This is a genomic window from Thiofilum sp. (assembly GCF_016711335.1).
In the GTDB taxonomy this organism is placed as follows: domain Bacteria; phylum Pseudomonadota; class Gammaproteobacteria; order Thiotrichales; family Thiotrichaceae; genus Thiofilum.
On the sequence record NZ_JADJTF010000001.1, the window covers coordinates 3,219,933 to 3,277,603 of the forward strand.

The 57,671-nt window shown below is 43.0% G+C and carries 55 protein-coding genes and 1 tRNA gene (2 of these 56 cut by a window edge); 25 read left to right on the forward strand and 31 right to left on the reverse strand.

Going from position 1 to position 57,671, the window contains the following annotated elements; genetic code table 11:
* The 9 genes from IPL34_RS15170 to IPL34_RS15210 form a co-directional block, all read right to left on the reverse strand.
* A protein-coding gene (locus IPL34_RS15170) for a ribonuclease Z (RefSeq protein WP_296842291.1) crosses the window boundary here: on the reverse strand, window positions 1-452 show its 5' portion. 562 nt of this gene lie to the left of the window's left edge; the window shows 452 of its 1,014 coding nt (coding positions 1-452); the start codon lies at window positions 450-452; its stop codon lies beyond the left edge, outside the window.
* A 237-nt stretch (window positions 453-689) separates the two neighbouring features.
* The gene (locus IPL34_RS15175) at window positions 690-1,463 is read right to left on the reverse strand and encodes a hypothetical protein (RefSeq protein ID WP_296842292.1); all 774 of its coding nucleotides are present in this window, start codon (window positions 1,461-1,463) and stop codon (window positions 690-692) included.
* A gap of 16 nt (window positions 1,464-1,479) precedes the next feature.
* Complete coding sequence (locus tag IPL34_RS15180) at window positions 1,480-2,700, reverse strand: cache and HAMP domain-containing protein (RefSeq protein WP_296842293.1); 1,221 nt, start codon at window positions 2,698-2,700, stop codon at window positions 1,480-1,482.
* 43 nt (window positions 2,701-2,743) lie between these two features.
* Window positions 2,744-3,409 (reverse strand): hypothetical protein, encoded by a 666-nt coding sequence (locus IPL34_RS15185; RefSeq protein WP_296842294.1) that lies wholly within the window; start codon window positions 3,407-3,409, stop codon window positions 2,744-2,746.
* A 42-nt stretch (window positions 3,410-3,451) separates the two neighbouring features.
* Window positions 3,452-3,787: a hypothetical protein gene (locus IPL34_RS15190; protein ID WP_296842295.1), complete on the reverse strand. Its 336-nt coding sequence runs from the start codon at window positions 3,785-3,787 to the stop codon at window positions 3,452-3,454.
* A 172-nt stretch (window positions 3,788-3,959) separates the two neighbouring features.
* Complete coding sequence (locus IPL34_RS15195) at window positions 3,960-4,298, reverse strand: hypothetical protein (protein WP_296842296.1); 339 nt, start codon at window positions 4,296-4,298, stop codon at window positions 3,960-3,962.
* Window positions 4,299-4,321: 23 nt separating this feature from the next.
* Window positions 4,322-5,218 carry an ATP/GTP-binding protein gene (locus IPL34_RS15200; RefSeq protein ID WP_296842297.1) on the reverse strand — a complete coding sequence of 299 codons (897 nt, stop codon included), beginning with the start codon at window positions 5,216-5,218 and terminating at the stop codon, window positions 4,322-4,324.
* A 385-nt stretch (window positions 5,219-5,603) separates the two neighbouring features.
* The gene (locus IPL34_RS15205) at window positions 5,604-6,080 is read right to left on the reverse strand and encodes a peroxiredoxin (RefSeq protein WP_296842298.1); all 477 of its coding nucleotides are present in this window, start codon (window positions 6,078-6,080) and stop codon (window positions 5,604-5,606) included.
* Between the two features lie 121 nt (window positions 6,081-6,201).
* Window positions 6,202-7,656 carry a TrkH family potassium uptake protein gene (locus tag IPL34_RS15210; RefSeq protein ID WP_296842299.1) on the reverse strand — a complete coding sequence of 485 codons (1,455 nt, stop codon included), beginning with the start codon at window positions 7,654-7,656 and terminating at the stop codon, window positions 6,202-6,204.
* A 213-nt stretch (window positions 7,657-7,869) separates the two neighbouring features.
* Here IPL34_RS15210 and IPL34_RS15215 point away from each other — a divergent pair, with 213 nt between their 5' ends.
* From IPL34_RS15215 to IPL34_RS15225, 3 genes are read left to right on the forward strand one after another with little or no spacing between them, the layout of a single operon-like run.
* Window positions 7,870-8,811 (forward strand): DMT family transporter, encoded by a 942-nt coding sequence (locus tag IPL34_RS15215; protein ID WP_296842300.1) that lies wholly within the window; start codon window positions 7,870-7,872, stop codon window positions 8,809-8,811.
* Entirely contained in the window at window positions 8,780-10,681 is a 1,902-nt protein-coding gene (locus IPL34_RS15220) for a DUF294 nucleotidyltransferase-like domain-containing protein (protein WP_296842301.1), read from the forward strand. Before IPL34_RS15215 ends, IPL34_RS15220 begins: the two co-directional genes overlap by 32 nt.
* Before the next feature lie 4 nt (window positions 10,682-10,685).
* Window positions 10,686-11,369, forward strand: coding sequence for a 3'-5' exonuclease (locus tag IPL34_RS15225; protein WP_296842302.1), 684 nt, complete (start codon window positions 10,686-10,688; stop codon window positions 11,367-11,369).
* Here the strand turns inward: IPL34_RS15225 and IPL34_RS15230 are convergent.
* Together IPL34_RS15230 and IPL34_RS15235 are read right to left on the reverse strand one after the other, a co-directional pair.
* Window positions 11,366-12,091: a glycerophosphodiester phosphodiesterase family protein gene (locus tag IPL34_RS15230; protein WP_296842303.1), complete on the reverse strand. Its 726-nt coding sequence runs from the start codon at window positions 12,089-12,091 to the stop codon at window positions 11,366-11,368. The two genes, IPL34_RS15225 and IPL34_RS15230, sit on opposite strands and share 4 nt — an antisense overlap.
* On the reverse strand, window positions 12,091-13,911 hold the full coding sequence (locus tag IPL34_RS15235; protein WP_296842304.1) for an endonuclease: 1,821 nt from the start codon (window positions 13,909-13,911) through the stop codon (window positions 12,091-12,093). The genes IPL34_RS15230 and IPL34_RS15235 overlap by 1 nt, the downstream gene beginning before the upstream one ends.
* Window positions 13,912-14,202: 291 nt before the next feature.
* Between IPL34_RS15235 and IPL34_RS15240 the strand changes: the two genes are divergently transcribed.
* From IPL34_RS15240 to IPL34_RS15255, 4 genes are all read left to right on the forward strand, one after another.
* A complete protein-coding gene (locus IPL34_RS15240) occupies window positions 14,203-14,373 on the forward strand; it encodes a hypothetical protein (protein ID WP_296842305.1) in 171 nt (56 codons plus the stop codon).
* A gap of 78 nt (window positions 14,374-14,451) precedes the next feature.
* Window positions 14,452-14,850: a hypothetical protein gene (locus IPL34_RS15245; protein WP_296842306.1), complete on the forward strand. Its 399-nt coding sequence runs from the start codon at window positions 14,452-14,454 to the stop codon at window positions 14,848-14,850.
* A gap of 92 nt (window positions 14,851-14,942) precedes the next feature.
* On the forward strand, window positions 14,943-15,161 hold the full coding sequence (locus IPL34_RS15250; protein WP_296842307.1) for a hypothetical protein: 219 nt from the start codon (window positions 14,943-14,945) through the stop codon (window positions 15,159-15,161).
* 148 nt (window positions 15,162-15,309) lie between these two features.
* A complete protein-coding gene (locus IPL34_RS15255; protein ID WP_296842308.1) occupies window positions 15,310-15,837 on the forward strand; it encodes a DUF4360 domain-containing protein in 528 nt (175 codons plus the stop codon).
* Window positions 15,838-15,911: 74 nt separating this feature from the next.
* Here IPL34_RS15255 and IPL34_RS15260 read toward each other — a convergent pair whose 3' ends face one another.
* Together IPL34_RS15260 and IPL34_RS15265 are read right to left on the reverse strand one after the other, a co-directional pair.
* Window positions 15,912-16,466, reverse strand: coding sequence for a hemerythrin domain-containing protein (locus IPL34_RS15260; RefSeq protein ID WP_296842309.1), 555 nt, complete (start codon window positions 16,464-16,466; stop codon window positions 15,912-15,914).
* Between the two features lie 110 nt (window positions 16,467-16,576).
* On the reverse strand, window positions 16,577-17,329 hold the full coding sequence (locus IPL34_RS15265; RefSeq protein WP_296842310.1) for a hypothetical protein: 753 nt from the start codon (window positions 17,327-17,329) through the stop codon (window positions 16,577-16,579).
* A 148-nt stretch (window positions 17,330-17,477) separates the two neighbouring features.
* On the opposite strand from IPL34_RS15265, the gene IPL34_RS15270 reads away from it, so the two are divergent.
* Window positions 17,478-17,630, forward strand: coding sequence for an oxidoreductase-like domain-containing protein (locus tag IPL34_RS15270; RefSeq protein ID WP_296842311.1), 153 nt, complete (start codon window positions 17,478-17,480; stop codon window positions 17,628-17,630).
* A 239-nt stretch (window positions 17,631-17,869) separates the two neighbouring features.
* Here IPL34_RS15270 and IPL34_RS15275 read toward each other — a convergent pair whose 3' ends face one another.
* The 4 genes from IPL34_RS15275 to IPL34_RS15290 all read right to left on the reverse strand — a co-directional run bounded on the left by IPL34_RS15275 (window position 17,870) and on the right by IPL34_RS15290 (window position 22,897).
* On the reverse strand, window positions 17,870-18,652 hold the full coding sequence (locus IPL34_RS15275) for a nuclease-related domain-containing protein (protein ID WP_296842312.1): 783 nt from the start codon (window positions 18,650-18,652) through the stop codon (window positions 17,870-17,872).
* A 102-nt stretch (window positions 18,653-18,754) separates the two neighbouring features.
* Entirely contained in the window at window positions 18,755-19,456 is a 702-nt protein-coding gene (locus tag IPL34_RS15280) for a DUF3226 domain-containing protein (protein WP_296842313.1), read from the reverse strand.
* On the reverse strand, window positions 19,456-20,442 hold the full coding sequence (locus tag IPL34_RS15285; RefSeq protein ID WP_296842314.1) for an AAA family ATPase: 987 nt from the start codon (window positions 20,440-20,442) through the stop codon (window positions 19,456-19,458). The genes IPL34_RS15280 and IPL34_RS15285 overlap by 1 nt, the downstream gene beginning before the upstream one ends.
* An 82-nt stretch (window positions 20,443-20,524) precedes the next feature.
* Window positions 20,525-22,897: a YgiQ family radical SAM protein gene (locus IPL34_RS15290; RefSeq protein WP_296842315.1), complete on the reverse strand. Its 2,373-nt coding sequence runs from the start codon at window positions 22,895-22,897 to the stop codon at window positions 20,525-20,527.
* A gap of 176 nt (window positions 22,898-23,073) precedes the next feature.
* Here IPL34_RS15290 and IPL34_RS15295 point away from each other — a divergent pair, with 176 nt between their 5' ends.
* On the forward strand, window positions 23,074-27,363 hold the full coding sequence (locus IPL34_RS15295) for a hypothetical protein (protein ID WP_296842316.1): 4,290 nt from the start codon (window positions 23,074-23,076) through the stop codon (window positions 27,361-27,363).
* Between the two features lie 23 nt (window positions 27,364-27,386).
* On the opposite strand, the gene rlmKL is transcribed toward IPL34_RS15295, so the two are convergent.
* The 3 genes from rlmKL to IPL34_RS15310 form a co-directional block, all read right to left on the reverse strand.
* Window positions 27,387-28,352: a bifunctional 23S rRNA (guanine(2069)-N(7))-methyltransferase RlmK/23S rRNA (guanine(2445)-N(2))-methyltransferase RlmL gene (gene rlmKL / locus IPL34_RS15300; protein ID WP_296842317.1), complete on the reverse strand. Its 966-nt coding sequence runs from the start codon at window positions 28,350-28,352 to the stop codon at window positions 27,387-27,389.
* A 3-nt stretch (window positions 28,353-28,355) separates the two neighbouring features.
* The gene (locus IPL34_RS15305; RefSeq protein WP_296842318.1) at window positions 28,356-29,033 is read right to left on the reverse strand and encodes a tellurite resistance TerB family protein; all 678 of its coding nucleotides are present in this window, start codon (window positions 29,031-29,033) and stop codon (window positions 28,356-28,358) included.
* A 258-nt stretch (window positions 29,034-29,291) separates the two neighbouring features.
* Window positions 29,292-29,948: a 7-cyano-7-deazaguanine/7-aminomethyl-7-deazaguanine transporter gene (locus tag IPL34_RS15310; protein ID WP_296842319.1), complete on the reverse strand. Its 657-nt coding sequence runs from the start codon at window positions 29,946-29,948 to the stop codon at window positions 29,292-29,294.
* A gap of 271 nt (window positions 29,949-30,219) precedes the next feature.
* Between IPL34_RS15310 and IPL34_RS15315 the strand changes: the two genes are divergently transcribed.
* Entirely contained in the window at window positions 30,220-31,170 is a 951-nt protein-coding gene (locus IPL34_RS15315; RefSeq protein ID WP_296842320.1) for a L,D-transpeptidase, read from the forward strand.
* 48 nt (window positions 31,171-31,218) lie between these two features.
* Here IPL34_RS15315 and IPL34_RS15320 read toward each other — a convergent pair whose 3' ends face one another.
* Together IPL34_RS15320 and IPL34_RS15325 are read right to left on the reverse strand one after the other, a co-directional pair.
* Window positions 31,219-32,571 (reverse strand): hypothetical protein, encoded by a 1,353-nt coding sequence (locus IPL34_RS15320; RefSeq protein WP_296842321.1) that lies wholly within the window; start codon window positions 32,569-32,571, stop codon window positions 31,219-31,221.
* A 179-nt stretch (window positions 32,572-32,750) separates the two neighbouring features.
* Window positions 32,751-34,124, reverse strand: coding sequence for a UPF0149 family protein (locus tag IPL34_RS15325; protein ID WP_296842322.1), 1,374 nt, complete (start codon window positions 34,122-34,124; stop codon window positions 32,751-32,753).
* A gap of 191 nt (window positions 34,125-34,315) precedes the next feature.
* Between IPL34_RS15325 and IPL34_RS15330 the strand changes: the two genes are divergently transcribed.
* Entirely contained in the window at window positions 34,316-37,099 is a 2,784-nt protein-coding gene (locus IPL34_RS15330; protein ID WP_296842323.1) for a COR domain-containing protein, read from the forward strand.
* Window positions 37,100-37,187: 88 nt separating this feature from the next.
* Here the strand turns inward: IPL34_RS15330 and IPL34_RS15335 are convergent, their stop codons facing one another.
* Entirely contained in the window at window positions 37,188-38,138 is a 951-nt protein-coding gene (locus IPL34_RS15335) for a helix-hairpin-helix domain-containing protein (protein ID WP_296842324.1), read from the reverse strand.
* 75 nt (window positions 38,139-38,213) lie between these two features.
* On the opposite strand from IPL34_RS15335, the gene IPL34_RS15340 reads away from it, so the two are divergent.
* The 3 genes from IPL34_RS15340 to IPL34_RS15350 all read left to right on the forward strand — a co-directional run bounded on the left by IPL34_RS15340 (window position 38,214) and on the right by IPL34_RS15350 (window position 39,576).
* Window positions 38,214-38,741, forward strand: coding sequence for a GNAT family N-acetyltransferase (locus IPL34_RS15340; RefSeq protein ID WP_296842325.1), 528 nt, complete (start codon window positions 38,214-38,216; stop codon window positions 38,739-38,741).
* 71 nt (window positions 38,742-38,812) lie between these two features.
* Window positions 38,813-39,073 (forward strand): DUF1778 domain-containing protein, encoded by a 261-nt coding sequence (locus tag IPL34_RS15345; protein WP_296842326.1) that lies wholly within the window; start codon window positions 38,813-38,815, stop codon window positions 39,071-39,073.
* On the forward strand, window positions 39,064-39,576 hold the full coding sequence (locus IPL34_RS15350; protein ID WP_296842327.1) for a GNAT family N-acetyltransferase: 513 nt from the start codon (window positions 39,064-39,066) through the stop codon (window positions 39,574-39,576). Before IPL34_RS15345 ends, IPL34_RS15350 begins: the two co-directional genes overlap by 10 nt.
* 5 nt (window positions 39,577-39,581) lie before the next feature.
* Here IPL34_RS15350 and IPL34_RS15355 read toward each other — a convergent pair whose 3' ends face one another.
* Window positions 39,582-40,127, reverse strand: a complete 546-nt coding sequence (locus tag IPL34_RS15355; RefSeq protein ID WP_296842328.1) for a GNAT family N-acetyltransferase — start codon at window positions 40,125-40,127, stop codon at window positions 39,582-39,584.
* Between the two features lie 141 nt (window positions 40,128-40,268).
* Here IPL34_RS15355 and IPL34_RS15360 point away from each other — a divergent pair, with 141 nt between their 5' ends.
* The 7 genes from IPL34_RS15360 to gabT all read left to right on the forward strand — a co-directional run bounded on the left by IPL34_RS15360 (window position 40,269) and on the right by gabT (window position 47,609).
* Complete coding sequence (locus IPL34_RS15360; RefSeq protein WP_296842329.1) at window positions 40,269-41,045, forward strand: FCD domain-containing protein; 777 nt, start codon at window positions 40,269-40,271, stop codon at window positions 41,043-41,045.
* 190 nt (window positions 41,046-41,235) lie between these two features.
* Window positions 41,236-42,342 (forward strand): ABC transporter ATP-binding protein, encoded by a 1,107-nt coding sequence (locus tag IPL34_RS15365; protein ID WP_296842330.1) that lies wholly within the window; start codon window positions 41,236-41,238, stop codon window positions 42,340-42,342.
* A gap of 34 nt (window positions 42,343-42,376) precedes the next feature.
* A complete protein-coding gene (locus tag IPL34_RS15370; RefSeq protein ID WP_296842331.1) occupies window positions 42,377-43,423 on the forward strand; it encodes an ABC transporter substrate-binding protein in 1,047 nt (348 codons plus the stop codon).
* Between the two features lie 29 nt (window positions 43,424-43,452).
* Window positions 43,453-44,700, forward strand: a complete 1,248-nt coding sequence (locus IPL34_RS15375; protein WP_296842332.1) for an ABC transporter permease — start codon at window positions 43,453-43,455, stop codon at window positions 44,698-44,700.
* 3 nt (window positions 44,701-44,703) lie between these two features.
* Entirely contained in the window at window positions 44,704-45,510 is an 807-nt protein-coding gene (locus tag IPL34_RS15380) for an ABC transporter permease (protein WP_296842333.1), read from the forward strand.
* A gap of 379 nt (window positions 45,511-45,889) precedes the next feature.
* Window positions 45,890-45,961, forward strand: a tRNA-Ile gene (locus IPL34_RS15385).
* A 376-nt stretch (window positions 45,962-46,337) separates the two neighbouring features.
* On the forward strand, window positions 46,338-47,609 hold the full coding sequence (gabT, locus tag IPL34_RS15390; RefSeq protein WP_296842334.1) for a 4-aminobutyrate--2-oxoglutarate transaminase: 1,272 nt from the start codon (window positions 46,338-46,340) through the stop codon (window positions 47,607-47,609).
* A 63-nt stretch (window positions 47,610-47,672) separates the two neighbouring features.
* Here the strand turns inward: gabT and IPL34_RS15395 are convergent, their stop codons facing one another.
* Both IPL34_RS15395 and IPL34_RS15400 read right to left on the reverse strand, forming a co-directional pair.
* Complete coding sequence (locus tag IPL34_RS15395) at window positions 47,673-48,158, reverse strand: RICIN domain-containing protein (RefSeq protein ID WP_296842335.1); 486 nt, start codon at window positions 48,156-48,158, stop codon at window positions 47,673-47,675.
* Window positions 48,159-48,560: 402 nt separating this feature from the next.
* Window positions 48,561-48,869 carry a hypothetical protein gene (locus IPL34_RS15400; protein ID WP_296842336.1) on the reverse strand — a complete coding sequence of 103 codons (309 nt, stop codon included), beginning with the start codon at window positions 48,867-48,869 and terminating at the stop codon, window positions 48,561-48,563.
* A gap of 327 nt (window positions 48,870-49,196) precedes the next feature.
* On the opposite strand from IPL34_RS15400, the gene IPL34_RS15405 reads away from it, so the two are divergent.
* Together IPL34_RS15405 and nhaD are read left to right on the forward strand one after the other, a co-directional pair.
* Window positions 49,197-49,901, forward strand: coding sequence for an ankyrin repeat domain-containing protein (locus IPL34_RS15405; protein ID WP_296842337.1), 705 nt, complete (start codon window positions 49,197-49,199; stop codon window positions 49,899-49,901).
* 183 nt (window positions 49,902-50,084) lie between these two features.
* Window positions 50,085-51,314 (forward strand): sodium:proton antiporter NhaD, encoded by a 1,230-nt coding sequence (gene nhaD / locus IPL34_RS15410; RefSeq protein WP_296842338.1) that lies wholly within the window; start codon window positions 50,085-50,087, stop codon window positions 51,312-51,314.
* 135 nt (window positions 51,315-51,449) lie between these two features.
* Here the strand turns inward: nhaD and IPL34_RS15415 are convergent, their stop codons facing one another.
* The 5 genes from IPL34_RS15415 to IPL34_RS15435 all read right to left on the reverse strand — a co-directional run bounded on the left by IPL34_RS15415 (window position 51,450) and on the right by IPL34_RS15435 (window position 56,223).
* Window positions 51,450-52,370 (reverse strand): diacylglycerol kinase family protein, encoded by a 921-nt coding sequence (locus IPL34_RS15415; protein WP_296842339.1) that lies wholly within the window; start codon window positions 52,368-52,370, stop codon window positions 51,450-51,452.
* 17 nt (window positions 52,371-52,387) lie between these two features.
* Window positions 52,388-53,182, reverse strand: a complete 795-nt coding sequence (locus tag IPL34_RS15420; RefSeq protein ID WP_296842340.1) for a metallophosphoesterase family protein — start codon at window positions 53,180-53,182, stop codon at window positions 52,388-52,390.
* Window positions 53,183-53,408: 226 nt separating this feature from the next.
* Window positions 53,409-54,122 (reverse strand): GNAT family protein, encoded by a 714-nt coding sequence (locus IPL34_RS15425; protein WP_296842341.1) that lies wholly within the window; start codon window positions 54,120-54,122, stop codon window positions 53,409-53,411.
* A complete protein-coding gene (locus IPL34_RS15430; RefSeq protein WP_296842342.1) occupies window positions 54,119-54,817 on the reverse strand; it encodes a DUF4886 domain-containing protein in 699 nt (232 codons plus the stop codon). The genes IPL34_RS15425 and IPL34_RS15430 overlap by 4 nt, the downstream gene beginning before the upstream one ends.
* 26 nt (window positions 54,818-54,843) lie before the next feature.
* Complete coding sequence (locus IPL34_RS15435) at window positions 54,844-56,223, reverse strand: M17 family metallopeptidase (protein WP_296842343.1); 1,380 nt, start codon at window positions 56,221-56,223, stop codon at window positions 54,844-54,846.
* 154 nt (window positions 56,224-56,377) lie between these two features.
* Between IPL34_RS15435 and IPL34_RS15440 the strand changes: the two genes are divergently transcribed.
* Window positions 56,378-57,088 carry an RDD family protein gene (locus IPL34_RS15440; protein WP_296842344.1) on the forward strand — a complete coding sequence of 237 codons (711 nt, stop codon included), beginning with the start codon at window positions 56,378-56,380 and terminating at the stop codon, window positions 57,086-57,088.
* On the forward strand, window positions 57,085-57,671 hold the 5' portion of the coding sequence (locus IPL34_RS15445) for a stage II sporulation protein M (protein WP_296842345.1). The gene runs 412 nt beyond the window's last position; only the first 587 of its 999 coding nucleotides appear in the window; the start codon lies at window positions 57,085-57,087; its stop codon lies beyond the right edge, outside the window. The genes IPL34_RS15440 and IPL34_RS15445 overlap by 4 nt, the downstream gene beginning before the upstream one ends.

The window sequence follows — 57,671 nt, forward strand, 5'->3', positions numbered from 1 at the left end:
AAACGAAACGCATAAGAGGGCACTCGATGCGACAAAGCAATCGCTTGTACTTGGAAATCCGGCAAACTCACGGGGGCTGGGGCTGTCAACGACTCAATGGCGATATAGGTAATGCGATAACTCAAACGCGCCTGACTCAGCTCCAGCGTCTGAGTCAGCCATTGTTCAATCGCAGCAGGAGCAATAATCAGTAAAGGCTCAGTTCGTCCGTGCATTGTTGCACTGGCTAATAAGCCGGGCAGACCATAGCAATGATCGCCATGCACATGAGTGATTAAAATAGCGCTTAAATAGCGAATAGATAAAGCAGTATGCAGTAATTGATGCTGAGTACCCTCTCCACAATCAATGAGATACCAACGCTTATGGCGGGCGCTTTGTAAAGCGATTCCCGTGACATTCCGTTGCTTGGTCGGTGTACCCGAAGAGGTTCCTAAAAAAGAAATAAACATAAGTGCACATGATCAATCATAAAGAGCTTAAGCATAATGCGATTAGGGCAAAACTGCGAGTACACCCTTTTGCCCTTACCTAGCATCTGTGGAGGCAATAGATGCTTACCTTTATACCTTTAATCCCAAATAAGTAGTCGTTCAAAAGTTATCGAGCATTCCTGCCGCCAAGACTGCTCCAGAAATACCCAATAACTTTCACTCAAGTACTTACCTATTAAAAGTATTAACCAGCATTTATTCTAAAGGAGGAATAATTAATAACGCACCCGCTGCGACTCGATCGGGTGAGGTGAGTTGCTCCTTATTCGCCTCGTAAATCAGCCTAAACTTCATAGGGTCTTGATAAATTTGACCCGCAATCGCTGAGAGTGAAGCGCCCTCTTCTACTTTAAAATAAGTCACCTCCTGACCTTCAGCATTTTTTTGCTTGAGCATAACTCCATAAGAGCGCGGAGCATTCTCAGTCGCTGTAACCTCAGCAGCATTCTCCGGCTCTGGCGTGGGTAACTCAGGTAGCAAAGACTGCTTGGGTGGCTCTGACGTTTCCGTAGCTGGGGGAGGAGTCGATTCTGGCTCTGGTTGTGGAGTGGGTTGAGCCTCTGGCTGCGGCTCTGGTTGAGGTTCAGACTTTAGTATTTCAGTTTCAATGACTGGCGTTGCAGATGGTGCAGGATGGGTGGCAGTGCTTGGCTCGTTTACGTTTAGCTCAGCTTGCGGTGTTGGCTCTGGCACAGTTGTTACGCTTGTCTCAGTAGTGCTAGAGGGCACAGAGGCTGCTGGTTGCCCCTGTGTCTGTGGTTGTTGCATCAGTGCGGCAGCGCTATTGAGTAAACTTTCTTCGGTAGACGTATTTTGAGTTGTTGGCTTTTGCTCCTCCACCATCAGACTTTCAGCCGCATTCAATAGCTTATCGACCGAAGGCGAAGTTTCCTCAGCATAACTATGCCTCCCTACTAATAAGCTCAGTAATACTAAACACCCTATACGCAAACTGTTAGTTTTCATCATAGCTGCCGCTTCCTGCTTAGGATTGTCCAGAACCTGAAAGCTTTCCCGCCCGACGCGCAAAAATAATTAATGACTTACGCAAGCGCTCAATGGCAGCACTCAATAATTCCGTTTTGTCATAACCTTTAACTGCAACCGGAGTATCCATATCACCTTGACTGAGTTTCTCTACCACTTCGGTTAACTGCTCTAGCGGTTTAGAAATATGACGCGCCAACCAAAACGCTAATAGAGCCGACAATACTAAAACGATTAAAGCGATACCTAAAAAGCGCCATAACTCTGACCATACCTCAGCAAAAACCACTTTATCATTGGCAACCGCCACTAAAGTGCCTATGGTATCTTTGCCCGCATTTAGTTTAACAGGAAGGCTACTAATAAAATTCTTGCCCAGCATAAAAGAGCTAGGAGCTGCCTCTTTACTGAGACGATCTTTTAACTCAGGGTAATCTTGGAATAAATTAAAACCCGTTTTTAGATCGTTTGGTCCACCCCACATTTTTGTGCTATCGGGATGATAAAAATAAAAACCATCAGGTGATACAAAAAAGAGTTGTTGCCCTGCTATTTGAGAACTAGCTAATAAATCAATAACTTTATTGCCATTGGTGTTTAATAAAATCATGCCGTGTTGCTTCTTAGCACTATCAAACAGAGAAGTACCATAGCGAATACTAGGACGGGGTGGATTTTCCAATACTCCGGGGCTTTTTTCTTTCAGATCTAAAGGCGAAATATATAAGCCTCCTTCAGGCTGTTTAAGGCTTTCCGTTACAAAATAGCGACTCATTTTATTCAGCAATTCATTTTCTGGAATCACTTCTGCCTTATCATTAGTGAGCTGTATGCGCACCACCTCCATACCTTGCGTATCAATGAGGCGCACTTGATCGTAGATACCTCTATTTTGAGAAAACTGTTTAAAGCTATTGCGTAAATTAGTGAGCATTAATTGACGTGTGGCTTCATCACCTTTATTCACCGCTGCCATGTACAACCCGACATCATTGGAGTCACGCAGATAAAATAAATCACCCTGCACGCCCTGAAAGAACATTTGGATTTGCTCATTCACTAATGATAGCCGACTTTTTTGCTGTTCTATCGCATGCTCACGCAAAATAGCACTATTAGCATTGAGTGCGTAACTGCTTAACACAATTAAAGGTAAGAGACTGGCTAATAACAACGCTAATAAAATCTGAAACCGAATGCTATATAAATAGTTTTTCATAACTTCGCTCCCTCCTTGGTAGCTGCTACAATCATTGAATAAATTAAGGCAGATGAATTAAGGCATTAGCTCGCTGTTGAAACTGGGCTTTCTCCTGTTCTGAATCAAACTCAGAGAGCAATAAGGGAATTAATTGATTAATACTGCTACTATTGCTTTGCCATTCATTTACAGCATCCTCAAATACCCAACGTCCAGCCGGTCCCAAATAATGCACTAATAGCTCTTTTAATGCGTTTAATTGTTTTTGTACTTCAGCATCAATACGCAGTGGCTTAGTTTCTGTATTGGTTTTAATGACGGGAGCAGAAGCAGTTAAAGGAGTGCTCGGCTGAGAATTGGTGGGTTGAAGAGTAATAGCTTGAGTATTAGCCTTGAGTGCATCTAAAGATTTACCTACTAATGCTTTAATACTGAGGTGAATGAGAGGGATATTTACCTTTTTATCAGTCAGTAACAAAATAAAATACTGCTGCTCTAAAGGATAAATCACTAACATATGCTCTTCTAATATTAAATACAGCTCCTCATAAGGATGTTTAATCGCTTCTGCCGCATCAAACGTTTGCTCAATCATTTGTAAAACCGGCAGCAATAACACAGACTGCTCATCAGAAAAAGTAGACGCTATCATATGTTGTTGATGATAAACACAAACCGCATCGACTCCTTTTAGTGCACTTACACCCGCTAGTGCTTTGTTTACCATTAAATCTAACCTCCCAATAATGACTACGCTAATAATATTGTTTTAATGCCAGTGCATTACATCTAGCACTTTTTGAGCAATGTCCTGAGTGGCTACTCGCGCTTTAGTGGTAATACCTAAGGAATACTCTCCATCTGTTAGGATAATTAAATGTCCCGCTTGAGCATGTTTAAAAATAGCTTGATGAATAATGCCCATACTCGCTTGCTCACTAATATTGGGCAGCATACCGGATAAAAAAGCGATAAACTCATTTAAACCCTCATCTTCTATAGTACTGTGTAATACCTCCCCCATAGCCGTAGTCAAGGTATAGCCGCTCACTCCATTAATAGCGGGTAGCTGATTTAGATTATCTAGTGCTAAATTAGCGGACATAATGATCCTTTTTTAACTCTATCCATAAATAATAATTTAAAACTAAACGTTTAAGTAGTCCTTCAAAAGTTATCGAGTATTCCTTCCGCAGGCGCGGTGAATACATCCTTGTATACTTCAAGGCGGTATCCCTGCCGCCAAGACTGCTCCAGCAATAACCGATAACTTTCACTCAAGTACTGACCTCAAAACCCAAATGACGTATAGCTGCTTTAATTCCCATTTGAACCATAGGCAGATGCACTCTTTTTTCGGTTATCACTAACAACATATAATGATTCTGTAACTTATAAACTACAATTAAATGATTGCTTAGAGTAATACATAATTCATTATAATCTCTGTGCTTAGCTTCTAAATCATTAAACAATTGATCGAGAGCTGGAATAACCTGATTGACTTTATCTAGCTGAATGGGTAAAGGTGTTGCAGCTAATAACTGAGTATTACGATAAATACATGCACCTTGTACCCCCTGTAGCGCTTGTATTTTACTTAACACTAGCTGCATAGCATTTATCTCTCACTCGTCTTTCATGCCCATTGTAAAATATCCTCTACTTGTTGATTCAATAACTGAGGTGAATACCTTTTATCAAATACTAAACTGAGGGCTTGCTTATGCTCTTTGAAAAGCAAGACATTATGATCGTGCTTGCCTTTTAAAAGCACTTTCTGCACAGTCATTTTCATGACTGCTTCAAATTGAGTGGTTAATTGTGCGAGTAACAGCATCGTTTCTTGCTCTATTGTATTTATCCCCTTAGCGTGCAGTATCTCGCCTTGATCATTAATAATACTTAAGTCTATTACGCTGGCTAGTTCACTCATTTTTGCTAACATAGTATTCGTGATTGTTTGGCTAGCACTAACCGATTGAGTAATAGTGGGAGTATGATGAGCTAAAGGTGGGTTATTTAAGATCTCAAGCACTTGAGTTATTAAAAAAACAATATCTTGCTTAGCACGGGCATCAATAAAAAAAACTAAAGAAGTAATATTTAACTCATTAGCCCATTGGCGATAAATCTCAATCGCTCTTGGTTCTTTTTGATCATAATGGGTAATACCTATAATGGTATTATGCGGGCGAATAAATTTGGCAAAATACTCGGCATAATGCTGCATATCGCGGTAAGGATTATTACGGCTATGATCTACTAACAGAATGAGCGCATCCCCCTTGCTGATGAGAATATCCCACATAAAATCAAAGCGTTCCTGACCGGGAGTACCATAAATATGAATGGTTTTATCTTCAAGGTGTAACACCCCATAATCCATTGCCACCGTGGTACTCGCTTTACGACAGCGTGTCATATCACTGACCGCCGTATCGGTCGACACAGGCGCAGTATCTGTCACAGCCTGTACGGCTGTGGTTTTACCCGCTCCTACTGGACCCGTAACAATGACCTTATAGCTTTTCATCTAGCCTGACGCTCCGCTGTCCTAAAACTCCTTCTATGCTGAGAGTATAGAAATAATTAGAATAATTTTTGCTTTTTTTATTAGGACACTTAATAAAAGTAATCGTGCATTTTCTCCGCAACCGCTGAGAATACTTTCCTGTACGCTTCAAGGCGGCATCCTTGCCGCCAAGATTGCTCCAAAAACACACGCTTACTTTTAGCTAGGTATTTAAAGCTGGGCTGGCAGACTCTATCAGGGATGAGGTGAGGAGAAGCTAAGAAATAAATAGCAATGACAGTTTTTTAGAGTTAATTATAGCGGGAATAATAGGTAGGGTTTTGATGCAGATCGAGTGCCTTAGAGCACTCGATCTAGCCTAAGCTATACTAGCTCAAGATGCAGATTAACCTAATGCAGCTAACAGGGTTTCGGCATTACTGACTTCAAATTTGCCGCCCTCTTCGACATTCAGCACTTTGACCACGCCATCGTCTAACAGCATGGCATAGCGTTGTGAGCGCTCGCCACCAAAATCACCTGTAGGCAGTACTAAGCCCACTGCTTTAGTGAAAGCCGCACCGCCATCAGCAATCATAGTCAGATATTCCGCATTTTGGCTTTTGCCCCAAGCGTCCATGACAAAGGCATCATTGACTGAAAGACAAGCCACCAAATCAATGCCTTTAGCTTTGAATTGATCAAACGCTACGACATAACCGGGCAAATGGGCAGCAGAGCAGGTCGGGGTAAAAGCGCCGGGGAGCGCAAATAAAACCGCTTTTTTGCCTGCAAATAATTCACCCGTACCCACTGTTTTATGCCCATCAGCGGCGGCTACAGTTACGTTAACATCAGGAAGTTTATCGCCTACTTGAATCATCTGAATCGCTCCTATGCGGTGTTTAATGGTTAATAATGAACGGCTATGCTTAATGGCTCGGCATACTAGCATAGTCTGAAGCAGTCACTCATTTCCCTGTTATTCAGTCAGGAATAAAGTCTTAGCGCCAGAACATCGGACTCAGTAACACCAATACCGTAAATAACTCTAAACGCCCCATAATCATAGCAAAGGATAACCACCACTTAGAAAACTCATCCAACACCGCAAAGCTTGACGCTACCTCACCTAGACCTACTCCCATATTATTAAGGCAAGCAGCCACGGCTGAAAACGCGGTAACTTGATCATGCCCTGCTGCCATTAAGCCAAGCATAAAAATGACATAAGTTGCCACATACATGGCAGCAAAACCCCATACGGATTTAATAATCACTTCAGGCACGGGCTTATGATTGACTTTAATTAAAATCTGGGCTTTGGGATGAGCTAGTTGATTAATTTCTCGTCCCCCTTGTTTCATGAGGAGTAAAAAGCGAATCACTTTCATCCCCCCACTGGTAGAACCCGCACAACCACCAATCACGCTAACAAAGATTAATACAATAGGAATCACACTAGGCCAAACCGAATGATCTGCAATTAACAAGCCTGTAGAGGTCATAATTGAAATAACATGAAACAAGGCATAGCGTAAACTTTCCCAAACTCCATTATAAGTGCCATAAGCATATAAAATGGCGGCACACACTAAAGCAACGATTACGACTATTGCCAAATATAAACGAAACTCAGAATCATAAAAGTAAATGCGAATATTTTTAGTACGCCATACTAAAAAATGCAAACTAAAATTAACCCCTGCCAAAAACATAAAAACAATAGTAATATAATCAATCAGCGGACTATTAAAATAAATCATACTAGAGTCATGGGTAGAAAAGCCACCTGTTGATAATACAGAAAAAGCATGACATATCGCATCAAACCAAGTCATTCCTGCCCATTTATAAATCAGGGTGCAAATAAAAGTCAGGATTAAATAAATATACCAGAGTAATTTAGCGGTTTCGGTAATACGTGGCGTCAGCTTTTCATCTTTAACGGGGCCTGGTGCTTCCGCGCGATACAATTGCATCCCTCCTACCCCTAACATGGGCATTAAGGCTACCGCTAATACTAAAATCCCCATACCGCCTAACCAGTGTAACTCTAGCCGATAAAACACTAAGGAAGCAGGCAAACCGTCTAAACCCACAATAACGGTTGCTCCTGTGGTGGTAAACCCTGACACGGTTTCAAACACAGCACTCCCTAGACTCAGTTCTAAAGCTTGCGATAATAAAAAAGGCGCTGTACCCGCAGCACTTAAAGCAGACCAAAATAGTACGGCAATCAGGAAACCATCACGCAAGCGTAAATCACGTTTTTCGCGCCGAACGGGCAACCACAGGACTAAACCAATCGCAAAGATGATGCCAAAGCTATGGTAAAACGGTTGTAGTGCATGCGTAACATCATCCATCAGCCAGCCTACTAGTACGGGTGGCAACATACTGAAACTAAATATCATCAACAAAATGCCAATAATGCGTTGAATCGCTTTAAATTTCATTGAGCTGTCCTAGTAGATCGATAACCAAGCACATGCAATGCACCTATCCTAATATCGTTTTAATATCGTTGTCCTACAGCCTAGCACACGCTACGCAACTCGCTGTCCAGTAGTTGCGCAAACGGATGCAGCAGTCTATGCTGTTTCGCGCCATTTGTCCGCTCTGGCTGGCGTATTTCAGCCGCACCGCTTTGTATAATATTAAGGTTGTCTATGTCTACCACCACGTCGTCCTCAGTGATTCGAGGCCCTTTGATTGCCTTATTAGGGTATTTTGTATTTTCTACTCATGATGCAATTGTTAAATCATTAGAAAACTACTCGGTATTTCAAACTATCTTTTTCGCTATGTTGTTTGGTTATGTGCCTTTTTCATTAGCACGTATTACCGATAAACGCCTCACCACGCTAAGACCTAATAATCCTGCTTTAGTGATATTACGTTCAGCATTAATGGTTGGGGCGATGTGTTTTGCTTTTATTGCCTTTTCTATACTGCCCATGGTGCAAGTATATGTCTTACTCTTCACGACTCCCGTGATGATTTCATTACTGGCTATACCGATATTAGGAGAGAAAATTCACTTTCAACGTTGGACTGCCATTATATTAGGCTTAATAGGGGTCATCATAGTTTTAAGGCCTACTCCTGAATCATTAGAATGGGGGCATATATTTAGTTTAATTTCAGCTTTTTGTGGCGCTAGTGCCTCTATTATTTCACGTAAAATTGGCAATCAAGAAAGCTCAGCGACACTCATTCTCTTTCCTTTATTATTTAATGTATTAATTGCCGGTGCTACTCTATACTTTGTTTATAAACCTATGCCCTTTAATGATTTAATGGCTATGTTTGCAGTGGGAGTACTAGGTTTATTAGGGCAGTTATTAGTATTAAACTCGTATCGTTTATCACCCGCTGCTTTTGTAGCCCCCATGCAATATAGTCAACTGATCTGGGCGGTGTTGTTTGGGTTTATATTTTTCAATGAGTCTATTGATCAATGGGTGGTGGTTGGCTCAATCATTACTATTGCATCGGGTGTGATGATTGTATGGCGTGAGGCAGTCGCGTCTAAAACTCAACCTAATTTAAATACGCCTAATCCTAGAATTACTATGGATGATGGCTCATTGCCCAACCCGCCCGATTAAAGCCTTACGGCTTGGAGGAGTGAGTATGCAGGAAGAGCTGGTTGTTATTCGTGATTTTATTGCGAGTTGCCCTCCGTTTGATCAACTCGCGGAGCCTGCCTTAACTCAACTCACGCCTCAATGGGTGATTCGCTATCTGCGCCGAGGCAGTGCTTTTCCCCCTCACTCCACGCCACACTACTGGCTTATTCGTCGAGGGGCTATTGAAATCCGTGACGCGGATAATCAATTACTAGAAAAACTAGCCGAAGGGGATAGTTATAGCGCTGATTGCTTGAGTGCTCCTAGTGCTATACAGACAAAGGCTCACACCAGTGAAGATACCCTGCTTTATGCGTTACCCTTGCCCGCTTTAGCAGCTTTATGGCAGCAACACCCTACACTACATCAACTCATGCTAGCTGATTTAGGGCAACGCATCGCGCACGCTCATCAGCGCGTCTTGCCTAGTATTGAGCGTAATCTATTGAGCTTAGCGCTTAAAGATTTGCTACACCGTCCGGCGGTTAGTATGGAGGCTGATACGCCCTTACAAACAGCCGCTCAGTATATGGTAGCACAACGGGTTTCTGCTTTATTGGTGACTCAAGATCAACGCTTATGTGGCATTCTCACCGACCGTGATTTACGCAGTCGTGCACTGGCTCAGGGGCTAGCATTTTCTACACCGATTAGTGCCATTATGACACCCAATCCCCTGACTTTAAGCCCTGAACAACCTTGTGCAGACGCCCTAACGCTCATGACCGAACGCGGTATACATCATTTACCTATTAGCCTGAATGGTGAGCTGTATGGCTTAGTCAGTAGTAGCGATTTATTGCAATTACAAAGCCGTAATAGTCTGTATCTAGCGGATCGTATGCGCCGCTCTCCCCATAGAGAGAGCCTGATTAGCTTAGCGCATGAATTACCTGAACTATGGTTTAGCATTGCGCAGCGTGGTGAAAATCCCTTACTGTTAGGTCGACTGATTAGCACGATTGCTGATACCTTAACACAACGCCTATTAGTCTTAGCCGAGCAACAACTAGGAGAACCACCTATCCCCTATGCGTGGATCGCCTACGGTTCGCAAGGTCGTCATGAACTCACCTTACACTCTGATCAAGATAATGCCTTAATCCTCGCCGATAGCTATGATGTATCTCAGCATGGTTCCTATTTTGAACAACTAACACGCTACGTCTGTGAAGGCTTAGCCGCCAGTGGTTTTATCCTTTGTCCGGGTAATATGATGGCGATGAATCCACAATGGCGTTTACCTGTACAGGCATGGCTAGACTTATTTGCTGACTGGATCTATCACACCGATGCACATAAGGCACGGCTTGCTACTAATCTATTTGATTTACGCTATGTAGCAGGCAGTGCTGATCTTGTGCCACTGTTGCGCACTTATGTGGAGGAGCATGGGGCTAGTGCGCCACTACAACACTATCTAGCTCATAATACTGCCACGCCTAGCGTGCAACCCTTGGGATTTTTCCGCCACTATGTTTTAACCACTCATGCTGAAAACACTCAGCTCGACCTTAAACCATCAGCACTATTACCCCTGATTAGCTTGGCTCGCATTTATGCGTTGAATAGTGCTAGTAGCGAGGTCAATACCGTGGCACGTTTTCAGTGGGCAGCGCATCAAGGATTATTGAGTGCTAGCGGTGCACAAGAACTCATACAAGCCTTTGCATTAGCCCTAAACCTGCGCACTCAACATCAAGTACAGCAATATGCTCAGGGCTTAGCGTTAACTAACGTACTCTCGGTGCAAACCTTAAGTACACAGGATAAACAGGCACTGCGCGATGTGTTTAAGCTGATAGCGCTACATCAACACCGTATCAGACAAGCTTATTTAAAGGGCTAAACTCATGCAGCAGTTCCTCAGCGCTTTACACCGCGCATGGTTAAGCAAACGCTTAAAGCATCAGACTCAAGCACAGCCCTTATTAACTTACCTAAATACCCCTAGTCCTAATCTCCAAGATACTTGGCAACAAGGCGCTTACTTAGTATTAGATTTAGAGACCAGTGGCAGTGATCCTCTACACGACGATATTTTAAGTTTTGGTTGGGTGATTATCAGGCAGGAACATATTGAGCTAGCTAGCGCCCGTCATTATTTAGTACAAGCACGGCGCTTATTACGGGAGCGCAATGTCGCCATTCACCATATTACCGACGATCAAGCCGCTCAAGGACACCCCCTCACCGAAGTACTCACCCTATTTTTAACCGCTTTAAGTGGAAAATTATTAGTTGCCCACTATGCGCCCACCGAATTAGGCTTTATTAAGCAAGCGTGTCTTAATTGCTTCGGTGCAAAACCACCTATCCCTACTCTAGATACCCTGCAACTTGCTCGCCGCCATCCTGCTACACGCCATCATAGTTTGCGTTTGGTTGCCCTACGGTCGCATTATCACTTACCACGTTATGCCCTACATAATGCTTTAAGTGATGCACTCGCTACGGCTGAATTATTATTAGCTCAGCTCAATACTAGCCCCACCCTAGCGAACCTTCCCCTTAAAGACTTAATCACGCATACCTAAGTACTTAATTGCTCACGTAACCATTCTGGGCGATTAGTCGTAATCGATTGCACACCACAAACTATAAGCTGACGCGCCAAATTAGGCTCATCCACGGTCCACACATGCCACTCAAAGCCTTGCGCTAAGAGGGGTTCAATCCATTCTGGACTCATATTAGGATGAGCGAAGGTACTGACTCCATCGGCTTGAATAGTGTGTAAGGTATGCATAATAGAGGTAGTTGAGGGAGTTAAAGCACCCTGTTCATCTAGCTCTAACTCGGTTAACCAACAGGCGGTCCATTCGGGAGCTTGGCGTTTTAACTCAGCAATAACTTGAGCATCAAACGCAATAAACATCACCTGCTCAGTGCTCAAACCGGATTTTATGACCTGCTCTAATGCGCTAAATACAATCTCTACGCCACACTTTAACTCAATCACCATACGCTTATTAGTAGGCACTAAAGCTAATACTTGCTCTAGCGTAGGTATAGCAGGAAATATTTGTTGCAAGCTAGATAAGGTAGTCTCAGCGACGATATAGCGTTGTCCTTGTTGTTCTAATACCTCATCGTGCACACACACAATCTGTCCATCAAGCGTGAGATGAAAATCGCCCTCAATGCCATCAGCCCCCTGCTCCCACGCCAAACGAAACGCTGCTAGAGTATTTTCAGGTGCATCATGCGAAGCCCCCCGATGCGCGATTAAGGGGATTAGCGGCCATTTAGTAGACATTATTGAGGCTCCTCACTCACTTGACACACCGCACAACTGAGTAATAAGGCATTATTCAAAAGCGGCAAAACCTTTTCCGGCTTATCGATGAAAGGGTTGCGAATGCTATGTTTGTTATATACCCAATCATTATAAGCAAACTCCCACGCACTCGGACTATCGACCTTAGCCCAGTGAATTAGCGTCTGTAGATGACGATCATATAGCTCACGAATATCATAAATCAGCACCATATATAAAATAGCACGAGCCACATCACCGCGATTACGCGAGGGGATCACCCATTCATTATCCGCATCAAAGCCCGTATTGGTGAAACTATCCGCGTGCAGCGTGAGATTAAACGGACGCACGACCCGATCCCCGTCCATATCAAAGGCAAAACTAGAACGCTTAGCATTTAAACCGCGCTCTGAGGGCGCAAAATTAAAGGGATTGACAGTGGCGCCATTGCGTACATTGCGCGGGATATGGGGCTTAGTTGCTAAATACTGATCTAAAAAGGTACGCGGGATAATATGTTCAATGCTATGACGCTGTTTTTGATATAACTCATCCACCGGAACCGTGCCATAAATCGCCGGAACCCAACCGTAAGCGGTATCAAAGAAGAATGACCAAAAGTTTTCCCACTTCTCTCTAGCATCCCATTGGCTAAAATGTTTAGGTGATTGAAACACGCCCCCTGCTAGATCAATAAAGTCTTGGCGCGTCATTACTGTTTCAGTATCTAAACGGGTGTGCAGACGAATAGTACGTTTCACTTCCGGTAGATTGGCATAATCTACTACCGCACGAATATCGACCTTGACCTGTCCATGATCGGATTGCAGGCGATTGGGTATGCCGTCACTATCTAAATGATCATGGAGTGCTTGATAATGGGCGACTTCAGCGCGTGCATTAGGATTTTGATTATTCAGGCTATTAGACACCAAAATATAATCCAGCACCGTTCCATCGCCTTTAAACAGATGCGTATGCGGGCGAGCACGATTACGCATATTAGGCGCTAGATTAAACGTATCTTGGAGCTTAAAACGATGCAGATACCCCTTAGCCTCCTCCGGCCAGAGCGCATAATCGAGTCCTCCAGCTTCATAGATGCGCTCACCCATCGTCAAAGCAGCCAGCGGTGTTGAGTGCTCTTCATCATTCAAATCCCCCATGACGACTACAGGTAAGCGCTCATTATTTAATAAAGCATTGCTAATATGATGATAGAGAATGGTAGCCTCAGCCCCGCGCTGTAATAAAGCCGCAATATTACCGCGTGATAACTGTTGCATAGTGTGATGAATACGATCTAGCCAAGGCACTTCATCAGGATAGGCTTGGGCAGGCGGCAATAAGGGACGCTTCGATTTAAGGTGTACGACATAGGCTTGTACCAGACCTAAATCGGGCGTGTCTAAAATGACGCAAATCGGTTGTCGGCTAAAACGAAAATCAGGCGCTAGACGTAAGTCCTGTAATACTGCAGCGGGAATCTCTACTGTTTGCACAGTTTGAATCGGTAATTTGGCTGCTAATGCCACAATAGGCTTAATATAAACTTGAGCATCGGCCTCTAACGCAGCAGGCTCATCGACTTGAATAAAAGTGCTATACCCTGCTTGCTCTACGAGTGCCTTTAATTCTGGAACAGAAAATACTTCCTGAAACCCCACCACATCAGCATCCATTTGGCGCAAGCGCTGCAATACCCAACGGCATTTTTGCTCCCATTCTTCAGGTGTGTAGGTATTAATAGCTTGGCGCTCATACCAAAAAAACGGTGGCTTTAAAAACTGAAACAGATTGAAAGTGGCAAATTTCATGCAGGTTCTGCTCTACTGACAGCGATAGCGCAACATAGCATTGATCAGGCAATCTGCACAAATTCTCCAAATCAGCCTCAATACCCTTGCACAGCCTAATGCTACAGTAACTAATCATAAGTACTTAAGCCAAAGTAATCCTGCATTTCCTCCACAGACGCTATAAATACGTCCGTGTACGCTTTAAGGCGGCCTCCCTGCCGCCAAGACTGCTCCAGAAACACACGATTACTGTTAGCTAGACACTTAGCGCTAAAAAACTTACAACACACTATAACTAGGTTAACCACTATGGCAACTCTACCCAACTCTTCTATTCCACAACAGACTGCTTTACACCGCGCACAACGCTCATTACTGCTGCCCCGTATTATCCACCATCCCTACCCTAGCAATCGCATACAACGCGAAACGCATTGGGCGCAACGCCTCAACTCACTCTTTGCTAAACAACGTTATTAAGCCTGAAAATTTTAATCACTGTGATTGAATATTTGGCTGCGTCTAGAGTCTAAGCCCCAACTATGGGAGCACTTGACGATGAAACGTTTATTTTTAGCAGCACTTTTAACTGTACCACTTAATTTAACTTTACCACTCAATGCCTTAGCTAATGACACCGACTTAGAAACTCAATTAGCGGAAGCATTTATGGCGTATGACTTAAGCTGTGGTGCAGCGATACCTCATGCAGCACGGGCTTATCAGAGCTACCAACAGCTTAAGCGTATTGAAACCTATCAACTCAATCATAAACCTCTGCCCTTTACTACTGGCACTAGCTCAGTAGCGGGCGGAGGGTTAATCCTTTTCACTCAGCCCCCTAGCTATGGTTATGTATTAGGCGGAGGGTCGAGTGTATTAGAAGTGTATACCACGCATGATTTAAAACGCGCAGCGCTATTTTACATGGTGACCTCTGAAGGCCAGGGCCGTTAGAGTTATTACTTTTAAACCAACATAGCTCACCTCCTACTCTGCATTGCCTCACATTGGACACACCAGAGGATCTCAATAAGGGGGGCTGGAAAATGGAATATAGCTTGCCGGTTAATTTTAATATCAATGACTTAGGCAAAGGGATAATTTATACACGAGCGGATATTGAAGATGCGATGGGGCAAACTCAAACATTATGGTTTGCCTATTACACTCAGGATGGTGGTAATACTTGGAGTAAGCCCGAACGTTTAATGCAAGCGCCGCCTAGTACGGTTGCAGGTCTGTATCAAAAAGCTCAAACCCACTAAAAAGTGGCTCTCAGCTAGGTTGTATAATTTTGATACAAAACTTGTGATTACTATCACAGCACTAGCGTGATTTTTATTACAGTATCAGCCGTCTGAATATGGGATAGTGAAGTCATCAGTAAGGCAATCACATTACAAGGAGCATCGTATGAAACCCTCTATCTTTTCTTGGGCAACTGTTACTACTACTTTAGGCATGGGTGCATTAACATTAGCCTTAGCTACCCCCGCTTCAGCCGCTAATTATATTCAAACTAAATCGATTGATTTTGCAGGCAGTGCTTGTGCTGCGGCATCAGTTAGCGCCCGTGGCAATAGTGAAACGCTGATGATTTTCCGTAATTGGCGCTCAGTGGGCAATGATCGGAGTAATTGCGCGATTAGTATTCCAGTGAAAGTACCGCGTGGTGTGCAGGTAGGATTACCCACCGTGACTTATAAAGGTTCTACTACCCCTGCTCTACTCACTTCGGAAGTGTTTTTTGCGGGTGATCTGACTACAGCTAAAAAGCTCAATGTACGCAATACTTTCACTAAAACCGATAAAACCATTGCTTGGAGTGGGTGCGGTGAGGATGTGAATATTCGCGTGAATGCTGCCCTGATGACTGACTATGGAGTCGGTAGAATTAGCAGCATTACTTTAAGCAAACTACCGACCCGTGCTTGTCGTTAAAAGTAGTTAATGGCATGAATCAGCCTAGCCTGAGTGGTGATGACTCCTCAGGTTAGGTTTTAAGTGCTCCCACCTTATGCGGCCATTTTCTCACTGACCACTGCATATAATTGCTCATAGCGCTCCATCACTTTTGCACCAAATAGAGGATCTTCTGCATTGAGCAGGCTATTTTCTAGGGCATTCCAATGATTAGGCTTCAGATGCTTTTGGATGAGTGGGAAGATAATACCCTCTTCTAAATTCATGTGCTGCTTTTGTGCTGCAATAAACTCATTGATTTTAGCCACTAAACCATCACGCAATACAATAGCATCATCATACAATACCCCTTTAATCAAGGCTTGAAAGGTTAAGGTATCATTAGGCAGTTGATGATGTTGGGCGAGTAACTCCGTCAGGGTATCAGCATTCTCTGAAGTACACTCTGCTAGCACAGCATAAACGCGATCTTCTTTTGGATGGTGCACATAATCCGAATAACGCTCAATATAATCCGCAATATCTAGGATTAACCACAAATTAGCATCATCGCCCTCAGCTAAATAGTGCACTTGCTCTTCTAACAAGCCCAATAAAGTCGCTAGATTGATATGATCTTGATGTAGATCCGCTAGAATCTTGTGCATGATTACGACTCCTTCAGTGGAAAATTTAAATAACAAAGTCTTATTTAATGTCCATGCAAGTTTTACGCCTAAAACCTGTAGGGTTATCTAAGGAGTAGTATAGTGCGAATCTATCCCCAACGATACCAATCTTCTATGTCTAAAGTTCTCGACCAATAGTCAATTAGGGCTTGATCTCGTGTTTCATCAAACACTTGATTCAGACACATATCGAGCAATAAAGCAGCAGCCGCTTCCATACCCACCATGCGATAGGGTGCAAACAGATCCGGCATTTCAAACAAAGTAGCCACCATGAGGGCTTGAGCCGCATTCATCACCTGATTAGCTCGCAATAGCTTTTCAGGAAACATAGCTTTGGTCATTTGCAAACAACCAATATGCTCCACTACCTGACCAATTAATGCAGCTTGTTGCAGCTTATGTAACTCGTCATAGCTGCGATATAGCTCAATATCCACCAGCATCCCAATCGGTACAGAACGCAATTGGGACAAAATGCCTCCAATCACATGTTCTGCAAAATTATCCCGCTGCGCCAAAGGAATACTAGGATAAAGCGCCAATAGCTCACCCTTGATTTGAGCCAATACAGGGCGGTTGGGGGATAAATTAGCGCGTTCGGTTTCCGGCATTTGATACTGATGCAATACAAACGCGGCTTGCCATGCAATCAGGTAATTATTTTCATCCAGTCCGGGCTGACGCAGGATAATCTCATGTGCCTCACGCCCCTCTTTCCCTGCCATCTTGACACTCGAACTCACGGTTAGACTGGCATCGTACACAATCTCGAAGCCAAACCCACTGATTTGGGTAGCACGATCTAATAGAGTTTGGGTACTTGCGGGATAAATTTTCATAACACACTGCCTTGAGCCAAAGGGGTGGGTATTATAACGCTGTCTTTAGTGCGAGGTCATCTAGTGGTCAAAGTGCACAACTGTTTGTTGATAAGTTCGCTCTGGTAGAGCAAACTTGCTGCATTGCAACAAAGACTAAGGCTATTCAATGACAACAGCAGAAGTACCTACCCCACCGAACCCAAATGAGTGTTGTGGTAATGGCTGTGAACCCTGTATTTGGGATATTTATCGTGAGGAATTGCGCAAATGGCAGGAGCAGCAAGCTAAGTTTGAAGGGGAAAGTAATTTGCCCAAGTGATAGAAGCTGGATGCTGATTCTATCATCGGTTTGAATCAAGATGTTTATTTTATGGGTTGATAAAATAGAGCGTACTGCTATTACAAGTGGTGCATTCACGGTGAAAATAATGGCTCTCTTTACGAATACGAGCTTTGCAATTCTCCTTATCACAAGCCACTTTAATAGCCGTATTAACCTCACAATCTAAGCATTTGAAATAATAATTTTTGGCATACTGAATACTAAGGTTACTGCTATTACAATGTCGGCAGTAATGAATAAGAAGTATTATTAGAGACAGAAACTGGTTCTACAATACCAAATTTAGCCTTATAATCTACAGTAATAGGTCGATGTAAAGAACATAACTGGTGAGCAATATTTTCTAATGTTTCATATGAGACTAATCGAGCCGTATTACTGATAGTATCTATTAAGCCCATTTTTTCAATTTTTTGCAATAGATTGGTTTTAATTGTATCAGCTTTAATGACCTGACTTGTGTCGAACTTTTTAGAACGATCTACTCTTGAATTGGTAGACACTACTACAAATGAATGAAAGGTAGGTGACAAACGCACACCTAAACGTTTAGGCATGTCAATGAGAGCAAAAGCATCTTTTAAAACCGTAATATGCCTTTCGTTCTGCTCAATCGGTGAAGCCATGCCTTCATAAGTTTTTAAATAATTATTCCATTTTAAGAACTCGCCATAATCATTGATTTTCAGACCCGTATTAAAGTACTTAGTTTCTAATACAAATGTTATTAAACTACGACCTATTAACAAATGATCAATTTGAGCAATCCTGCCATTAATCTCTAAGCACAGGTCATGAATAACCACTGAATGCTTAGAATCTTTAAAAGCAAAATCAATTTGATAAGCAGCCTCTTGCTCACCTTTAATACCCGCTCGTACTAGATTGATTTCTTTTTCAATCGCCTTTTGCTGGTTAATAGTGAGATTGGGATACTGTGCAAGTCGCTCAAGTATTTGTAATGCTGCATTTTTATTGTCAGTATTTTTTATAATCATCGGCAGAATCCTTGAGCTGAGTCATTTAACAAACTTACTTTTAGCTAGTCGTCACTTTAAATAGTAGACGCTAGAAAATCAACCATCTTTATCTATAATAACTTAAGATGTTCTATTAAAGGCGTTGGCTAGCCAAAAGACTAAGTTTTTTAGCAACAAGTGATTGCAATCAATCCAGCCTTGTTGTAAGGCACACTCTATAATAGAAATACTATCTGACTTACATTCTGAGGGTTGCTTTTGCCAAAACAGCCAAGTATTGAATAAGGTTTTATCTTTATGAGTGGCTTTGAAGCAAATCTCTTTAAGCTGTTCCACTTTTAAAAGATCATTAGCTGTATTGGTGATGTACTGAAATAACTCTAAACGTGCTGGGTGTTGAATAGCTTGTGCCAACAAGGTTTCGACCATTCCTTCTGAACTATGATCAGGCATAATCCATAAACCAAAAGGAGTCAGGTCAGGATGCGAAAATAGTTCACCCACCCCCTTATCGGGCATTGCACCTGAAATGTCATAGCCAAAAGCTCCTATTATTTCGAGAATTTGTGTACGTCTTTTATGAAAACCTTTATTGGTACTGGCATAATCTGCATCTAGTACTACTGCTAGGTTTCCACCGAACTCTTTAAACTTTAATAAATTAGGTAGAGCTTTAAGTAAACCATCTATACCATCACCGTCAAACCCTAATGGTTTAGGTGGTGATAATTCAATATGCTGGAGTTCTGGATGCTTAGATAATAAATATCTAAAAAGCTCTTGGTCGCTCTTACCTTCAACTAATAAAATATCTCTATTCATTAGCCGCGCACCTCTAAGCCAGAATCAACAAATAGCTTTAATTGCTCCTCATCGAAGCTCACTGCTTGAATCTGCCCTAAATTAGAAGCTTTAGCACTGCGCCCCAGTGATAGTAGCTTACCTTCTACTTCAGTATTTTCTATAGCCACTTTACAGAAAGACTTAATAGTATCTTGGCTATGAGTAGTCGCAAAGATTTGAATATTTAGTTCTTGCGCTACTTTAAATAACTTAGTCCATACTTCTTCTTGAATAGAATAGTGCAAGCCATTCTCAAATTCATCTATTAATAAAAAACCATTTTGAGCCTTAAGAGCATGCAAAAACATTTGCAGCACTCTACTACTTCCCTCACCTAAACTTTTTAAAGATACGCCTCTAGCCTGCTCTTTTATCTTTACTATAGCTATCCGCTCAAATCGCTCAACCTTCGGATTTTGTACAAATACAATATTGACTATATTAGGCGTTATAATCTGCATCGCATCTTTTACGATTTTATCATCAAGATTTACTGATATATCATCCCACAATGAAGCAAGATAGCTCTCATTATATAGGTCTGTTATAACCAACTCACAAGGGTGTTCTTGCTCATAAGAAAACATACTAAGTTGTAACGTATCCTCAAGAATTTTACCCTCTTTACTAAATTGACTTAATCTCCAACTATTACATGTCAAATGAAAACCCTGCGTAAAATCTTTATTTGCAACTACTAATGCATTCTCTTCTAGTGCAGTACAATACCTATTATAAAATAACCCACTCAAATCACTTTTCTCATTAAACCCATCATTTCTATTTTTTAATAAATTATCAATAGCAAACCTTCTACCACGTTTGGCAAATAAATAGACAGCCTCTAATAAAGTACTTTTACCTACACTATTCTTACCCACAATTAAATTCACTTGCCCCAGTGAATCAATTTGTAGCTTGTCAAAACAGCGAAAATTTTGAATGTACAGGCTATCCAGCAACATAATAGCTATTCCTTTTACGTATCTTATACTCTGACTATACCATAGCACGCATACTTCAAAAGCAGCCTAGTGTGTACAATCACTAACGTGATTTTGAACTAGGCTTATTACCTGCTCGTGGCGGCAACCCCGTATGCTGAGTCAATATTGTCCCCTTCTGCGGCGTCTTACCCTTCGCACTATTCCCCTTTGCTGAAGTACTCGTCTGAGTACTCACTTTTTGCCCCGTTTTAGCTGGCTTAGATGGATTATTGCTGGCTGTGGGTACAGGCTGTTTAGCCTGCTCTCGTGCCTCTACCCGTTTTTGATGCGCTTTATCACTGTTCTTACGGCGATGCGACACATACTCTAATGCCTCCTCGCCCTTTTTATAGTGTGGAATCAATTGGTTTTCACCGTCACCTATCAATTCTTGGCGTCCCATATCGGCTATGGCTTTGCGTAATAACGGCCAATTTTTCGGGTCGTGCCAACGTAAAAACGCTTTGTGCAGTTTGCGCTGCTCCGGTGATTTAGCGGTATGTACCTTTTCGCTTTTGTACGTCACCTGATGTAAAGGGTTCTTTTCGGTGTAATACATCGTGGTCGCAGACGCCATCGGCGAGGGGTAAAACGCTTGCACTTGATCGGCACGAAACCCATTTTTCTTGAGCCACAGCGCTAGATTGAGCATATCCTCATCGGTCGTGCCGGGGTGTGCGGCGATAAAGTACGGGATTAAATATTGCTCTTTGCCCGCCTCTTTCGAGTACTTTTCAAACAGACGTTTAAAATCATCATAGGCTCCAATTCCCGGCTTCATCATTTTGGAAAGCGGTGCTTCCTCGGTGTGTTCGGGGGCAATTTTGAGATAGCCCCCCACATGATGGGTGACTAATTCTTTGACATATTCGGGGTCTTTAACCGCCAAGTCATAACGCAAGCCCGAACCAATCAGTACCTTCTTAATACCGGGTAAGGTACGCGCTTCACGATACAGTGCTTTGAGCTCGGCATGATCGGTATTGAGGTTGTGACAAATCCCCGGATAGACACAGCTAGGCTTACGGCATGAGGCTTCAATTTTGGGGTCTTTACACGCGAGGCGATACATATTCGCGGTAGGGCCGCCCAAATCCGAAATCACTCCGGTAAAGCCCGGAACTTTATCGCGGATTTCCTCCACTTCACGAATGATCGACTCGCGCGAACGGTTTTGAATAATGCGCCCCTCGTGTTCGGTAATCGAGCAAAAGGTACAGCCACCAAAGCAACCGCGCATAATATTCACCGAGAAACGAATCATCTCATACGCGGGAATTTTCGCTCCCTCATACGCCGGATGCGGCAAGCGGGCATAGGTCAAGCCAAACACATAATCCATTTCGGGTGTGGTCAATGGAATCGGCGGCGGATTAATCCATACATCTTGACTACCGTGTTTTTGTACTAAGGCTCTGGCATTGCCCGGATTAGTTTCGAGGTGTAAGACACGATTAGCGTGGGCGTAGAGGATTTTGTCTTTGCTCACCTTTTCAAAAGACGGCAAACGAATCACCGTCTTAGCGCGATCCAGTCGGGCGCGAGGATGGAACGTGAGTTTATGCTCGTCTGGACGCTTAGAGCGTGGGTCTTGGTACTCAAACCATTGCACATTGCGCTTTTCAATTTCGCACTCGTCCATGTCGGTGGTATTCAGATAGGGATTGATAATGCGATCAATTTTGCCCGGCTGATCGACACGGGTGGAGTCAATTTCCATCCACCCCTCAGGCGAACCACGACGAATAAACGCCGTGCCGCGCACATCGGTAATGTCGGCAATTTTTTCACCTTCAGCAATGCGGTGCGCTACTTCAACCACAGCACGTTCGGCATTGCCATAGAGCAATAAATCAGCGGCAGCATCGATTAAAATCGAGCGCCGTACTTGTTCTTGCCAATAGTCAAAATGAGCAATACGGCGTAATGAGGCTTCAATACCCCCTAAAATAATCGGCACATCAGGATAAGCTTCTTTGCAGCGTTGGGAGTACACAATCGAGGCACGATCAGGACGTTTACCGCCGATATTATTAGGCGTATAGGCATCATCCGAGCGAATTTTGCGATCCGCCGTGTAGCGATTGATCATCGAATCCATATTGCCCGCTGCCACACCAAAAAACAGGTTGGGCTTACCCAATGCCATGAATGCGTCTTTGGATTGCCAATCGGGTTGAGCAATAATTCCGACTCGAAAGCCTTGTGCCTCTAATACGCGCCCAATCACTGCCATACCAAAGGACGGATGATCGACATAGGCGTCGCCTGTGACAATAATAATATCGCAGGAGTCCCAGCCGAGTTTATCCATTTCTTTGCGCGACATAGGCAGGTATTCAGCCGTGCCGTAGCATTCCGCCCAGTATTTTGGGAATTCAAACAAGGGCTTAGCAATAGGTGGTTGGAGTATGGTATGGCTTAAGGCAGACATGGTGTGAGTACAAAGCTAAAAAGGTGGCGTATTGTAGCAGGTTTTAGGGAAAGGGGTTGAAGGCATAGTTTCTGGCGGTGAATCATACAAAACTACAAAATTTTGCCATACAAATAGCTAACTCACGTTTAAATTGAATAGTATGTATCAATATTAAACAAGTAACTTCATGCGCTATGATCGAAAGATTATTTAAAGATATACCAGAGGGCAAATTAGCCGAATCTGATGACCAAGCTTTCTTGATTAGCTTAGGTTGGTCAAAAGGCACAACTTGGTGTGATTTGTTAAAGTCGAAGCGTGTACTCATTATCTCTGAAGCGGGAGCAGGTAAAACATACGAGTGTCGCACTCAGACAAAACTCTTGTGGAGTGAAGGGAAACCTGCATTTTTTATTGAATTAGCACAATTAGCATCGACAGATTTGATTAGCTTACTTGACTATGATGAAGAGCAGCGTTTCAATTTATGGCTAACCTCACAATCAGAAGAAGCTACGTTTTTCCTTGATTCTTATGACGAATTAAAGCTGAGTCGAGGATCATTTGAACAGGCTCTTAAACGTTTAAAAAAAGCAATTCATAGTCAGCTTCATCGAACTCGCATTGTAATCACTACTAGACCTATTCCTTTTGATGAGCAAGTAATTCGCGAAATATTGCCTGTTCCTTTCTTGCCTTCTAATGAAGATAAAGAACAAGCATTCGTAGCTATTGCTATGAATAATACACATCGCCATTACTCTGTCCAAAAAGACAATACAGCTCCCGATTGGCGCACCGTCGCACTAATGCCTCTATCCGATGAGCAAATTATAGAGTTTGCCAAAATTCAGGGCATTACAGAACCCTTAGCCTTACTAGCCGATTTGAAAAAACGGAATGCTCAAGAGTTTGCTCGTCGACCTCAAGACTTAATTGAATTATGTGCTGATTGGCATGAACATAAACGCATTCGTACTCATTATGAGCAAGTAGAGTCTAGTGTACGTTTGAAATTACAAGCCCGTGAAGATAGAGCTGAACCTGCCGAGTTATCTGTTGATAAAGCGGTAGAGGGGGCTAGTAGATTAGCATTAGCAATGTTAGTCACCCGTCAATTGACTATTCGACATAATCCAAATGTGGATATTATTGAGCAAGAAGCGGCTCTTAATCCAAACGTTATATTATCGGACTGGCAGCCCAATGAACGAAAGGCTCTACTTGAAAGATCATTATTTGGCTTCGTCTCTTATGGAAGAGTACGTTTTCAGCATCGATCAGTGTTTGAATACCTAGCAGCTAAACGACTTAAAACACTTTTTGAATCTGGCAAAATGTCCGCGCGTGCTCTCCAAAGACTTTTATTTATCAATACAAGAGGCAAAACTATTGTACGCCCCTCGATGCGTCCTGTAGCTGGTTGGCTGGCTCTTTTCAATGATAGAATTTTTGAAAAATTACGCGACCATGAACCAGCAGTACTGCTAAATGAAGGTGATCCTGAGTCACTAACTCAACATCAACGTAATCAGGGTTTACATGCTTATGTACAGCGCTATGGTCTAGGTGGCTGGCGTGACTTAAAAACTCCAGCTATTCAGATTCAACGTTTTGCATCTCCAGAATTAGCGCATGAAATTAATCAACTTTGGGGTTTAGGAATAGAAAATTTTGAGATGCGAAAAACCCTACTTGCGCTTATTGAAGCAGGTCGTATTGTTGACTGTGCCAATATAGCACAAGAGTTAAGCTGTAATACTGAAGCTGGAGATTATGAAAGAATACAAGCGCTTAATGCACTAATCGCATTGGATGACCCGTTAGTCCAAACTATAGCCTCTGATATTACAATAGCATCAACCGTATGGCCGCACGATCTTGCACGAAGCGCTATTCTTTGTCTTTTCCCTCAGAACCTTTCAGTAGAGCAACTGTGTAAAACCCTAAGCTGGGTGGGCGAAACCAAACGTACCATTGGTGGATTGAGTTGGACATTATCTAGACTTATTCTAGATTTCAAATTTGATCAAACCAATTTAGAGAGTCTTAGGGATGGTCTTATAGATCTAGTTTCTACTGATCTTCACTGGGAAAACACATGGGAATCCTTTAAATCGGCTAGACCTTATCTAAGTAATGCTTTAGCTGCTACTTGTCTACAAGGATTGGAGTTAGAAATAAGTGAAAAATGGTTATTTGCTAGTCTTTTAGCATTACACATAAAAAATCGTGATTACTATGGTGATGATAATCCCAAGAAAGGGCTACAAGAAAAATTAAAAAATTTGAATGCTAAAGATAATGCTTTGTTTTTTTGGGTAGAAGATTCGCTTCTACAAAAATATCACCCTACCACTGATCCATGGAAACGTCTTGTTCACATCACACGCTACAATGGGTTTGTTGAGCTTCATATAGAACGTGATTTAGCTTGGATAAAAGAAAATCTTAGAGATCAATCACGCATTCATGCTGATAGAGCATTGCTTTTAGAAGCAGCACTTTACCTGATAAGCCCCACAAAAAACCGTCATGAGCAATTAGCTGAACTTAAACTTTTAATTCAGGATAAACAGATACTCATTACAGAAATTGATAAAAATTTGCAGCCTAGAAAACCTACAGACTGGGAAATAAAAGCAGCTAAAGAGAAAGAGCAACAAAAGATAAAAGAAGCAGAAAATCGAGCTGGCTGGATTCAGTTCAGACATGAAATCATCAACGATACAGATAATGCTTTTTCACAAGAACAAGGTTTGAGTACTGCTTGGAATCTGTGGCAGGTCATGAGTTGTGGTGGTGAAAATAACGGAGTATCAGTATGGAATCGCCCCTTTATTGAAGACCAATTCAATATAGCAATCGCTGATAAATTGCGTATAGCTCTAATGAAAGCATGGCGCAAAGAGAAGCCAACCCTACCTAGCGAAAGACCTGAAAATGAACGTAATATTGTTAATTGGCAATTTGGACTTGCTGCCATTTATGCAGAAGCTGAAGACCCTAGCTGGGCAACTAAGCTAACTACACAAGAAGCAGAACTTGCAGCAAAATATGCTCCTGTAGAATTAAATCGTCTACCCTATTGGTTGGAGTCACTGGTTATAAGTCACCCAAATGCAGTAGATAATACACTTGGTAGAGAGTTAAGTTGGGAGCTGGGTCAAAATACTGAAGCTAGTGCTTATTCAATGCTGTTGCAGAAAATTAGTCATACTGCTGAACCAGTTATAAGGCTTTTTATACCCCGAATAACTAATTGGTTAGATGCTAATAAAGCTGCTCCAAGTAATACCACTAAGTTACTCCGATACGCTGAACGGCTCAAACAAGTTACAAACGTACTTCTACAATATGGTAATCAAGAGATTCATCAGTACCTGCTAGGTATAGCACTAGAACAACTCAGCAACTCATTACCTGATGAACTTATTTTGGTTTGGCTACCTGTAGTGATGCAGCTTGAAACTGAAGCTGGAGTTTCCTATTTAGAACAGAAGCTACACACTATTCAACCTAGTAAATATAGCTTGGCTGTCCAATGGTTTGGTGAGTTATTTGGCGATAGGCATGATGCACTAAGTTTATCTGTACCCAACTTCACTCCTGATTTACTGCTTAGGCTTCTACGCCTTGCTTACTATCATGTGAAACGTGATGAAGATGATGTGCACGAAGGAACTTATACCCCTGATACCCGTGACCATGCTGAAACCGCACGTAATTCCCTTTTAACTACGTTGCTTAATGCAAGAGGTGAGGAAGGTTGGAAAGCAAAACTGGCTATGAGTGAAGACCCGCTTTTTGCTCACTTTAAAGATCGTATATTGGCCGTTGCTGAAGAAAATTGGGCACAAGAAATTGACTCAGAAATATTAACTGAAAACCAAGCTGTAGAGCTTGATAGAATTGGTGAGGCTCCACCCAGTACCAATGCTGCAATGTTTGCTCTTTTAAAAGATCGTCTATCTGATTTAGATGATTTGTTATTAAGCGACAAATCCCCTAAGGAGGCTTGGGCAGGTATTACGGAAGAAAGAGTAATGCGGCGCGAAATAGCAAGGGAACTCTGGCATGCCGCTAATAATCTCTACACTGTAGACCAAGAGGCAGTAACAGCCGATGAAAAAGAAACTGATATTCGCCTACGCTCTACTGTATCGAATTATGAGGCGATCATTGAGTTAAAACTTGCTGATGAGCGTCCAGCCCGTGATTTACGCGACACCATTTACAAACAATTGGTCAAGAAATATATGGCTGCAGAACATAGCCGATCAGGTTGTTTACTTATAACACTGGCAAAAAACCGTGAGTGGGAGCATCCTGACGTGACTGATAGAAAGCAACTTATTGGGTTGGAAGAACTAAAGATACTCCTTTGCAATGAGGCAAAACGTGTTGAGGAAATGTTGGTGGGTACAATTTCTTTAGTAGTGCATATATTAGATCTAAGGCCTAGGTTATCTAAAGAAAAATAGAAATATTTAAATAAAGATAAATACTACTTAAGCTGGATCAACCAACACGCATGAATCTTAGGATTACGCTCAAAGTCTAGGGGTAGGGATTGCTGATGATAATCAGTGACGTGATAGCGCTCGTTAATAATAGGATCGAGCTTAAAGCGGCGGAAATTATTCGAGAAAACCAAAATCCCCTTAGGGTTCAGTACCTTCATCGCTTGATTGATGAGCCAGACTTGATCGCGTTGCACATCAAAATCCGCTCGCATGCGTTTGGAATTACTAAAGGTGGGAGGATCAAGAAAAATAATATCATAGCGATGCGGACAGACAGGCAGCCACTCAGTCACATCGTCTTGAATAAAGCGGTAATTTTCAACGGGCAAATTATTAAGGCGAAAATTATCCTCTGCCCAATCTAAATAGGTAGCGGACATATCCACACTATCCACCCGTGCCGCGCCCCCTAGGGCTGCATGGACACTCACCGCTCCGGTATAACAAAACAGATTCAAGACCCGTTTGCCTTTAGCGTGTTGCTGCATCCACCAACGCATCGGGCGATGATCAAGAAATAAACCCGTATCTAAATAGTCAACCAAGTTCACCTTAAACTTAGCACCGTGCTCAAATACCGTTAAAGACTGCCCTGCACTGCCTAAACGCTGATATTGCTCTAAGCCCTTTTGCATCCGGCGCTGCTTAAGCACAATACGCTCAGGCGGCACATTCAGCACCTCAGGCAAAGTATTCATCACTAATTGTAAGCGGCGCTCGGCGACTTCTGGTTCGATAGTACTAGGGGCTGCATATTCCTGCACATGCAACCATTCGCCATAACGATCAATCGCTATGGCGTATTCCGGCATATCTGCATCATAAATCCGATAAGCATTGGTTTGCCCTGATTTAATAAACGGCTTGAGCTTACGTAGATTTTTTTGTAAGCGATTAGCTAAATCAGTGGCAATGGCTGTACTAGGTAATGATGCAGTTTCGGTCATGTATTAGACGCCTTGCACTAAGGCATCAGGTAAACCTAACGCTTGTTGCAATTGAGCCAAATAAGCTTTTTCTGCTTCATTAGCCTCACCTGCCACTAACTTAGACACCAAATACACTTCAATCGCGGCGGCTTTGTCATTATTGGCTAGTGCTGCAATCTCATCAACCGTAGTAGGTTTAGTCATTTCGGTGAGAATCAGATCATTGAGTTGTGCACCTAATTCATAAGCTTTTAATTGCTCACGAATAGTCGCTAGTTCAGCTTGATCTACATGACCATCGGCTTTAGCAGCGGCAATCATCACCTTTAATAAGGTTTCAGCATCTAAACGGGTAGCTTGCACTTCGTCTTGTACGGGCAATAAAGGAGGCTGAGCATCCGCTTGAGCGGTAGTACCGCCTAATTGACCAGACTGCCATTTTTGATACATCTGATAAGCCAAACCACCTAAGGCTGCCACACTTCCTACTTTTAAAGCCGTAGAGGTTGCACCACGACCACGCTTAGTACCTAGCAATAAGGCTAATACCCCCGCCGCCATTGCACCGCTTTTGAGTTTAGCCATAGGATCATTGCTATTGGTCACATTACTGATTTGCTCTTGCGCCATAGACTGACCTTTTTGCGCCATGTCTTTGCCAGTTTTTAGTAATTGATCAAATAAATTATTAATATCCATTATGTTTTCCTTTCGCTCTTGTAAAAGTGAGGTATGACTTAAACTAAACTATCACCCAATACTTTTATAAGCTTAGCTTGAAATAGCGGTAGCGTCATTAATACTCGTATTATGCGTAAGTAGTCATGCAAAAGTTATCGAGTATTCCTTCCGCAGTCGCTGTGAATACCTCCTTGTACGCTTCAAGGCGGCATCCCTGCCGCCAAGACTGCTCCAGAAATACTCGATAACTTTCACTCAGGTACTTAAGACTAAACTTTAAGCATTCAGTGCTTGGTTTTTCATAAACCACGCCGCAAGAGTACGCATCGCTACCCCATAAGCTGGGACAAAAATCAATAAACTCACTAATAGTTTCACCGCATAATCAACCGTAGCAATTTCAGGCCAATTCGCGGCCATAAATGCATCAGAGCTTTGATAAAAGGCAACTCCGAAAAAGACTAGGGTATCGACTAAGCCACCTATTACGGTAGAGACCGCAGGCGCTACCCACCAGCGTTGGGTGAAATGCTGGCGTACTAAACCAAACACTTTCACATCCAGTAATTGCCCTATCAGATAAGCTAGTAAACTCGCTAAAGCAATACGCCCTACAAAGCTATTAAAGGTCAATAAAGGCGCTAAGCCTTGAAACTCACCTTGATAAAAAATGACCGAAAACACATACGACACCACTAAAGCGGGCAACATGGCAAAGAAAATAATCTTACGCGCCACAGCGGCTCCATACAGACGCACCGTTAAATCCGTGGCTAAAAAGATTAAGGGGAAAGTAAATGCGCCCCATGTGGTGGTCACACTGCCAAAGCTTACGGGGATTTGGACTAGATAATTACTCGCGGCAATCACGAGCAGGTGAAACACCACTAAAAGTGCTAAAGGATTGCGACTAGGCGCGACGGAAGTATTCATGATCTAAACCTTTTTGTTAGTTGGGGGTGAGGGAACCCAATAGTGAGACGCTAGCACCTGGGCTGCGTCGGGCGGCGATTATACGGAAGAATCAAGGCGATGCAAGATTAAATTTATTCAGTATCGGCTGGGGGAATTTATGGCATAACTGAGTTAAACTAAATAGCACCCAGTGCACACTATATAAAGCGCTGCTGCCTTTAGCAGATACCTACCATTAGGACTATTAATCATTATGAAGTCACTGTTTGCCCAGTTAAATTTGAGTCTCATGTTGCTAACATCATCTGCTTTTGCAGCTAGCTCCCCAGAACAAGTAGTACAGGATTTTTACCAAGCACTTGCTCAGGGCGACTGCACTACTGCCTTGCAAATACGTCCCTCTTATAAGTACGAGCGTTGTCGTAGTATTAGCGCTGCCCAGCTCACTAACGCTAGCACTTTACAGATGACGGATAACAAAGCAGTAGTCCGGGCTTCCGGTCAACTCACCCTTAAAGGGCAAAATACACCTTTTGAGGGTTTGATTGCCTTAGACCATAACACTAACTTTTGGCAAATCACTGCTTTTGAAGACGCCCAAAAAATCAACCCTAATGACTTTATTGCTCAACATATGCCCCCTATTTCCGATCCTCATGTCACAGTTATAAATACCACTGCTATGGGAGCAGACTCAGTAGATCTTAATAACCCTAGCCCTACCCTTGAGCGTTTAATGCAAGCGTTTCCAACGCCCAATGACTTGGTTCTTCTAGTGGATATTAGTGAACAAAAAATGGCGCTCTTTCAAAGACAACAACTGATACGCGAATATCGTATTTCGGCTGCTACTAAAGGGGCAGGCAATCAAGCAGGGAGTGATCAAACCCCACTAGGTGTACATCGCATTGCAGAAAAGTTTGGCGATGGAGCACCCTTAGGCACGATTTTTAAGGCAAGACGTAACACCGGAACGAAAGCAGACATTATTACTCAACCTATTGATGTTCCAACCGATCATGTCACAACCCGTATTTTATGGTTGGACGGACTAGAGCCGGGGAAAAATAAGGGCGGCAACGTAGACTCTAAAAACCGCTTTATTTATATTCATGGCACACCCGAAGAGGGCTTAATCGGACGCCCTGCTTCCCACGGTTGCATTCGTATGTATAACGCCGAGGTCATCGAGCTTTATAACCTCTTACCTACGGGAACCTTAGTCTATATTGGTCTCTAAGTGCCGCTCAGTCCGAAGGAGTACTGAATCCTTCGGACACTCACTCACTTACTGCCGCTTACGGCGCGTCACTTTCACCTCAGAATACTCGTCCCCCATCGCTACACAAGCACTCTGCTCAGCCCAAAACGAGGTAGATGAACGATTAATCTGTTGATAATACTGCGGTGTCAATGCAGGACGCTCAGTAATATCGCCTTCATAGACTAAATTCATTAAAGACGCCGCCACACCCTGCACTAAGTAATCAATGGGGTGATCCGCCATACCAAACCAGCGCAAATAGCCCAATGATTCATAGGGATGCCACACGCGAATCACTAACTGCTCATCGGGGACTAGCTCACTAATGCGCCATACTCCCCAACCCAAGGTATTAATCACCGCAATAATGCCATGTAACCAATCCTCGCGGGTTTGTATCATGGGCATAATCTTCTGATCCCATGCCTCCGAACTCATAATCCCGCCCATCGTATTAAAGCCGCAGATATGCCCTGCTTCAATCAATAAGGTGCGTGATAAACTTAATCCTCTCAGATCAATGTATTGGCGATAATAAAATAACGCGGGATAGTCATAAACCAGTAAATCGGTAAGACTCGGACGCTGTGCTAGTGCTTGCGTGAGTTGCTGCTCAAAGCGAAACGAGACCAGATTGTAATAATCCGCATAATGGCGGGTAAGCTGCACCCCGAATGCAGGGATTAAACCGTATTGATTACCCGCAAAAGTGATTTGGCTGAGGGTTTGAATAATGGCATGTTCATCGACCGAGGACCTGACCTTACGCTCTGGCACTTCAGCACTCACGCCAACAGCACTCAAATAGGCAGTAGTACCACTTTCTAATTGAAATAAGTAGGCAAACTCCTCGCCCCCTAATTCAATTTCCATCGTGGTTTGTTTATGTTTGAGTGAGAGGGCTTCATTAGTCAGGCGTCCTTGTACAGCAAACCCAAAGGTCGCCATCAAAGTACCTATTACAAATCCCAGATCAAAATACTCTCCTGCAAAACGGCGCTTTTCAAAATTCAAAGCCAATGCTTGACCATAGTGCGAAGAGGCGGTGCTGAGTTTAAAGGCTGACTGTCCCTGAGCAGCTTTGAGTGTGGCTACTAAGGGCAATAGTCCAAACCCACAATAGGCATATAAGGCTTCGGCATAGGCAAGGCGTTCAGTGATATTCAGCTCTGGATGCATTAAGAAATGTTGTTTTAGCCCTAAGAAACTCACTTCAGCAGCAGCGTGAATTAAAATCGAACGGCTATCAATATGGCGGCAGTTTTCAATCGTCTGTTGTAGGGTGCGGTTATAGTGATTGCAATGAAATACCATCGGCTGCGCATCAATATCGCATACTCCGGTCGCCGAATGAGACTGTGGTTGGATACTCATCATCGTTTAACCTCAAAAATCAAGGAGGTAGCTAGGTTTGTAACATACAAACCCTAGCGAATTATAGCGTGCGATATTCAGATTATGAGGGGAAATTAGGAACAGTAGCGAGCTTGCTAAAGAGATAGCACTACAAGGTCAAAGCCTGACCTTGTAGTTTATTTCACTTAAAAATCAGTAGGTTAATTAGCGCCACAACATTTTTTATATTTTTTGCCACTTCCACAGGGGCAAGGATCATTACGCCCTACTTTGACAGTATTTACCATCGGTTTAAGTTTGGGGGCATGAGCAATCGCCCAATTGCGAATTTTCAGCACCGTAGGCTCAATTTGTACTGCCCACTCTTGCACCTCGGCATCACTCATCTGCTCTACTTTTGCATAGCCTTGGGGTGTACCAAAAATAGCAATGGGGGTGAGCATTTGTTGCATTTCAGGCGCTTCAATCAGAGGCGGTTGACCCAGCACAATACCGCGCATAAAGCCTTCACACCAACTATGCACATTAAGAATCTGCTCACCATTCTCATCAATAGTGCTCATAAAAGAGGCTTGGAATTTCTTGGTCTCTTTTAAATGCTGATGCGTTTGATTGAACAGTTTCATAATCAGTTCAACGAAAATAGTCAACTCGGCTTGACCAGGGAACTCAGGCATATAATCTTCCCCGCCCCAAATCGCCGCTAACCATTCGGTTGGCATAATCATCTTGGGCGCACAAGACACCGCAGCAAATAGACCATCTAAACCCGCGACTTCTTGAATAGAGTATTCATGCCCGTAGTAATCTAGATGCTGTTGCAGACGATCAAACAGATCATCATTAGCAATATCATCTGGCACAGGGGCTTGTGACGGAGGCTCTAGCCCCTCATCGTCTTGATTCAACCATTTATTAGGGTTTTCACGCGGCTTAGTGCGCTCGGTGCGTAACCCTAATTCAATTTCCACATCCTCAAAATCACCGACTATGGCAATCGCTACTTTGTTGTCTTCGTAGGCTTTATTAATGACTACGAGGGATTCCAGCGCTTTTAAATCCAGTAGTGCACTGACTAGAAACGCATTGAGCTCTGGTGTTTCGGCTGTTTGTTGCGCTAATAGAGTGGTTAACTGTTCAACAATCGTGGCACGCAACTCAGGATGATCATGCCCCACTAAGGGTAGGATCTCGACCGCTAGGCTCCGTAAAAACTCATCGCGCTCTGGGTCTTGAATATAGGCTAAGGTCGGTGCTAGGGCGCGTTCTCCAGCGGCGGCTACGACATCAGGTAGCTCATCTAATGCCCAATCATGATCTTGATAGAGTTCGAGTGCGGTGAGTAACTCGGTAATATCGACAGGGGTATTTAAGGATTTTAAGGCTCGCCATGCGTAGAGGGTGACGAACCAAGTGGATTCTTGGTTATTTAGCTCATCGGAGTAAAGCAGCAAATCTAGCAGTGTGGGTGCATCTGCTTGAGTGAGCCTTAGGGCAGAAAAATCGGTGTTACGCTGAGTGGGGTCTGGTTGACCAAAACGACTCAAGGTATTGATTAGTGTATTTTTGTCCATGCGTGGTATTAGCCCCAGCCAAATTAAAAGCACCAAGCATAATACCGTACCCCTAGTACGTCTACTTTAACCTACACGGTGGGCGTGAGCCTGAGCCTAGGTGAGGTTAAGAGAGTCAGGAGATTAGGTTTGAGTTTGTTGGGGGAAATTTATAACATGGCTATGCCCTTTGGTCAGTCATGGAAGCCCTTATGTCAGAAGAAGCCTTGCGGAGAATTCAGGAAGAGAAAAAAGAACGTACTGGAAAATTAGATCTGATTAATTGTGATTTAGCTGAAATACCCCAAGAAATAGGCGAACTACTATGGCTGGAAACATTAAATATTAGTTTTAATCGTAATCTCTATGACTTACTACCATTAAAAAGCCTCTCTCAATTACAAAAACTATATTGCTTTGACACATCAGTAAGTGACCTAACACCTATTCAATGCCTCTCTCAATTACAAGAACTAGATTGCTCTAATACAAAAATCACTGACTTATCACCTATTCAATACCTCTCACAATTAAAAACACTACATTGCTCTAATAATGATATTAGGGATTTAACCCCTATACAAAACCTCTCTCAATTACAAGCACTATACTGCTATAGCACTAAAATCACTGACTTATCACCTATTCAATACCTCTCACAATTAAAAACACTACATTGCTCTAATAATGATATTAGGGATTTAACCCCTATACAAAACCTCTCTCAATTACAAGCACTATACTGCTCTAATAATGACATTAGGGATTTTACTCCTATAAAAAACCTCACGGAACTAAAACTATTTTCTTGCTATAGCACTCAAGTAACAGATTTAAGTGTATTGAAAAATCTAGATCAATTAGCTTATTTGAATATATCTGAAACATCTATTTGTGACCTAAGGCATATTACCCACCTGCTAAAAGAGGATATAACTCTATGCTATAATGCATGTGCAAACTATGAAAAATTAATTAATGTTTCTAACTGTCCCTTAATTACTCCCCCTGTTGAGTTTGCTAAGGAAGGACGTGAATCGGTTTTAGAATACTTTGAGCAAATCGAAACGAATGCACAAAATCTCAATGAGCTAAAAATAATATTCTTAGGTGAAGGCGCAGCAGGTAAAACCTCACTCATCAAACGTATTCGCCAAGAATCCTTTGATCCCAAAGAAAGCCAAACTCACGGCATCAGAATTCAAAAAACCACCTTTCAATTAGAAGATGAAAACATTAACGCTCATCTATGGGATTTTGGTGGTCAAGAAGTCATGCACGCCACCCATCAATTTTTCCTGTCCCAGCGCTGCATCTATGTCCTAGTGCTCGATAGCCGCAAAGATGAAAAAGCCGAATACTGGCTCAAACACGCCAATAGTTTTGGTGGCAACTCTCCGGTATTAATCGTACTCAATAAAATGGATGAAAATCCCTCTTTTGAAGTCAATCGTAAAGTACTCAATGAAAAATATTCCCAAATCAAAGGCTATTTTAAATTATCCTGCAAAAACGATGAAGGCATTACTGAATTTATAAGCGCACTCAAAGACCAAATGAGCCAAGCCCCTGCACGGCGTACTCCCTTTCCAAGTACTTGGCTTGCGGTCAAAGAACACTTTACAAATATGCAGCAGGACTATATTGACTCCTGTGAATATCAAAGTATTTGCCTACAGCATGGTGTAGATAAGCCCTTTAGCCAGTCGGTATTATTACAATTTCTGCATGATCTAGGTTTAGTCATTAATTTTCGTAATTTAAAAGCTTTTGATACTCAAATACTTAACCCTATTTGGCTCACTAATGGCGTTTATCGTATTATTAACTCTAAACACATTGTAGAGCATAAGGGCATAGTGTGCGAAAGCGAGTTGGATAGCATTATTAATGATGCGTGCTATCAAGCAGGCAATACTAGCGACCAGCATTTTCATTATCCCAAAGCAAAATTACTCTATATTATTAGAGTCATGCAGGAATTTGAATTATGTTTTCCTTTAAATCAGCAAACTTACGTTATACCTCAACTATTACCAATTAATGAGCCTGATTCTAATTTTACAGGGTCTATTATTCATTTTACGGTCGAGTTTCCTGAGTTATTGCCCGATAGTATTTTCCCGCGCCTCATGGTTAAACTGCACGATTTTATCAAAGGCGATTTACGCTGGCGCACAGGGATGGTGTTATACAAACCAATTATTTTCAAAGCTCAAGCACGAGTGCGTATCGACCGTGAAGAGAAACGGATTAACATTGATGCGTATGGAGCAGAACCACGCCGCTTACTAAGCTTTATTCGTGAAACTTTAAAAGACATTATTAATGACTTCACTGATTTACCTTTTGAAGAACAAGTCCCTATTCCAAATAGTAATATACTTTGGAGCTACTCTGAGTTAGTTGATCTGGAAGCTATGGGCGATGAAGAGTTTAGTGTAGGTAAATTAAAAAAACGTTTTTCTATTGCTGATCTACTAGATGGGATTGAAGAGCCACAAATGCGCGATCAAGTCGCTCAAACGCCCGTGACTGCTTTTGTTTCTTATGCTCATAAAGATGCTAAGCATTTAGGTAATATGCTCTCCGCTTTTTCTCCTCTAGTACGTTTAAACAAACTAAAACTATGGGCAGATATTCACATCGATGCAGGGGTTGAATGGGAACCTAAAATCATGCAGCAATTAAACGAGGCTGATATTGTGCTGTGCTTAGTGAGTGCGGATTTTATTAACTCCGATTTTTGCTATAAACGGGAGTTTGAACAAGCCTTAGAAGCTCATAAGGCGGGCACTAAAATAGTGGTTCCCATTCGCTTACGCACTTGTAGCTATCAAGATTTAGCATTGTCAACCTTACAAGGGATACCAAAAAACTGGATTACTTCGAGTGCCAATGAGGATGAAGCATGGACAGAAGCAGCAGATATGTTAAGAATCGTGATTGAAACTACTCAACAACGCTTGAAAAAACGCACTGATTCCGCTTTTTAATGCAAGGCTGCCTTTACAGACAGCCTTAATCTAACTAAGCATGCAAAACAAAAGGCTAATTTTTACTATAAAACACTATTTTTCAGCACTAGGCTGATAAATGTGAATCATCTTGCTTCACTTTTTTGGCTTTTTTAGCCTTCTTGTCTTTCTTATCCTTATCGCCCGTTTTTTTATCTTTCTTAGCTTCTTTCTTGTCTTTGTGCTTTTTATCTTTGTCTTTCTTATCTTTTTTAGCCTTTTTATCTTTCTTATCCTTATCACCCTTAGATTTAACCTTATCCTGCTTAGCCTTCACTTCGATAGCATCAGTACTATCTTGTACCTCAACCACGGTTACTGTCTCACTCAACACGGTAGCTACTACGGGTTCAGACTCAACCACTTCAGGCACAACTACTTTCGGTTTTACCGTTCTAGGTTTTTTGGGTGCAGGTTTAGGGGCTGTCTCTGCACTCGTCTCCGCTGAGGCTTCCGCACTGGGCTTTTTAGAGCGTGAATTGGTTTTGGGTTTAGCGGGTGCTTTATTGGCGGTTTTAGTGGCTCTGGGTTTAGCAGGTACTTTAGATGGGGTCGCCTTTGCAGGCTCTGACGCTGTTGGTGCTACGACCTCGGACTCTGTAACTTCAGGTGTGGTTGTGTCTGTAGGAGCTTCAGCTTGCTCAGAAACAGTCTCATCAGAGGCAGCATTAGATGCTTGCTCAACTGCTTCAGCATTGTTTGAGGTAGTTTCACTAACAGCCACTGGCTCAGGATTTTCTACAGTACCTACTGCTTCACTGTTTGGCTCCTCAACGGCGACTTGTTGTGCTGTAGCTTTAGTACGCTTAGATTTAGCCTTAGGCTCGGCTTCACCACTGACTAGACGCTTAGCATCTTCAATCATGATCAAGGCGGTATTAGCGCCAATCCCCGGCACTGCCTGCAATTGCTCAGGAGTCGCTTGAGCGAGTTGCTCTAGGGTACTGATTCCATGCGCTTCTAAGCGAGTCGCTACCGCGCTACCTACGTATTTCACATCAGTCATTTTCTTATTCATTGCGTTTACCCTATCTGGTATTGTTTTATTGAGTATTTTGTTAATCTCCTAGCGGATTTTAAAGGACACTAACAAATGAATTTAAACTGGGTCGATTGTGATGATAGCACTCACGGCGCAGCTATTTTAGAGCTGTTTAATCATGCCATTTTGCACTCCACCGCCTTATATGATTACAAGCCGCGCTCTCGTGAGCAAATAACCCAATGGTTTCAGTTAAAAGCCGCCCAACATTTTCCGGTAATTGGCTTAGTTACACCTGAAGGTCAATTGGCGGGTTTTGCTTCTTATGGGGCTTTTCGTGCCTTTCCTGCCTATCAGTACACGGTTGAGCACGCGATTTATGTCCATTCTGATTATAGTCGTAGAGGGATAGGCACACAGTTGCTTACACGACTGATGGCTAAAGCAAGGGAGCAAAACTATCACACAATGATAGGCGTGATTGATTCACAAAATGCGGTCAGTATTGCATTACATCAAAAGCTCGGCTTTGAGGAGAAAGGTGTGCTGCATGAGGTTGGGTATAAGTTTGGGCGCTGGCTCGATGTGGTGCTGTATCAAAAGATTTTGAGTACACCGGAACATCCTACTGAAGGTTGATTTTTATTCTTGTGGTATCAGCTTTAAATGCCGTATTCTTTTGTCATACACTCTGATGAGAATCAATCATTATGGCTACTGCAATACTCAGTGTGCGGGTCAGCGAGGCTGAACGCCAGTTATTAGAAATAGCGGCTAAATATACTCATACCACTCTCAGCGACTTTATGCGGCGTAAAGCATTAGAATCTGCCGAAATGGAAATCATGAATCGAACAGTGGTCGAAATACCTGATCAGGATTGGCAAGCCTTTGAGTCATGGCTTAATACCCCCCCCCAACGGATTCCGGCTTTGCAGCGCTTGGCTAAAGTGAAACCTATATGGGAATAAGCAAACCACGCCCTTTAGCAGAACACGATAATCGTTTTGACTTTGATTGTGGACGAGCTTCTCTTAATGAATGGTTTCAACGCCATGCATGGAAAAATCATAAGGCGAACATATCCCGCGTTAATGTGATGTGTGATACCGAAAACGGCAAAATTGCGGCTTATATTGCACTTTTAGCCGCAGAAATACGCCGCGAATTTTTGCCTAAAGCTCAGCAGCGTAATAAACCTGAAGCCATTCCAGTGATTTTATTAGGTCAACTGGCTGTCGATATGGATTATCAAGGTCAAGGTTTAGCTCAGTCCTTACTAATTTTTGCCTTTAAAACGGTAGTACACATTGCAGAAGTAGCCGGATGTTATGGGTTAATTACTCATCCATTGGATGATTCAGTACGAGCCTTTTACCAACATTATGGTTTTCAGGACATTCCCTATGATCCCGAACGCGCTATGATCGTGCGCGTTGCAGATTTACGAGTCAGTGGTTTTGAATTGCACTAGGCAGGTTAGGACTCCACCTGCCACAACTCCAAGCGACTCAATGCATCACAGCACAATACCTGCCCCTTAATCGTGCCCAGTGCTTGCGCTTGTAACGCTACCACTTGCCAAGCCTCTTCATAGGGCGCTGGGATAGGATAAGGCGCGGGCAACTCCCAAGCATTCGCCGCTTGAAACCCAAAGCGTCCATAATAATCAGGATCACCAAACACAAAAACCAAATCTGCACCTTGTTGGGCTAAACGTTCTAGCCCCGCTTTGACCAACCGACTTCCTATACCACTACTTTGATGAGTAGGCAAAACACCCAAAGGCGCTAAAATAAACGCCTTAGCCTGAGCTTGTCCGCTAATCAGTGCCTGCGAAAACACTACTTGCCCCACCACTTGATCTTGCTCTAGTGCCACTAAACTTAATAAGGGTTGGGCACTAGCATCTTGCTGAAAATTAAGCAATAATTGTTGGATCTGTCCCGCTTCAGCATTAAATGCTTGCTGATGTAACCTCTCAATTCCTGTTTGATGCTGTACCAACGTCTCTTCGATTACCATTGAACTATCCTCACTTGCTGCTAGGTCACTACTCTGATCCATACTATACTAGCGCCGTTTTGGTACGATCATGTCAAGTACTCTAGCTATATAGATGCTAATCAGAGTACTCTGATAATAAATCAGAATTAAAAGGTGTTCATGGTGAAAGATTTAGCTGCTTTGGAATCGCAGCGCCGAGTAAAACGCGCCGATCAAATTGTTGAGGCGGTAAAACGTTGGATTGTGGTGAAAGATATTCAGCCGGGTGAGCGCTTACCTAATGAAAAAGCTTTAATAGAATTATTTGAGTGCTCCAAAGGAACGGTACGTGAGGCCCTTAAATCACTAGAAGTGCAAGGGCTAATTACGGTTAAAACCGGTCCTAATGGTGGCGCTGTACTCGCTCAAGTCCCTTATCCCCTAGCCTCGCAAATGCTACGCAACTATTTGCATTTTCATGCTTTTGAAGGCACGGATATATATCAATTACGCCGCTTAGTGGAGCCTGAAATTGCCCGCTCGGTGATTGGGCACTTGACCGAGGACGATTATCTAGAACTAGAGCGTTTGACTGAGTTGTGTACCGACTCGCCTATGCAAAGCATCGAGCAACATCTAGAGCATCGTATTGCTGAATTAGACTTTCATAACCTCCTTGCGGAGCGCTGCCGCAATCCAGTACTGGCTTTTATTGGGCGTTTTTTGAATGATTTGATTAAGGATTTAATTATTTACAACCGCATGGAGCCTCCCGGACAACAAGAGTTTTTTAAATCTAATCTGTACTATCACCGTGAATTAATTAAAGCTTTTAAAGCTCACGATGCCCAAGCTGTCGAAACGCTGATGCGTGATCATATGTGTAGTGCCCACGATTTTAGTCTAGAAGTACAAACCCAATTATCACGTCAACAACTGCTCTCACCCCAATCTTAAAATAGAAGCTAACTTAAGATTGGGGTTAAGCTAGAGTTATAGTGACCACCAAAATATTTAATCATATTTATTATGATAAATAGTCTTGCCAGATCGCTCAGGTTATGAGATAAATAACTCACGCCTCCTGTAGAAGTATCCTGAATCCAATACTTCCATGGTGGCCGTGCCATAACACAGGGAATCCAGCATGCAATCTCATTTAGTAGATCCATTGGTGCGTTTTACAGGCGTACAAAAAACCTATGATGGTGAACACTTAGTAGTACGTGACCTCAATCTTGCTATAGGGCGCGGTGAGTTTGTAACACTGCTAGGCCCTTCAGGCTCCGGTAAAACTACCTGCCTGATGATGCTGGCGGGCTTTGAAGTACCCACTCAAGGAGATATTTTTCTAGGGACACAGCGCCTGAATGCTCTCCCTCCCCATCAGCGCAATATTGGTATGGTGTTTCAAAACTATGCGCTCTTCCCCCATATGACAGTGGAAGAAAACCTGCATTATCCGCTTAAAACACGCAAAATCCCCAAAGATCAAGCCAAAGCTAAAGTGACACGCATACTGGATATGATTCAGCTCACTAAATATGCTAAGCGTCGCCCGCAACAGCTTTCTGGTGGACAACAACAACGCGTTGCCCTAGCCCGCGCTTTAGTCTTTGAACCGCAATTAGTGTTAATGGATGAGCCACTAGGGGCACTCGATAAGCAACTACGCGAGCATATGCAGATGGAAATTAAACATTTGCATGAGCAACTAGGACTCACCGTGGTATTCGTCACCCACGATCAAGACGAAGCCCTCACTATGTCTAATCGAGTGGCGGTCTTTAATGATGGCGTGATCCAACAAATTGACAGCCCGCAAAACCTCTATGAATATCCCGCCAATGCGTTTGTGGCGCAGTTTATTGGCGAAAACAATACCTTAGCTTCACAAGTTGTCGGTCATGATCAAGCTATTTATCACTTACAATTTGGACAAAACTTAATATCAGGGGCTTACAACGCTACTGAAACCTTAGCACTCAATGAGTCGGTATTATTTTCCATCCGCCCAGAGCGGGTGCGTATTGGTGCTGTGGCGCAAACCCTGCCAAATCAATTTACTAGCACTGTACAAGAGCTGATTTATCTAGGGGATCATGTACGGCTGCGTTGTGAATTTGCCGGTAATACCAACTTTTGTATTAAAGTACCCGTGAGTGAATTAAGCACGCCTATTCACCCTCAAGATCAGATTGTCATGGGCTGGCGTGATGAAGATGCCCGTGCCTTAAAGCAACTACCTCAATAAACCAACCATACAACCAACCGCTTGGAGTTTTAATATGAATGCAGTTTCTCGCTCATTAAAGCACTTAGTTACGGCTAGCTTACTCGGTCTTGGATTACTGGTGAGCACTCAAGCTCAAGCATTGACCGTGATTTCATTCGGGGGAGCCTCGGGTGATGCGATGAAAAAGGCTTATTACGACCCTTTCGTAGCTCAAACTAAAACCGAACTCACCCCGGGTGATTACAACGGTGAATTTGCCAAAATTCGCTCTATGGTAGAAACCGGAAATGTGAGTTGGGATTTAGTAGAGGTCGAATCTCCTGAACTCACGCGTGGTTGTCTCGAAGGCGTATTCGAGCCTTTAGATTGGGACAAATTAGGCATTAAAGATAAAGTCATCGAAAGTGCGGTCAATAAATGCGGGGCAGGTATTTTCGTCTGGTCTACCGTATTGGCTTACGATGCGGAAAAACTCAAAGAAGCACCTACCAGTTGGAAAGACTTCTGGGATGTACAGAAATTCCCCGGCAAACGTGGTCTGCGTAAGGGTGCTAAATATACCCTCGAATTTGCACTACAAGCGGATGGTGTAGCTCCTGAAGAAGTCTACAAAGTGCTCGCTACTCCAGAAGGCGTAGAGCGTGCTTTCAAGAAACTTGACGAACTCAAGCCCCATATTCAATGGTGGGAAGCAGGTGCTCAGCCGCCTCAATGGTTAGTCGCGGGTGATGTGGTCATGTCCTCTGCCTATAACGGCCGCATTGCCGCTGCTCAAGCCGAAGGACGCAAATTAGCGATCACTTGGCCGGGGAGTATTTACGATCTGGATTACTGGGCGATTCCTAAAGGTAGCAAAAACGTAGACGCCGCCTATGAATTCATTAAGTTTGCTAGTCAAGCCGAGACTCAAGCGGCTTATTCTAGCCAAATCCCTTATGGCCCTATTAATCCAGAAGCCATTGATAAGCTAGGAGATAAAGCCAAGGAAATGCCTACCTACGCTGACAACCTCAAAGGAACCTTGGCAATGGGTACTGAATTCTGGGTGGATAATGGCGAAGAATTAGAGCAACGCTTTAATGCTTGGGCTGCAAAATAATCCTGCTTTAGCTGGGTAAGGAGTTTAAAATGGCGACGAGTCCTATGGCTATGCAGCCGCTTACGGGTAGTTCATTAAAATCTCAATTGCGTCGTGCTGAGCGGATGCGTAAATTTAAAGCATTTTTGCTCGTCGCCCCTTTAGCGCTGTTTTTATTAATCGCTTTTGTTTTCCCTATTGGCAGTATGCTATGGCGCAGCGTAGACAATAGTGAACTAGCTCAAGCATTACCCCAAACCGCTCAATTACTAGAAGAGTGGGATGGACAAAGCCCTCCCTCCGAAGCGCTTTATGCCTCTTTAGCGCAGGAGCTTAAGAACTCTTTAGCGAGTGGTGCTATTGGCTCAGTCGGGCGGCGCTTGAATTATGAAGATCCGAGTTTGCGCACCTTAGTCACGCAGACTCTGCGCAAACTACCCGATCAGCCCACTACTACGTGGCAGGAAACGTTAGGAAATATTAATCCACGCTGGGCAGATTTAGCCACTTGGCAAACCTTAAAGCGCGTTGCCCCCCAAACAACGGATCGTTACCTACTGGCAGCACTCGATTTTGAGCGCAATAACCAAGGTGAAGTAACCGCCATTGCAGCAGAAAAACGGGTCTATGTTGATGTCTTTCTACGCACCTTATGGATTTCAGGGGCTGTGACTTTAATCTGTTTGTTGCTGGGTTTTCCTTTGGCTTACTTGCTGGCTACTTTGCCCACTAGCACGAGCAATCTATTAATGATCTTTGTGTTATTGCCCTTTTGGACTTCGCTCCTAGTGCGTACTGCGGCGTGGATAGTGTTGTTGCAATCGGGAGGCTTAGTGAATAACGGTTTGATGAGTTTAGGGTTGATTAGTCAACCATTGGAGCTAGTCTTTAATCGCTTGGGCGTATTGATAGCGATGGTGCATATCTTGTTACCTTTCATGGTATTACCCTTGTATAGCGTGATGAAGGGCATTTCTCCGCACTATCAACGTGCCGCTATTTCATTAGGTGCACACCCCTTTAAAGCCTTTTGGGAAGTCTATGTACCTCAAACCCTCGCCGGAGTAGCCGCAGGTACTGTATTAGTGTTTATTATGGCTTTGGGTTATTACATTACGCCGGCTTTATTGGGCGGCCCTTCGGATCAAATGGTGAGCTACTATGTGGCGTACTACACCAATACCACCAATAACTGGGGCATGGCAGCGGCTTTGGGCGCTCTGTTACTGATCGTGACCTTAGTACTCTATATCGTGTATCAACGTCTTGTTAATCAACAGCAACCTAGCCGGAGATAAGCCATGCAACCTTATGCATCGACTGTGGAACGAGTATGGTTTTGGGTCTTTAGGATTTTATGTGGATTAGTGCTGGTGTTTTTGATGCTGCCTGTCCTAGTGATTATTCCGCTATCTTTTAATAGTGGCAGCTTCTTAACTTATCCTTTGGATGGCTTTTCATGGCAATGGTATGAAACTATTTTCAGTCCGGGACCTTGGTTATCTTCACTTAAAAACAGTTTGATAGTAGCCCCCCTAGCAACTTTACTTGCCATGATCTTTGGCACGCTGGCCGCCGTGGGCTTTAATCGTGCCGACTTTCCGGGTAAGGGTTTACTCATGGCACTGATTATTTCGCCGATGGTAGCACCTCTAGTCATTGTCGCCGTGGGCATGTACTTCTTCTTTGCCAAAGTGGGCTTACTTAATTCTTATACGGGTTTAGTACTTGCACACGCCGTGCTTGGTGTACCGTTTGTGGTGATTACAGTCAGTGCCACCTTGCAAGGGTTTGACGCTAACCAAATTCGTGCCGGTGCAAGCCTTGGTGCTAATCCGGTTCAAGTATTCTTTGATATTGTATTGCCACAAATTCTACCTGGTGTGATCTCTGGCGGCTTATTCGCATTTGCCACTTCGTTTGATGAAGTGGTCGTTGCTTTGTTTATAGCTAGTCCTACCGAGCGCACCTTACCTATGCAGATGTTTTCCGGTATTCGAGAAAATATCAGTCCGGCTATTGCAGCCATGGCCACGATTTTAATCATTATGTCGGTTTTATTACTGCTGGTGGTCGAATGGCTACGCCGCCGTAATGAACGTTTTTAAGTATCTTGCAGCATCAATGAGGTGATAAAAGTTATCTAATTAGATAGGAATAGCGCACAATAGGTTTAACCGTGTATCTACAAAGTACTGGATTTTTAATGAGTTAAGTTAATACCGTACTTTGGCACTACAGTTGCATTGATAAGGATAATAGTGAGTGGTTAAATGTCATAACTGACCCACTCCCAGCCCAAAAAAGGCTGTCATGCATTTGAGATGATTAATAAGCTAGCGGTGTGGTATCTGACGCCACCTGACACAGCTACCACTGGTTAGTGTGTGTATCAGCTTGTTATATCCTCAAATACTCAGGTCGTAGCTCAGTGGTAGAGCAACTAGCTTAGCTAGTATGCGTCGGTTCGATTCCGATCAACCTGCCCTTACTATAGCTCACTGGTAGAGCAACAGACTCATCATCTGTCGGTTGTTGGTTCGATTCCAACTAGTACATTTACCCTTTTTAGGTAAACGGTAAACCTCGCCCGCAAGGGCACTATAAAATGGAGGACGCCTCCGGTTTAAGCCCTTAGTCTCTTTGGAGATTAAATGCTTAAACACCACTAAAGTCGCCTCAGTGCTGGGTAGCATGAAAGCGCTAGTGCACTAACAGTACTACTGCGTGTCACTTGCCCTGTTATGCCAAAGCATTGAGCCTACCGAGGTGGGGAGGCTACTCGTCTTCAGTCATTATTCCTATCTTAAGTGCACTACTTCAAACCTAGTATGGTCTGGCTTGGCTTGTACCATAACAATAATCCGTAACCCGATTTATATTTCATTCGTATCACGATTACCACGTTTGGGGTTTAACCCTTGGGAGAGCGTAAATGACTAAAACTAATGCGCAATTAATTGAGCGCAAAACACAAGCCGTCGCACGGGGCGTGGGACTAGCACACCCTCATTTTATTGATCATGCTGAAAATGCCACACTGCATGATGTAGAGGGACGTGAATTAATCGATTTTGGCGGTGGCATTGCCGTGCTCAATACCGGACATCTGCACCCTAAAGTCAAACAAGCGGTGATTGATCAAATCAACCGCGTCTCGCATACCTGTTTTATGGTATTAGGTTATGAGCCTTATGTGGAATTATGTGAGCGTGTGAATGCACTTATGCCCGGCGACTTTGCCAAAAAATCAGCGCTCTTTACTACCGGAGCCGAAGCGGTTGAAAATGCGGTGAAAATAGCTCGTGCTCATACTAAACGCACTGGGGTTATTGCCTTTGGGGGTGGGTATCACGGACGGACTATGGCTACGCTGGCACTCACCGGTAAAGTAGCACCTTATAGTGCGGGTATGGGCATTATGCCCGGCGATGTTTTCCGTGCTTTATATCCCAATAAATTGCACGGTATCAGTGTGGCGGACTCACTCGCTTCGATTGAACGTATTTTTAAATTTGATGCTGAACCGCAAAATATTGCCGCCATTATTTTAGAACCTGTACAAGGTGAAGGTGGTTTTTATGTAGCACCTGCTGCCTTTATGCAAGCGTTGCGTAACTTATGCGACAAACACGGTATTGTATTAATTGCCGATGAGGTTCAAACCGGAGCGGGTCGCACTGGAACCTTCTTTGCTATGGAGCAAATGGGAGTGGCTGCGGATATTACGACCTTTGCTAAATCCATTGCGGGCGGTTTCCCTATGGCGGGTATTGTCGGTAAAGCTGAAATTATGGATGCGGTAGGTCCCGGTGGTTTAGGGGGTACTTATGGGGGCAATCCATTAGGTTGTGCCGCAGCGTTAGCGGTCTTGGATGTGTTTGAAGAAGAACAACTTTTAGATCGTGCTAAGGCAGTAGGCGAACAAGTAAGCACACGTCTCAATGAATTTGCTAGAAAATATCCCATTGTGGCGGAAGTACGCGGCTTGGGAGCTATGATTGCGCTCGAATTGATGAAAGACGGCAAACCTTCACCTGAATTAACGGCTGCTCTGGTCACTAAAGCACGCGAAAAAGGTTTGATTTTATTGTCCTGCGGTATTTATGGAAACGTGGTGCGTATTTTAGTACCGCTCACTGTACCTTATGAACAATTACAGCGTGGCTTGGATATTATTGGCGAATCCTTAGCTGAAATTAGTTAAAGAGGTTATACACAGTACTTTCTATACAAGGAGGTACTGTGTAGTCCCAGCATGTGGTGATAACTAGCGAATATGCCATCTCTGATTAACACCGCCATGACATTGCCACTGAATCACATTGCCACCATTCGCATGGGATGCGCCCGTTACATCAAGGCATTTCTCGCTATGATAAGCCTTAATAGTGTAATAATTAGCCACCTTATTAATAATCCAACGTTGATTGGTTCCACCATGACATTGCCATTGGATCACATTAGCCTCATTATGAGGTGAAGCACCTGCTACATCTAAACACTTACCGCTATTGACAGATTTAATAATCGAATAATTACCACGATTCTCAATAAGCCAAAGTTGGTTAGGCTTTCCATGACAACTCCACTGAAGAACATTCGCATTGTTTTGTGTTGATGCATTCGCTACATCCAAGCATTTTTCACTATGATAAGCAACGATCATTCTTTTACCAGTAGGATTCGCATTAGCCACTGGCAAGGCTAATAAACAACTAAGAGCAATAGCACTAGCAAAAACTAAGCTTTTCATGATCTAAACCTCGCTGACACTCATGACTATATTAGTAGGATATTCACACTATTAATAGTCTATAATACAATTAGATCATTGCCTATGGTAATTTTTAACGCTACATATAATAACTACTACTCTTGACTTTTTAAAAACCGCTTATGGCTTTAAAAAATAACGAGCAAAATATAAATTTGTAGACAAATTAATCTGGTCTTTTATTTACTCTGGTTAACAACTACTTTTCACTTAATTAATAAAAAAGTAATTATGTATTCTGAGACTCTTAGTCAGTAATCTTATAAGCCGCTTAGTAAGAAACCACTCATATAAGCAGTAATACCCCTAACAGCCGAATACACAATTACTTTTCTAATTATAATCTAAATTCAACTAATAATAAGTAGGATTAGCGCTCGCTTAGTAACGACCGTGCCCACTCCCATGATCATCCCAACCACGTCCGCGTCCGCGATCATCCCAACCACGTCCGCGCCCACGATCATCCCAACGTTTCATACGTGAAGCTTCACAACGCCAACGCTTTTTATAACCATAAGTGGTTTGGCACTGTTTCACCACACAAGGAGCACGATAATGCACTCGACAACTCGCTAAGGCAGCATTACTCGCTTGGGTTCGAGTAGGATACCAACCAGACCAAGTAGAGGCCCACACAGTAGAACTACTCAGTAATAAGAGTAGACCGATTAACCATGACTTTTTCATTTTCACTCACTCCTCCACTCACTTCATTATAAACACAGTTTAATTATGGTTTTTGCACGTAAAAATATCTTTTAAAACTATATTTTCTGCAAAAATTATTAACCATAGCATCCTATTTTAACTATAGGTGAGTTAGTTAATTTTACAACATGAGCTTTTCTTATTAATATTATAAAAAAAGCTATGATGCTTACTCCAGCTTAATAGTTTATAGGTTTAGAGTAAATCAGTTAATTTTTTACCTTATATCTAAGTAAAATACCGCAATTTTATTTTTTACCTATTGCTAATATTACGAATCTATAGACAAGATAAAGGAGTTTAATTATGTTGTTGAAGCACTACCTTTTTAAAGCCTTACTAATGGGCGTAATGACTCTCAGCAGTACGCTTGCACAGGCTGAAATCACCTATCATTTTTCCGGTCAACATGCTCTATATGGTAAAGCTAACGCTGTACTAAAGCTCAAAGACAACTATCAATTTGGTCAAGAGATTACACCTAATAACTTTATTAGCCTTAGCTTTAATTCAGCTAAATACCGCTTTACTATTTTACCGCAACATATTTTAACGCTTTATGCTGCACTTAATATTGATGGTACGTTAGCTAATCAAGCGGGTAATTTCCAATTTTACCTAGATGCTAGCCAAGATCGCTTTTTAGGCACACGCTTAGATGGTACTTGGCGTGCCAGTAGTGATATGAATGAAGGGGTATTAGGTAAATGGCAATTAAATACTCAAGGTCTAGCCAATACTTGCCGCTCAACGAATAACTACCATAAAGCAGCCGCACGCGGGGATGTAGCCTATGTCAATATGTGCTTAAAAGCGGGTGTACCGGTGAATTTACTCGAAGGTAATGGCTGGACAGCCCTGCACTCTGCCGCTCGTAATGGTTCTGTACCAGTGGTAAGACTGTTATTACAAAAAGGTGCGAATAAAACTATTAAAGATAAAACGGGACGTACCGCAGCCGACCAAGCTCGATTGGCTAAGCATTACGATGTTTTGCAATTATTGAAGTAGCTTTAGCCTTTCCATGCCCATTTTCAGTGCATATTGCAAGTGAGCTAAGCCTGCTACAGTGATATGGAATAGAACTTGCTTTCCAAGAAAAGTCATTGGTTTTTCAAAAGCGCACTACTATAATCGCGCCTTCTTTTACCACCCTTTACCTTTAGTGTTATTGACACCGGAGATTTGCACCACATGGATACCCTACTGCTTGTGCTCATCGCAGCAGGCTTTATTAGTATCGTCATAGAAGATGTTATTCATATTAATAAAGCAAAAACCACTTTATTGTTTGGTAGTTTAGTTTGGCTACTGTATTTTATCAGTCGCTCACCTGAGACTGAAACCGTACAAGAAGCCTTAAATGAAAACCTATTAGAAATAGCTACTTTATGGCTATTTTTAGTGGCTGCTATGACATTTGTTGCTTACTTAAATAATCGAGGTCTTATCTCGAATATTGTTATGCGCTTATTGCCAGAACGTTTAAGTAAACGCACTTTATTATTTATTACTGCTCACTTTGCTTTCCTGTTCTCTGCTATGGCAGATAATGTCACTACTACTTTAGTCTGCATGAGTTTACTCTTACCGCTTAATTTATCGAAAGCGGATTTGTTACGCTTTGTGGCTGTAATAGTGTTTGGTGTCAACTCCGGGGGTGTAGCTTTAATCACAGGTGATGTCACTACTTTAATGGTCTTTTTAGCCGGTAAAGTGACTATTCCTAATTTACTGCTATTAGGTATACCAGCCTATATGGGTCTTATTACTCTAGCCTTTATTATGGCAAAAGGTTTACAAGAAGATGTGCATATCCTACGTGAAGTTAAGCCTATACCTCTAGCTGATAAGCTTGCAGGGATACAGTTCATTTTAACAATTATTAGTATTTTAGCACTTAATGTATTATTTAATGTACCGCCTTTACTCACCTTTTTAGTATCCTTAGCGTTGCTATTTTTAATGATGCAATTCATTAATGGCGATGAAGATATGATGCGTAACATACGAATGATTGAGTTTGATGCTCTATTATTCTTCTTAGGGGTGTTACTCATGGTCGGTATGCTAAAACAACTGCATATACTCGATCATTTAGCAGAGCTTTACACCATACTCCCAATTCCAGTAGCTAATTATACTTTAGGTCTATTTTCTTCCCTAGTCGATAACGTGCCTTTAACGGCTGCGGTATTACATTCAGGAGTCGAAATGGCACGCGGCGAATGGCTCACTATGGTATATGGAGTGGGTATTGGAGGTTCATTACTTATTATCGGCTCAGCCTCTGGTATTATCGCTATGAGTAAAGCGGGTCATGGTAATGTTACCTTTGTTAGTTACGCCCGCTTTTTTGGTCACTTATTATTAGCCTATTCAGTGGGCTTTGCTGCTGCTTGGCTGGTCGGTCAAATACTTTAATAAAAACAAGCTTTAGCTTGCAGGGGACAAATCTAACAGTTTGCCCCCTGCACTCTTGTGGTAAACTAAGCATCTAGCTAAAAGCAACTGTGTGTTTATAAAGCAGTCTTGGCGGCAAGGTTACCATCGTACCTGCTAATTAGGCAATACGACCCTCAAGGCATCTTTCACATAAGAATACTGCAAAGGTGTTTTTTGTAAGGTTAATTCACCATCTAATGCTACATAAATACCGCGCTTACGATGATGATTATCGATTTCTATTTGCTCTACTATGCGGCTTTCTAATTGCTTTGCTTTTTGCAGCGGGCTAATGCCTCGAATAATGGCATTAAAAGCAAGGCGAATCATTTCCCAACGAGTTTCAACTTTTACAATAATAACATGCAAACCATGTTGACCCTGCTCTAATTCCTTTCCTAACGAGGGAAAACTTAATTCCCGCTCTCTCACTCCAATAAAAGCCAAAGGCGTGCGAATTTTCACAGTATTAAAAAATAATCTAGAACTACGTAAGCGTAATAAACGTCTCCCTCCTGCTAAAATACTAGCTGGCAGATAACTCATATAGCGCTCTAAATAGTCCCGTGTGCGGACAAAGCGTACATAAGACCCTACTGAGCTAGTATTTAAAAATAAACGTTTATTCACATAGCCAACATCTACCGCCGTGAAGTGATTACTCTTTAAAGCTAAGGCTAATGCCTGATGAGGATCAATAGGTATCCCTAAATAAGTCGCAAAATGATTTAATGTGCCACCGGGGATTATAGCTAATGCGCTAGGCGTTCCTGCTAAATGCTGTGCGGCTAAAGATAAAGTACCATCCCCTCCACAGACAATCACTCTATCCTCACCCGCTGCGATTTCATCCTGAATCAGCCTAGGCAAAGTACTAGGGCTAATAGACTGAATAGCGACTTCTCGATAGCGCTTTAGAATGGGTATTAAGCGCTGCGCACTGCCTGAATGAGGATTAACAAATATAGGGATTTTTTTAATAGAAACGAAGACTTCAGTGTTTTTTTTAGGATTATCTTCTTTTTTACTATCCATATTAACTCTTCCCGCTGCTAAATTATTTTCCAATTATTATCAATGCGTTGAAAATATCTATCTTCTTTTAAATGAAATTTATCCTTTTCCCACTCCATAAAGCTGATAGTGAGCTTTTCACGATTACCTTTAATAATATTAAAACTATTAGGGTGGGTTTCTAAAGTGCGATTAGAAAAAGTAGTTCCCGCATGGGAGATAATGACCCCATTTAAAATTTGCGTATAAGCCATATGAATATGACCACTGAGTATAATATCCACCCCCGCTCTTTGAAAGGCATCAATCGCCTGATCACGATTTTGCACTACATCGCGATATTCCGCTTGTTGAGGTAACCAAAAAGGATGATGTGCTACTAATAAACGTAATTTAGGTTCCTCAATAGATCTAACGGTATTAGCGACAAACTCAATCTGTGCTTCACTAATTTGCCCCCTCGACCAATCAAAATAAAACCCAGCGGCACGCGCTGTATTCACCCCTACCACGATATAATCATCAGTATGTAAGATTGGTTCTAGATTAGGGGTGACAAATTGTTGCCATTTTTCCCAAGGTTTAAAAAAACGCTCGGTAATATCGGTAGCGGATAAATCGTGATTCCCTGGCACAATAAAATAAGGATAGGGTAGTTGCTGTAAAAAGACTTTAGCGGCTTCAAACTCTTCGACTTTAGCGCGTTGGGTTAAATCCCCGCTAATAATCACTAAATCGGGGTTCACTTGCGCTAAATTAGCCATTAAGCCCTGCATCACCTCAGGGACTTCACGGCCAAAATGTAAATCTGAAATATGAGCAATAGTGGTCATAGTGCTAGTGGTTTACAGTAAAAATTAGCGCTCAGTATAGCCAAAGGTGTTAGTCCTTGGCTGCTTTGATCGTAGATTAGGGGGATTTAAGTACTTGAGTCAAAGTAACCGTGCATTTCCTCCGCAGCCGCTGTAAATACGTCCCTGTACGCTTCAAAGCGGCATCCTTGCCGCCAAGACTGCTCCAGAAACACACGGTTACTTTTAGATGCTTATCACATAAGGCTCAAAGACTGTGTTTTCGCCACTGCGCTAGGCTTTGTAGTTGTTGCCCTTGAGCATCAAAATTAGTGGGATGGAGCCAATGCTCGAACGCATAGCGACACTGAGGCCATTCTTTATCGATTAAGGAATACCAAGCGGTATCACGATTAAAACCTTTAATGACCGCTGCTTGGCGAAATACTCCTTCAAAACTAAACCCTAAGCGCCCGGCGGCCCGTTTAGAGGGTTCATTTAAGTCATTGCATTTCCACTCATAGCGCCGATAGCCTAGCTCAAAGATATAGCGCATGAGCAAATACATCGCTTCTGTCGCGGCACGAGTGCGTTGTAGTAAGGGAGAGTAATAAATATGACCGACCTCAATGACACCATTCGCGGGATCTATACGCATCAAACTCGCCACCCCCAGCGCTTGCCGAGTCGTTTCATCGATAATGGCAAAAAAATAAGGGTCTTCTAATGCACTGACACTCTGAAGCCAAACCCTATAATCTTCTAAGCTATCAAAGGACCCATAGGGTAAATAAGTCCAATCGCGCCCATCCACAGCGGCTTGTTGTGCTTGCCATAAATCAGCTCCATGCTGCTCTGGTTGTAAGCGCTCTAAACGACAATACTGCCCTGACAACAAAGTGGCATTAGGACGCGAGCAAGGTTGCCAATCGGGTACGGGTTCTCCTAGTAACTGTCCCCACGTATTGCTCAGTATACTCATAATCGTGTTTGCTCTTGATGTAAGGTGCTTTCAATAGCCGCCGCAAAAATCTGTTTATCTAAAGTCGCTAATTTGATCATAGGGCTAGACAAACTGTCGCTATGCCATAAATAACGCTCAAACATAAAGGCTGATAAATAGTTACCTATTTTAGAGGGATGATGACCATCTTTTTGATACAGACATTCACCTAATACCGGAGCTTTGCGGCGCACATAGGACCATGCTTCCCCCACTGGCACTAGCTTAGTTTGGTATTGCTGGGCCATAGCACGATAAGCTGTACTCAAATGTTGCTGCATAATCCAATAATCAGGACTGATTTGGCTATATTTACGATCTCCACGCCGTGCGCCCCAAGTCATAAATAATACCGGCACGGCCCCTGAATCTTGAATCAAAGGGCAAAACCGTCCCAGTGCTTGTACAAACCCCTGATAGGGAGCTTGCCCTATGAGGGTGGGGGTTTGACTCTGCTCTTGTAACACTACATAGTCCCAACGACCTCGTTTAATTTTGTCTTGTAGTGCTTGGTGCTCCCAATGCCAAGCCAAATTACGCCCCCCTTTAGTGACAAACTCCACTAACACCGAGCCTTGTAAAGAGGCAGGTAAGAGATGTACTAAAGTAGTGCGCAAGCCCTCAGTATAGGAATTACCAATAAATAATACACGTCGTGCCCATTTGTCCCCCATTAGTCTCCCCCTTTAATCCCATTATTTTAATCAGGAAGCATCGTTTGGAAAGTCTGTTCAAGATAGTGATAGACTGCAAATAAGCCCATAGCCTCCCCCCCAATAGGACGACCCGGACGGGCGCGTAAATTCCACGCCATCATATCAATATGCAGCCAAGGCGTTGCTGCTGGCACAAACTCGTTTAAGAATAAAGCTGCCGTGATTGCTCCACCGTAGCTATCACCACTATTTTTTAAATCGGCAAATTGCGTTTTAAGTTGATGCATATAAGGCTTATGCAGCGGTAAATTCCACATAAGTTCATCCACCTCAGCCGAGGCTAGTTGGATTTGCTGGGTGAGTTGGCGATTATTACTAAAGAATACTGGAATCTCAGTACCTAAGGCCACACGCGCAGCACCCGTTAAGGTGGCAAAATCAATCACTAGAGCAGGTTGATGCTCACACGCCGCCGTTAAAGTATCACATAAAATTAAACGCCCTTCGGCATCGGTGTTATCGACCTCGACCGTTTTACCTGCACGCGTATTAATCACATCGCCCGGACGGAAGGCATCGCCCCCAATGGCATTATCCACCGCTGGCACTAACACCTTGAGGCGAATCGGTAAATTCGTTTGCATAATCAGGCGTGCCAAGGCAATCACATGTGCGGCTCCCCCCATATCTTTTTTCATTAAGCGCATTGCAGTAGAGGGCTTCATATCCAAGCCACCGGTATCAAAACACACGCCCTTACCGACTAATACCACCTCAGGGTTTTTCTTATCGCCCCAATGCAGCTCTAAAACGCGCGGTTTATGTGCACTCGCACGTCCTACCTCATATACGGCGGGATAACCATGCTCGATGAGATCCTCACCGACTAATTGTTGGAATGAAGCATCAAACTCATCCGCTAGGGTATGCATATGCACGGCTAAATGCTGTGGCATCATCCGATTAGCCGGCATATTGACTAAATCACGTACACTATTAATCGCATTTACAAACGCTACTACACGCTCATAGTGCGCAGGTAAATAGAGTTTGCGTTGCCCCTTTTCTTCGGTTTTTTTAGTCAAACTAAATTCATATTGCCCTAAACCCCACCCGATAGCGGCGAGCATTTGATCATGCTCACTCCAACTCACTTCTAGATGGTAATTACCTTCGGGTAATTGGGCAGCTAAGCCCGCAATAGACCAGAGTGCCGTTTCATTCTGAGCATAGCCCACGAGGGCCGTACCGAGCTTGCCGGAGAGGGCTGGAATAATACAAATCTCGCCTACTTTACCAGTAAATTTATTTAGATCTAACCAATGGTGCACAAAGGCTGGCAAATGCGCCCGCACCTCAGCCAATGTATCCACTGTAACCGGTAGAATCGGGGTAGAGTTCTCAACTTTTTCGAGCGTAAACATGTCATCCTCATGATTATAGATTCGAGTGCTAGTAATTTAGTCTGGTTAATCGACACCTTGACCTGATTCTTATTGACATCACTGCACCCGAACTTCATTCTGTTGCAAAAAATGCCCAATCATACGTCGAGCGTCACTAAAGCGCCATTCTTACATGCAATTAGATACTTTATACACAGTAAATACCCCTGAAGGTATTGCCTTAACCCTCACTCCAGCGGGATTCGTACCACGCTTCATGGCTTGGTTTATTGATTTATTAATCCGCTTTAGCGTCGGTATAGTCTTAATTACCATCTTGGGCATATTGGGCTATCTCGGTGATGGTTTAATCCTAATCTTCCTGTTTTTGCTTGAATGGTGGTATCCGGTCTGGTTTGAATGGCGGCATCAAGGTCAAACGCCGGGTAAACGTTTATTAGAGCTTTATACCGTACAACGCGATGGTAGTCCGGTAACGTTTGCAGCCTCACTATTGCGTAATTTAATTCGTTTTGTGGATTTTATGCCGTTTTTCTATGGCTTTGGTGTGATTAGCCTACTCTTTACGCGCCACTTCCAACGCCTAGGTGATTTAGCCGCTGATACCTTAGTCGTCTATAAACCGCATTTAAATGCACATCGTGCTTTGCCAGCAGTAGAACCTTTACCCTTACCGCAACCGCTACTGATTCAAGAGCAACAAACTTTACTACAATTTGCTGAGCGCTCACGTACTTTAACGCCAGCGCGTGCCGATGAACTGGCGCAAATTACCGCAGAAACCTTGACTCAAGGACAACCTGCTAGTCTAACCTTACAACGCTATGCGGTATGGATTGCGGGTCAACACATGCTCTCACCTCAACAGGTAGCCTCTTCATGAAACAGGTGCAATTCATCGAGCATTACCAAACTATTTGGAGCCAACTCCAAGCATGGTTGGACTACTTAGCCCTACCTCGGCGTAAACGTCATACTCAAACTGCCCCGACTGGACAATTCGCCGAACTGTATCGGCAAACCTGTCACCATTTAGCCCTAGCTCAAGCGCGGCATTATAGCCCGCATTTATTGGAGCGCTTAAATCACTTAGTGGTCGCCGGACATCAGCAGTTTTACCGCGAACGTGAACCTATTGGGTCACGAGTATGGTCTTTTTTGGCTCTCGAATTTCCTGCTCAAGTACGTGCTCAATGGCGTGTCTTATCACTCTCAGCCGCTGTGTTTTACGGCAGTATGTTGCTGTTTATTTTCCTAACCCAATGGCAACCGGATTTAGTGTATTCAGTACTAGACCCTATGCAAATAGCCGAAATGGAGTCTATGTATGATCCGCAACTGCACGACCGTTTAGGGCGCGAACGTGAGGCCGACAGTGATTTTTATATGTTTGGTCACTATATTCGCAATAATACCAGTATCGGATTTCAGACCTTTACCAGCGGTTTATTATTTGGCATTGGTAC

What these genes read in the sequence shown, in the direction of transcription:
- IPL34_RS15175 (WP_296842292.1), bottom strand. Translation starts at nt 1,463, where the DNA reads ATGATGAAAACTAACAGTTTGCGTATAGGGTGTTTAGTATTACTGAGC.
- IPL34_RS15180 (WP_296842293.1), bottom strand. Translation starts at nt 2,700, where the DNA reads ATGAAAAACTATTTATATAGCATTCGGTTTCAGATTTTATTAGCGTTG.
- IPL34_RS15185 (WP_296842294.1), bottom strand. Translation starts at nt 3,409, where the DNA reads ATGGTAAACAAAGCACTAGCGGGTGTAAGTGCACTAAAAGGAGTCGAT.
- IPL34_RS15190 (WP_296842295.1), bottom strand. Translation starts at nt 3,787, where the DNA reads ATGTCCGCTAATTTAGCACTAGATAATCTAAATCAGCTACCCGCTATT.
- IPL34_RS15195 (WP_296842296.1), bottom strand. Translation starts at nt 4,298, where the DNA reads ATGCAGCTAGTGTTAAGTAAAATACAAGCGCTACAGGGGGTACAAGGT.
- IPL34_RS15200 (WP_296842297.1), bottom strand. Translation starts at nt 5,218, where the DNA reads ATGAAAAGCTATAAGGTCATTGTTACGGGTCCAGTAGGAGCGGGTAAA.
- IPL34_RS15205 (WP_296842298.1), bottom strand. Translation starts at nt 6,080, where the DNA reads ATGATTCAAGTAGGCGATAAACTTCCTGATGTTAACGTAACTGTAGCC.
- IPL34_RS15210 (WP_296842299.1), bottom strand. Translation starts at nt 7,656, where the DNA reads ATGAAATTTAAAGCGATTCAACGCATTATTGGCATTTTGTTGATGATA.
- IPL34_RS15215 (WP_296842300.1), top strand. Translation starts at nt 7,870, where the DNA reads ATGTCTACCACCACGTCGTCCTCAGTGATTCGAGGCCCTTTGATTGCC.
- IPL34_RS15220 (WP_296842301.1), top strand. Translation starts at nt 8,780, where the DNA reads ATGATGGCTCATTGCCCAACCCGCCCGATTAAAGCCTTACGGCTTGGA.
- IPL34_RS15225 (WP_296842302.1), top strand. Translation starts at nt 10,686, where the DNA reads ATGCAGCAGTTCCTCAGCGCTTTACACCGCGCATGGTTAAGCAAACGC.
- IPL34_RS15230 (WP_296842303.1), bottom strand. Translation starts at nt 12,091, where the DNA reads ATGTCTACTAAATGGCCGCTAATCCCCTTAATCGCGCATCGGGGGGCT.
- IPL34_RS15235 (WP_296842304.1), bottom strand. Translation starts at nt 13,911, where the DNA reads ATGAAATTTGCCACTTTCAATCTGTTTCAGTTTTTAAAGCCACCGTTT.
- IPL34_RS15240 (WP_296842305.1), top strand. Translation starts at nt 14,203, where the DNA reads ATGGCAACTCTACCCAACTCTTCTATTCCACAACAGACTGCTTTACAC.
- IPL34_RS15245 (WP_296842306.1), top strand. Translation starts at nt 14,452, where the DNA reads ATGAAACGTTTATTTTTAGCAGCACTTTTAACTGTACCACTTAATTTA.
- IPL34_RS15250 (WP_296842307.1), top strand. Translation starts at nt 14,943, where the DNA reads ATGGAATATAGCTTGCCGGTTAATTTTAATATCAATGACTTAGGCAAA.
- IPL34_RS15255 (WP_296842308.1), top strand. Translation starts at nt 15,310, where the DNA reads ATGAAACCCTCTATCTTTTCTTGGGCAACTGTTACTACTACTTTAGGC.
- IPL34_RS15260 (WP_296842309.1), bottom strand. Translation starts at nt 16,466, where the DNA reads ATGCACAAGATTCTAGCGGATCTACATCAAGATCATATCAATCTAGCG.
- IPL34_RS15265 (WP_296842310.1), bottom strand. Translation starts at nt 17,329, where the DNA reads ATGAAAATTTATCCCGCAAGTACCCAAACTCTATTAGATCGTGCTACC.
- IPL34_RS15270 (WP_296842311.1), top strand. Translation starts at nt 17,478, where the DNA reads ATGACAACAGCAGAAGTACCTACCCCACCGAACCCAAATGAGTGTTGT.
- IPL34_RS15275 (WP_296842312.1), bottom strand. Translation starts at nt 18,652, where the DNA reads ATGATTATAAAAAATACTGACAATAAAAATGCAGCATTACAAATACTT.
- IPL34_RS15280 (WP_296842313.1), bottom strand. Translation starts at nt 19,456, where the DNA reads ATGAATAGAGATATTTTATTAGTTGAAGGTAAGAGCGACCAAGAGCTT.
- IPL34_RS15285 (WP_296842314.1), bottom strand. Translation starts at nt 20,442, where the DNA reads ATGTTGCTGGATAGCCTGTACATTCAAAATTTTCGCTGTTTTGACAAG.
- IPL34_RS15290 (WP_296842315.1), bottom strand. Translation starts at nt 22,897, where the DNA reads ATGTCTGCCTTAAGCCATACCATACTCCAACCACCTATTGCTAAGCCC.
- IPL34_RS15295 (WP_296842316.1), top strand. Translation starts at nt 23,074, where the DNA reads ATGATCGAAAGATTATTTAAAGATATACCAGAGGGCAAATTAGCCGAA.
- rlmKL (WP_296842317.1), bottom strand. Translation starts at nt 28,352, where the DNA reads ATGACCGAAACTGCATCATTACCTAGTACAGCCATTGCCACTGATTTA.
- IPL34_RS15305 (WP_296842318.1), bottom strand. Translation starts at nt 29,033, where the DNA reads ATGGATATTAATAATTTATTTGATCAATTACTAAAAACTGGCAAAGAC.
- IPL34_RS15310 (WP_296842319.1), bottom strand. Translation starts at nt 29,948, where the DNA reads ATGAATACTTCCGTCGCGCCTAGTCGCAATCCTTTAGCACTTTTAGTG.
- IPL34_RS15315 (WP_296842320.1), top strand. Translation starts at nt 30,220, where the DNA reads ATGTTGCTAACATCATCTGCTTTTGCAGCTAGCTCCCCAGAACAAGTA.
- IPL34_RS15320 (WP_296842321.1), bottom strand. Translation starts at nt 32,571, where the DNA reads ATGATGAGTATCCAACCACAGTCTCATTCGGCGACCGGAGTATGCGAT.
- IPL34_RS15325 (WP_296842322.1), bottom strand. Translation starts at nt 34,124, where the DNA reads ATGGACAAAAATACACTAATCAATACCTTGAGTCGTTTTGGTCAACCA.
- IPL34_RS15330 (WP_296842323.1), top strand. Translation starts at nt 34,316, where the DNA reads ATGTCAGAAGAAGCCTTGCGGAGAATTCAGGAAGAGAAAAAAGAACGT.
- IPL34_RS15335 (WP_296842324.1), bottom strand. Translation starts at nt 38,138, where the DNA reads ATGAATAAGAAAATGACTGATGTGAAATACGTAGGTAGCGCGGTAGCG.
- IPL34_RS15340 (WP_296842325.1), top strand. Translation starts at nt 38,214, where the DNA reads ATGAATTTAAACTGGGTCGATTGTGATGATAGCACTCACGGCGCAGCT.
- IPL34_RS15345 (WP_296842326.1), top strand. Translation starts at nt 38,813, where the DNA reads ATGGCTACTGCAATACTCAGTGTGCGGGTCAGCGAGGCTGAACGCCAG.
- IPL34_RS15350 (WP_296842327.1), top strand. Translation starts at nt 39,064, where the DNA reads ATGGGAATAAGCAAACCACGCCCTTTAGCAGAACACGATAATCGTTTT.
- IPL34_RS15355 (WP_296842328.1), bottom strand. Translation starts at nt 40,127, where the DNA reads ATGGTAATCGAAGAGACGTTGGTACAGCATCAAACAGGAATTGAGAGG.
- IPL34_RS15360 (WP_296842329.1), top strand. Translation starts at nt 40,269, where the DNA reads ATGGTGAAAGATTTAGCTGCTTTGGAATCGCAGCGCCGAGTAAAACGC.
- IPL34_RS15365 (WP_296842330.1), top strand. Translation starts at nt 41,236, where the DNA reads ATGCAATCTCATTTAGTAGATCCATTGGTGCGTTTTACAGGCGTACAA.
- IPL34_RS15370 (WP_296842331.1), top strand. Translation starts at nt 42,377, where the DNA reads ATGAATGCAGTTTCTCGCTCATTAAAGCACTTAGTTACGGCTAGCTTA.
- IPL34_RS15375 (WP_296842332.1), top strand. Translation starts at nt 43,453, where the DNA reads ATGGCGACGAGTCCTATGGCTATGCAGCCGCTTACGGGTAGTTCATTA.
- IPL34_RS15380 (WP_296842333.1), top strand. Translation starts at nt 44,704, where the DNA reads ATGCAACCTTATGCATCGACTGTGGAACGAGTATGGTTTTGGGTCTTT.
- gabT (WP_296842334.1), top strand. Translation starts at nt 46,338, where the DNA reads ATGACTAAAACTAATGCGCAATTAATTGAGCGCAAAACACAAGCCGTC.
- IPL34_RS15395 (WP_296842335.1), bottom strand. Translation starts at nt 48,158, where the DNA reads ATGAAAAGCTTAGTTTTTGCTAGTGCTATTGCTCTTAGTTGTTTATTA.
- IPL34_RS15400 (WP_296842336.1), bottom strand. Translation starts at nt 48,869, where the DNA reads ATGAAAAAGTCATGGTTAATCGGTCTACTCTTATTACTGAGTAGTTCT.
- IPL34_RS15405 (WP_296842337.1), top strand. Translation starts at nt 49,197, where the DNA reads ATGTTGTTGAAGCACTACCTTTTTAAAGCCTTACTAATGGGCGTAATG.
- nhaD (WP_296842338.1), top strand. Translation starts at nt 50,085, where the DNA reads ATGGATACCCTACTGCTTGTGCTCATCGCAGCAGGCTTTATTAGTATC.
- IPL34_RS15415 (WP_296842339.1), bottom strand. Translation starts at nt 52,370, where the DNA reads ATGGATAGTAAAAAAGAAGATAATCCTAAAAAAAACACTGAAGTCTTC.
- IPL34_RS15420 (WP_296842340.1), bottom strand. Translation starts at nt 53,182, where the DNA reads ATGACCACTATTGCTCATATTTCAGATTTACATTTTGGCCGTGAAGTC.
- IPL34_RS15425 (WP_296842341.1), bottom strand. Translation starts at nt 54,122, where the DNA reads ATGAGTATACTGAGCAATACGTGGGGACAGTTACTAGGAGAACCCGTA.
- IPL34_RS15430 (WP_296842342.1), bottom strand. Translation starts at nt 54,817, where the DNA reads ATGGGGGACAAATGGGCACGACGTGTATTATTTATTGGTAATTCCTAT.
- IPL34_RS15435 (WP_296842343.1), bottom strand. Translation starts at nt 56,223, where the DNA reads ATGTTTACGCTCGAAAAAGTTGAGAACTCTACCCCGATTCTACCGGTT.
- IPL34_RS15440 (WP_296842344.1), top strand. Translation starts at nt 56,378, where the DNA reads ATGCAATTAGATACTTTATACACAGTAAATACCCCTGAAGGTATTGCC.